Consider the following 56,941-nt stretch of genomic DNA (forward strand, 5'->3'; position numbering starts at 1 on the left):
GTCGGTGGTCGAGTAACCGCCGGCGACGTTGAAATCGCCGGTCGCCTGGTCAACCGCCTCGACATCGACGATGACATGGTCCGGGGCCGAGCCCGGCCTGTTCGATATCTTCACCGTTTTGAAGTAGTTCAAATTCTTCAAGCGCCGCTCGGCCCGGTCTATCAACGTCTTGTTGTAAGCGTCGCCTTCCGCGATATCGAATTCGCGCCGGATCACGTAATCGCGGGTGCGCGTGTTGCCGTGGATCTCGATCCGTTCGACATAGGTGCGAGGCCCCTGTTCGATCACGAAGGCGACGTCGATGCGTTGTGCGTCGGCATCGCGGGTGAGGTGAGGAGTCGCCTGGGCAAAGGGATAGCCAAGCTTTGCCATTTCGATCGCCAGCAGTTCGGTGGTCCTGTCCAGGGCGTTGCCGTCGAACACCGCGCCCGGCTGCGCGGTGGGGAGCGCACGAAGCTTGTCGCAATCCATGCCCGGGACGTTGCAGGCGACGCTGACTTCCCGGAAGCGATAGAGCGGACCCTCATCGATTGCGAAGCTCAGCGCAAAACCCTTCGTCGCCGGATCATACTCGGCCTTTGCCGATGAGACGCTGACGTCGGCGTAACCCTTGCTGCGGTAGTAAAGCCGCAGCTGTTCCTGGTCTTGCGCGATCCGGTCGGGATCGTAGGCGTCACCGCCGGTCAGGAAACTCAGCATGTGGGTGGCGGAGGTCTTGATCACGGCACTGAGCTGCCGCTTGCCGAAGGCCTTGTTGCCGGTGAAGTCGATCTGCCGTACCGGAGTTTTTGCCCCCTCCGTTATGGCGTAGATGAGGTCGACCCGGCCATTGCTGCGGTCGATGATTTGCGGATCAACGCGGACCTCGGAGCGGCCGGCACGCCGGTATGCCTCGATGATGCGGCCGACGTCGGCTTGCACGGTGGCGCGTTGCAGTGAGCCGCGCGGCTTCGCTTCGACGGCGACGGCAAGGTCGGCGTCCTTGACCTTCTTGTTGCCTTCGAATGCGACGCGGTCGAGCACGGGCGCTTCGGACACATGCACCACAAGCCGCTCGCCGGCGCGTTCGATGGAAATCTTGTCAAACAGGCCCGTTGCAATCAGCGCTTTCAACGCAGCGTCACGCGCGGCTTCGTCGAAATGTCCGTCAGGGCCTGCACGAAAGTGGGAGCGCACCGTCTCGGCGTCGACGCGGCGATTGCCTTCGACGATGACAGATGCTTGCGACGGCGAGGCGGTTTCTGCGACGACGGGTGTCGCGAAAATCAATCCGAGGGCGCCGGCAAGCCGAAAAGCGGTCCGGCTGCGTTGCGTGATGCGTCTAATCTCTGTGATCCCCACGTCCCGCGGGGCTCCTATTGATCGGCTGAGATCGAATTGCCCGCGCGGGGCAAAAAAATGTCTGGGATAAGGTGAATTGCGGGCGATGCGCCACAATTTGACCGCTCTTTCTTAATCCGGACTTTCTCAGAATTGTCGCAATGCCCGCTTCATGCTTCGCCATCGAGAGAGCCAGGGACGCTCGCGTACGGAACCGCGCATGCGTCTACGCTCACAGGAGCATCACATGCGTTATGCAGCTTTCCTTGCCGCCGCGCTCATGCTGATTCAACCCGCGCATGCAGAGAAGACGCCGGAGGTCGATCCGCGCGCTTCGCTCGGCGTGGTTCAGCAATGGATCTATAATTACAGGGCCAAGCCGGACTATGCCCACGTCCCGGCAGCCGTGCGCGTGCTGTTTCATTCGCAGACGTTCAAGGAACCGGAGAATGCCGGAATCTATCTCGGCTTTATCGCGGGTGCGATCGGCTCAAACCCTGCCAAGGCCGAGCAACTCATCGCCGGTTTCTTTCCTGTCCGACCGGAAGACGAATGGGTGATCGTCCGTGCCATCGCCTATTCGGGGCTGCCCGACTGGAGAAACGTTCTGCGCCGGGTCGCGCCACGGATGCCGGGCCGGCGGGTCATGATCGACGCCTACTTGGCGGGCAAGCTGCCGACCTTGACCGATATCCCGCTGGAGGAGATGAAGCCTGGTGTGATGGACAAGTTGCGTGGGGCATTCACCAAGAATCCCTTCGCCAAGGACGAGCGGAAGCTGAACACGACGCTCACGTTTGCGAGCAATCAGGATTTGCTGGATACGCTGTGGGGCTACTATTTTGCGACCGGCTCGCATGCGCCTATCCAGCGCATCATCCAGATGCTGCCGTGGAGCAAGAGCCGCGACACGGTCGACAAGCTGACGGTCGGAAGCATGGCGCGATACACACTGGCAAGCTATGCGATCCGCGATGCCGGTTTGCGCGAATATCTCCGCAGCGAACTTGCCAGACAGCCCGCGGCGGTCAAGGCGCCGCTCGCCGAAGTGGTCGAGGCGGCGGACACGGTGCAAATCGCAGCGCTCCGCAAGGACGCGCTCGCCGCCGTGGATGAACTCAAGATCAAGGGTTCTGATAGCCGCCGCGACCTTAGCTTCTGGGGTCAGGTCGGTGTCGGCGCGGTCGCTCTCGGTTGCGTCTCTGCGGCTGCGCTGGGGCAGGTCGCAGTCGGCATCCCCTGTGTGATCGGCGGTTCGGCCTCGCAGGGGTTGCTGTCGTTCTGGGAAAAGCAGCAGTAGTTCAAGGCTCGTCGCCGCAGCTCATTCCAGCCCGGCGCGGCGAAAGCCTTCGAGATAGTGCTCGCGATCGGCGTCGTGCTTCCAGGGTAACTGCGTCGCGATCCAGGAGAGCGAAATATTGGGCTGGGTCCGGCGCAACTCGTGAAGTGCGGTCCGGGCGAGTTCAATCTGGCCGGTCATGCCGGCCGCGACCGTCAGCACCCGATAGGCGCCGGTGAGGTCGCCGCGCTGACGGGTCGCCTCGCGCGCCAGTGCAATCGCTTCCTGATAGTTCCTTCCGACGAACTGGGCGTAGGCCGCAACGCCGTAATAGATTGCTGAAGAGGGATCGCGCGGGCTCTGGCGGATGGCGCGTTGCGTCGCCGCATAGGCATCCGTCCACCGCCCGCTATAGGACAGCGCCAGCGCGTAGTACCCCTGCGCCAGCGAGAAATTCGGGTTGAGCTGGAGCGCCAGTTCGAACTCGGCCAGCGAATGGTCGAGCCGGCGCGTGGAGAAATACACGCTGCCGAGGGCCGTATGCGCCCAGGCATCCTCGCTATCGGCGGCAATTGCCGACAATGCCGCTTGCTCGGCGACAGGCGCTGCAGTTGCAAGATCAGTCCAGCCCAGATGCACGCCGAACATATGGTTGGTCGCGAACAGGGCCAGCGCCTGGCCGTAGTTCGGATCGATCGCAATCGCGCGTTCCAGCAGCGCCTGCGCGGCGAGGCTGTCGGGACGCGTCACCCGCCAGTGATGCGACAGCGCCCGCATCACCAGATCCCACGCGTCCACGCTGTTGGGCGGCTTGCGCCGGCTGCGAAAGTTCTCCGCGGCGTAAATCTGCGGCTCGATCGCAGCGACGATGGCGTCGGTGATCTCGTCCTGCACGACGAAAACGTCGGTGAGGTCGCGGTCGAAACGCTCCGCCCAGATATGACTGCCCGTTGCGGTATCGTTGAGCTGCGCAGTGATGCGTACACGATCGCCGCTCCTTCTCACACTGCCTTCGAGCACGTAACGCACCCCGAGCTCGGCAGCGATCTGCTTCATCTGGACCGCCTTGCCCTTGTAGGTGAACGACGAGTTGCGCGCGATCACGAAGAACCAGCGCAGTTTCGACAGCGCGGTGATGATGTCCTCGCTGATTCCGTCGGAAAAATACTCCTGCTCGCGGTCGCCGCTCATATTGTCGAACGGCAGCACGGCTATTGCCGGCCGGTCGGGCAGCGCTAACCCCGAACGCGGTTGTTCTGTTTCCAGCGCCGAAGCGGCCTGTGCATTGCACGACCCATTCACGGCGCCGACGAAGCGAAGCCCCTTGCGCGGAATGGTGCGAATGAGCCGCTGTTCCTTGCCGTTGTCGCCGATCGCGTTTCGGGCGGCGTTGATCCGGCTGTCCAGCGTCGAGTCCGAGACGATCCGTCCTCCCCACACCAGCGCAATGAGATCGTCCCGGCTCACCACATGATCGCGGTGTTTCAACAGGTGAACCAGCAAGTCGAACACTTGCGGCTGCATCGCTACCAGTTCGCCGCCGTGGCGCAGCTCGCGACGATCGGTGTCCAGGACGTGATTATCGAAGTTGAATTTCACGTGCGCTACCGCACCTTTCTCAAGAAACAATCAAGTCCGCCTCATGAAGAGATCAAGCGTCAGGCAAAGTCCTAGGGCCATTCTCCGTGCATCCTGCCAAATTGGGGGTTGCAATCCCATTGTCTGCAGCGGAGCCAATTTCATGACGGAAACCCAAGCCATCAGCCCGGCGATGCCGGGTAATCGAATCCTAAAATTCACTGCATTTCTTTTCGGAGGTGTGGCCTATCTCACATTTCTGATCACGATTCTGTACGCCATCGGGTTCGTATCGGGGCTCGCCGTGCCGAAGGCGATCGATAGCGGCGCGAGTTCGGGGATATTCGAGGCAATTATCGTCAATCTCGGTCTGATGTCCTTATTTGCCATTCAACATAGCGTCATGGCGCGTAAATCTTTCAAACACTGGTGGACGCAGTTTATTCCAAAGTCGGTCGAGCGCAGCACCTATGTTTTGTGTGCAAGCCTGACGCTTCTGTTGCTGTTCTGGCAATGGCGTCCAATGCCGGCCGTGATCTGGAACGTCCAGGAGCCGGAAATAGCCATGGTGATCGCCACACTGTCGTTCATTGGCTGGGTGATCGTGTTCACGAGCACCTTCCTGATCAATCATTTCGAACTGTTCGGACTGCATCAGGTCGCCAACAATCTCGTGCGACGCGAGATGCCGGCGCCCGTCTTCCGGACGCCGTTCTTCTACCGTTTTGTCCGGCACCCGATCTATCTCGGTTTCATCATCGCCTTCTGGGCCGCCCCGACGATGAGCGCCGGGCATCTATTGTTTGCGGCGGTGACCACGGCCTACATCTTCGTCGGCATCATGCTCGAAGAGCGCGATCTCGTCGGCATGTTCGGCGACGAATATCGCCGTTATCGGGAGCGCGTTTCCATGCTATTCCCGTGGCGCAGGCCGGCGTGATCACTTCTCAATCAAGGAGACAGAAATGATGAAGCATACCGGAAGCTGTTTTTGCGGTGCGGTCGAGGTCCAGGTCACGGGTGCGCCGGAAGGAATGGGTTATTGCCATTGCCGTTCCTGCCGTTCGTGGTCCGGCGGACCGGTGAACGCGTTCACCCTGTGGAAGCCGGAAGCGGTGCGGATCACGGCGGGGGCGCAACATGTCGCGACGTTCGAGAAGACTCCGATGAGCCAGCGCAAGTACTGCGCGGAGTGCGGCGGTCACCTGATGACCAATCATCCGACGCTCGGGCTGGTCGATGTCTTCGCGGCAATTCTGCCGACACTCCCCTTCACGCCTGGCGTTCACGTCAATTACGCCGAGACGGTGCTGCCGATGCGGGATGGGCTGCCCAAACTGAAGGATTTCCCCGCCGAGCTTGGCGGGTCCGGTGAGATGATCGCCGAGTAGGAAAACGGGCATGTAAAGGCGCCGCGAACGCTGTTCGCAGCGTCTGCGCATCGATAAGGCGTCGCTCGACTCCCGGACCTGACCGGGGGCGGACGACGTCTTTTTGGGGTACCAGCCTTGGAGGCGAGGGCAATGCCGCGCCCCGCGCGCCGTCATGAGAGCTATGTCAGCGGCAGGTCCCGCCCTGCAAAATCGGGGTTTGGCGTTACCCGTCTGGTTCCGGTAAGAAAGCCTTGAAGTCGCGGCGAAAACCTTCGTTTCGCCAGACAGAATAACAAGGGGAAATGCCGGAGATGACTGCCAAGCCGCAATTGCCGGAGCGAACGCCGCGCGTAAAGGGCGAGCCGACTGCGCTGGATGGTCTGCTGGTCGTCGACTTCACCCGGGTCGTTGCCGGTCCTGCCTGCACGCAGACGCTGGCCGATTTCGGCGCCGAAGTGATCAAGATCGAAAACCCTGACGGGGGTGATGATACCCGCCATTATGAACATGCGGAAATCGGCGGCGAGAGCGCGGCCTTCCTCAGCCTCAATCGCAACAAGCGCGGCGTCGCGCTCGATTTCAACAATCTTGCGGCACTCGAAGTCGCCCGCGAACTGATCGCGAAAGCGGATGTCGTTGTGGAGAATTTCTCCGGCGGCATCATGAAGAAGTTCGGTCTCGACTATGCCTCCGTCGCGCCGACCAATCCGAAGCTGATCTATTGCTCGATCTCGGCCTATGGCCGCAAGGGCGAGTTCGCCTTGCGGCCGGGGTTCGATCCGATCACGCAGGCCGAAAGCGGCTTCATGTCGTTGAACGGATTTCCGGATGGGGAGCCGGTGCGGACCGGCCCGCCGATCGTCGACATGGCGACGGGCATGTCGGCATGCAACGCCATCCTGCTGGCGCTGATAGCTCGCGACCGGCTCGGCCGCGGCCAGCAGGTCGAGGTCGCGCTGATCGACACCGCCGTGGCGATGACCGGTTTCTACGGCATGGCCTATCTGATCAGCGGCGCGAACCCGGGCCGCTTCGGAAATTCGCCGAACGGCTCGCCCACTGTCGGCGTCTATCAGGCATCCGATGGGCCGCTTTACATGGCCTGCGCCAACGACCGCCTGTACCGCCGGCTCGTGGTAGATGTGCTCGATCGGCCGGACCTCGTCACCGATCCCGAGTTCGCCCACAGGAAAAACCGAACCGCCAACAAGGAAAAGTTGCGCGCCATCATCGCCGGTATCTTTGCCAGCGACAGGCTTGAGCACTGGATGGCCAAGATGAAGAAGGCCAACATACCGGTCGGTTATCTGCGCACCGTAGAGGAAGGTTTCAACGCGCCGGAAGTACGCGACCGCCATCGTCTCAGCCGGATTCCGCATCCGACCGCGGGCGCCATCCCCAATATTGAAACGCCGCTGCAGATGAGCTTGACGCCAACCGTCGATCCCGTGGCGGCGCCGCTGCTCGGCGAGCATACCAGGGAGGTGCTCCGAAAGACCCTAGGCTACGATGAGCGACGTATCGCTGATCTGGCCGAGGCCGGGGCTTTCGGGAAGCCGGGCAATACGGCCTGAGCGGCACCGATCAGGTTTGATGCATCTCGCAAACGAATAACATCCCTGCGTTTGCACGACGCCTAACTCGTTCAAAGCGGTAGCTTTTCCCGTTTGTCTGCGGTTAATGTGCCGGCAAAATGGGAGAGAAGCACCATGAACGACGGGACGCCCAGCCGGCCGGCGAGGAATGTCGAACTCGGCGCCAGCGGCGAAGAATTCCAGAATCTCCACGAATTCGTCCGCAAAGCCCGCGCCCGACTCAACCAGAACGCATGGGACTATATCGTCGGCGCCTCGGAGACGGAGACCACCATGCGCCGCAACCGCATGGCGCTCGACGAGATTGCATTCCGGCCCCGGGTGCTGCGCAATGTTGCTGAGGTAGACGGGTCGACCGAGGTATTCGGCCGCCGCTTGCGCCTGCCGGTCATGATTGCGCCGGTCGGCGCACTCGAGATTTTCGATCCCGATTCAGGCGCGGCCGTCGCGCGGGGAGCCGGTCGGTTCGGCGCGGCCCACATGCTGAGTTCGGTGTCCGAACCAGGACTTGAGGCGACCGCCAAAGCTGCGCCCGACGCGCTGCGCATTTACCAACTCTATGTCCGCGGTGATGACGCCTTCGTCGAGGACGTTGTCAGTCGAACGATTGATAATGGCTATGCCGCGTTCTGCCTGACCGTCGACACGGCGCATTACAGCCGGCGCGAGCGCGATATCGCCAAGCGGTACGTCCGCGAAAGCCGCATCCGCGCTACCGGCGGCGACTTCCAGAAGGGGCTGGATTGGCGCACGGTGAAGCTGATCAAGGACAAGTATAAAATTCCGCTGGTGATCAAGGGCATTGCGACTGCGGAAGACGCCGCCATCGCGCTCGATCATGGCGTGGATTGGATCTATGTGTCGAACCACGGCGGCCGCCAGCTCGACCATGGACGAGGGTCCATGCACGTCCTGCCGGAAATCGTCGACGCCGTTGCCGGCCGCGCCAAGATCATGGTCGACGGTTCGTTCTGCCGCGGCACCGACATCGTAAAGGCGATCGCCTCCGGGGCTGATCTGGTTGGCATCGGCCGGCTGCAATGCTGGGCGCTCGCAGCCGCGGGCGAAGCCGGCATCGTGCGGATGCTTGAGCTGCTGGAAGATGAGGTTATCCGCTGTCTCGGGCTGCTCGGCGTCACCAGCTTGACCGAACTCGACAAGTCTTGTCTGTATGCGGCGACCGCGACGAATCTTCCGAGCGTGTTCAGCGCCTTTCCATTGCTGGATATCGAGCCCTACCGCTATTGAGAAGGGCGGCCGCGCCGGGTTTTTTCGGCTGAAACCACCCCTGTCATTTCCCGAGTTGGTGGCTCGTCAGGGAACCTGGCGGGGCATCTCCGCATTATCAGCTGCGCCGAGAACGGCGCCGCCAAACACGAGTCTGATCTCCCATGGCCAAGTAGTCGCAAGCGAATGGCAGAAAATCCTTTCGCTCAATTCAGCCTCGAGAAGGCTATCGGCCTTCGTTGGACGTTGCGGGATATTCAGGCCCGCCGGCTGAAAATGTCGCCGGTCAGCGAGGAAGATTTAAGGACATTGACGGGCCTCGGCCTGGTCGAAGTGCGCGACGAAGGTCTCGTGCTGACGTCGGCCGGAACGGCCGTGCTGAACGGGTCGTAGTCAGCGCGCCTTCAGGAAGCTTTCGCCGGAGTCGCAAGGCGTGCAGCGGTAGGTCAGGACGTCGTAATTCTGGTCGCGCGGCTCGATCATGGTCAGCCGCATCTGTGCGCCGCATTTCATGCAAGGCATTTCTATGCTGGTTTGAAAGCGCGTGCAGGTAGGCGTCGGTCGAAGCGTTTGCAGCATTTTATCCCCATGTCCCAAGAGAGACTTAAAAACCAGAGACGCAACGCCACCGACAGTCGATCCCTTAACCCGAATCACTATGCCACACTGTTGCCACCATTGGAATCCGGCGCCGCATCCGTATGGCTAGGGTCGCGAGGAAAGGAAATCATTCCTTTGGCCCCATTCGTTGGGATTGGGCCGGCCGGATGCCGGACAGCCGGGCCTGTGCCCTGGCGGAGCTCGATCCAATACGACGCAGACGCAGCCGGGAATTGTGCTAACCTGCCAAAGTCGACATTGGAGAAGCGACCATGACTGAACCGAAACTCGAAGTCCCGGCCGAGCTGCGCGATCTGGCCGAGAAAACCATCGATCAGGCGGAAAAGGCGTTCGGCATGTTCTTCGATGCCGCCGGAAAGTCCATGACGTCGATGCCCGGTGCGGGTACGGAAATTTCCAGGCAGGCGCTATCGTTCACCGAGCAGAATATGAAGGCAGCCTTCGAGCATGCCCGCAAACTCGTTCACGCGACCGACCTCCAGGAAGCGATGCGGATCCAGTCTGAATTCCTGCGCAGCCAGTTCACCAACGCCGGCGAACATATGCGTCAGATCACGGGCGGCGTCGTATCGGCCACAAAAGATTCGACGAAAGGCAAGTTCTGAGGAGGCGCGCTAGCGGCGGCGTCCGATCGCGACACCGAACAGAAAAGCGACGAACAGGCTGGTCAGCGGCGCTTCGCGGGTAATCGCACTGATGGTCGATAGCGGCATTCCCGGTTGCCGTGCCGCCGTGATCGTGTCGCTGAGACGGCCGACCGCAGCCTGCAGCGCAGCAGACACTTCCGTGAGCGTGCGCGATACGTCGGTCGCCGTGTCGATGGCGCGTTCGGCCATGCCGGGTTGCGATGGATCTGAGGTTTCGTTTTTCACGTTCTGCAACTCACTCGATCGCTTGCCGGGGTGGCGGCTGACGTCCTGTCAATACACGGCCAGGACAATTGTTCCCCGCCAGTTATCGCCGCTTTGCCGGGTCAATGGAGGAACCTTCGTCGTCGCCGGGATTTGATTTCGTCAGAGGAAATCAACACGGATTTTCGGATGGCGGAAGATCGTTTGAATCGACATGGTGGCGCGCCGCTGAAGGTTGCGATTGCGGTCGCGGTTTTCGGCGTGCTCGGCATGCTGATCGTCACCCACGGGCTATGGAATAAGCCGAAGGTACAGCCGGCCGTGATCGCGAATTACAGTTCCACCGGCGAGGCCGCCCGGGCAGCCGGCGCACAGGTCATGCCGACCGAGCCGAAGCTGCAGGTGGAGCCTGAGCCACTCGTACCGAAGCCCGTTCACCCGGTTAATCCGGCGGCGCCTCGGTAGAGCGCGACGTTGACACGTCGGGCAAATCACCGGCATAACGGCATCATCACAGAAATTCGCGGGCTTCGAACGAGCGCGTCAGCGCACGCTGACGAATGCGCCCCAGCAAGCGGCCAACGCGGCAGCGACCAGCAAGAGGAACGAATTGTCGCAGAACGGGCTGCCGTATTGGCACATGGCTACACCCAGCGAGCCAATCTCGTGACGGCCCGCCGCGTAAAACAAGCCCGACAAAATCGCGAGCATGGCAGCAACGAAAAACATCTGACGGCCTCCTTGCGCTCGGTTGGGCCGCAGGTTGCGCCATCCACGGCCTAACGATTTCGTTTCGATGTCGTTGTGCTGGCTTGAATCTGGTTTGCTTCGGCCACTTGACGCGTCGGGCAAATCAGGGGCACATTGGCATCATCGCAGAGATCGTACAGCCCGCGCCTGAAACGGTGGCGGGCTTTTCATTTCTCACTACAATCGGCCGAGGCCGTTTCAATTTGTCGAAACCGTTTCGTCGATTTTTCTGCAATTCGTTGACCATTCGAAAACGATTTGACATGTCGGGCAAATCACCGGCATAACGCCACCATCGCAAAAATTGCAAAGCCCGCGCGGAGAAATCCGCCGCGGGCTTTTTGCTTTTAATTCTCGAATCGGACGGCGGCCGCACATCGACGCCGCAACTCCCAACGCCCCCCGCCCGGGCGTCGCGAGCGCGCCGCCGTCCGAGCCTTCCACCGCCACCCAATTGGCCGGCATGCGCGAACATGCCGGCCCGCGGCGCGAAATCGTCACGCGCCGCATGCGGCCCCCCGACGGGGATAAGGTTCGCGCCCCAAATGATCTGCGCCTGCACCCCGCGATCATGCCGCACGTTTCTTTCCGGAGAGAAGCCGATGACCGCCTATCTGATCTCGCTCGCGCTCGTCGGTCTTGTCGTCATCGCCGTATCGGAGGAATTCTCGTGAGCGCCGACTTCACTCAATTCATCCCGCGTCCGAAACGCGGTGACATGCAGACGGACTTTCCGGCAATTGCGTTCCGCTCAGCTCGGCAGGATCCTGTCACCGATCCCGTCGATGCTGCGCCGGACAAGCACACCGGGCCGGCCAGCCGGGAAGCGTAATGGGTAAGGCCAAGGCCCTTCTTGAAATTCGCTCCCTCGCACGGAGCCACACCAGAACCGCGATCCGCGTTCTCGTCGGCATCATGCGGTGCAAGGATGCGACGCCCGCTGCCCGAGTCTCGGCCGCCAACGCCATTCTCGATCGCGGCTGGGGCAAGGCCACGCAACCGTTGGAGAACGGTGGTGATGGGGCGCTCGAACTGATCCATAGAATCGAGCGCGTCATTGTCCATCCTGATGGGAGCGCGGAGAGTGATTGAGACGCGATCGTCTCCTTCAGCGCGTTTGCTTTGATCTTCTGCTTCAAGTGGCCGACAGAAGTGAGCACAAGACAAGCTGACACTTAAGGGCAATGCGCTCCGGCGCATCTGCACAAAAAATCCTGAAACTATTGGATGCTACCAGAAGGATGATGCACGAGAAATCCTCATACGATCGATAGGGTTATCTTCTCAATGGATTGGTTGAACCCCTGCATCATGAATGGCTCCCAAAATGGCTGATCAGAACGTTATAACCTCACTAGTCCGTTCGATGACTTTCTCGCTGGTCACAGCCTCATTGCTGATTGTCCAAGCCTCGCCCACCCGCGCCGATCCCGTCCTCTGCCTGGAAAAAGCAAAGTCCTATTTCGCTGAGATCGGTCAGTTGCTGTCGAAAGAAAAAAACTGGATCATGCCGTTCGTCGAACTCAATGAGCGATACTCTCCTCTTGAGGATTGTGACACTGATCTCCTGCTGCAGGAAGCCACCCAATGGCGGTTTATCCAGCCAATAATCTACAATCCGCACGCGAAGTATTACATTGTTCGTTTCTGGAGCAATGACGTCAAGGTTGAGTTCGCGTATAGCGCCTTGACGAAAAAGTCCGACACTCACAGCGCTGGGTGGGTGAAAAAGTAGTGACGCGATCTTCTCTACGTTTCGGACCGAATGATGCTTGCTGCGTCCGGGCGCGGTTTCGTTGCAGCGATTCCGTCGAGCCTCGATAGTCGCATCGACGTCGACTGATTGGCAGCCGATGGATCATCGCGGCGTCTTTGCCAAGACCCGTAGCCGATCGATAATCGTGACTTAACATCCGCGCTACCTCCACTCTAGCGGTGGGACGACGAACCATGGATCGTTGCGGTGAGTCTAGCGGAGTTGGCGCCACACAGCATTCACCAAAGGAGTAGCGAGATATTCAATGCGTGAAAGAATTTTTCTCACTTGCACCAATGCGTCCGCGGTGCCTTATCACGGAGCGGTCTTAGGACATCATGTCGTGTTGAACTACATCGACTCCAATGGAGTTCATCATACACTCGAGGGGGTGCCAGAACGGAAGATCAATCGCAATGCCGAAAAATTGGTCGCATATCTTGACGAGGAATGGTTTTCAGATGGCATAAGGAATACAGATTCGCGGTTTCGACGATTGAGAGCGCAGGAAGGCAAAGGTATTGGCTTCGCCGCGTTAGACAAGCTGCGTACGATGATTGCCAATGGTCATGATCTCAGTTCGCAATGGGATCAAATGAAAAAATTCGGTGCCGGCGTTAACGCCACTGGTTACGAGTATCGTCCAACGTCCCAAAACAGCAATTCCTTTGCAGCCGGAGCCTTGAAGCAGGCAGGCTTTCTCGGGCCGGGTACTGTGCTTCCTGAAATCTTTGACCGGCTCATCGCAGCCGACCCGGCAAATGGCAGAGCGCATGCCGTCAGTGTTCCGGGCTTCGACCAGCGCCTGACAAATCCGCTCAACATGGCCGTGCCTCCCCTTGATGCAGTGCCATTCGTGCCAACCAATTCGTCTCCAGCAGACGAGCGACATGCCTCGTTCGACAAGCGGTTCGAGAACTCTGATCCTTCGCCTCAACGCGCGGAAAACGGCGGTCGATCTGCTTGGCTGCCGCCGATTGGAACTCGCGGCGTCACTGGCGCTAAGCCCGAGCGATATCTAGCTCGCCGCGTTGCAGGCCAACCCGAAATATCAGCATTCGACGCGGGTGCTCCAGCGGTGCCCTTCATTCCGTCCGATGAGAATTCCTCATCTCCTCGTTCCAATGCACTTCCTGACCGCTTCGGAAACTGGACTTCCTCACCTCCGGTCAGTGCGCCGAGACCGACATATTCGCTTGCGCCGGCACCAGCGGAAACACCGCCCGGTATCGTCCCCGGCAAGCCGGAGCCCGATTTGCTCTTCCCGCTGCCGATCTTGAGTTCTTCGAAGAGTCCATCGGCGCGCGAGGAAACGATGGACGACTTTCTTTTCGGCTTGCTCCGCTTCAGAAGATAAGGCGTTTGCGGCAATCAGACTCCTGGCATCGAGATATTGACCTGATAGCAAACTTGAAATCATTGAATAGGTCGCGCCGTTGTCTGTCCTGAAAATCCCCACAGCCAAAGTCTTCGAACCCCTCCTGGAGCCCGCACGCTACAAAGGGGTGTACGGCGGCCGCGGCTCTGGTAAATCCCATTTCTTCGGCGAGTTGCTGGTCGAGACCTGCCAGGCCGAGCGCGGCACGCTTGCGGTTTGTATCCGCGAGGCGCAGCGGACGCTGGCGCAATCCTCGAAGCGGTTGATCGAAAGCAAGATCGCCTCGCTCGGTGTCGGCAGCGGCTTCAAGCTCTACAGCGACAAGATCGAGACGCCGGGGGGCGGTCTCATCATCTTCCGGGGGCTTCAGGACCACACGGCTGAATCGATAAAGCTGTTGATCTGGGACAAGGTTCTTGGCCTTGGCACGACCGATCCGCTCGCGGGATTCGCGGCGATCACCTCGAATCTCGTGGTGTCGTTCTATTTCGCCAAACGAGGCTTTGAGAACGTAGCGCGGATTATCAAACGATGACCGGGGAGCAAGCTGCGGATGTCAGGGCCATCGTCGTCGAGACCTTGGCCGAACAGCAGAGGATTCGTCACGACGATATCGATGCAGTGGTTCTCAAAGCGATCGCGACGACACTGACCTCGTTCGGAATTGATGAAGAGGATCGCAAAGAGTTGCGCGCGGATTTTCAGCACCTTCGACGCTGGCGCAGAAGCGTCGAGCAGGCACAGAGCTACACCTTCAAGGCAGTCATCACGGTGATTGTGACGGGATTCGTCGGGGCCGTGTGGCTCGGCATCAAGGCGACGCTCGGCAAATGATCTGCGGACGTACCGAAACATGGCGATGGGCTCGAATTCAGGTGCGACGGATGTATCGGATTCGTGAGGTTGACGGGAATGACGATGATATTGCGGACACGCTCGGGGAACTTCATCAGTTGACGTTCCTTGACGCCGCCCCCGTTCCCGAATTTGATCAAGGGCACTGGTGGCTTGCCTTTCGTGGAACCGAGCCGGTCGCGTTCGCCGGTATCATTTCATCCACCCACGTTTTCAATGCGGGCTATTTTTGCCGCGTTGGTGTGCTGGGGGAGCATTGCGGGCATCGGCTTCAGTTGCGCCTGATGCGAGCCATGGAGGCGCGTGCGCGTCTGAATGGGTGGTGTTCGATCATCTCTGACACCACAGATAATATGCACTCAGCCAACAACTTCATCCGCGCGGGCTATCGCCTGTTCAATCCCAAGGCTCCCTGGGCCTGGCCGCATACGCTTTATTGGCGCAAGGACGTGAAATAGCGGCTCGTCCGTTGTGTACCGCAAATTGCTCTACTCGCCCGGTGGCCTTGCAGCCACCGGGCGTTTTTGCGTTTTAGGGGCCAGCGCCTTGTGGCGGAGTAGCCATGCTTCCTGTACGCCTTGATCATTGGCGGTCAGGCGGTAGACTGGCAAGGCTCGGGCGGCGCACACCAACGGAGCAGGCGAGGAAAAAGCATGGCGGGAGGCGGCGGAAAGCCGGATGCAGGTTCGTCCGCGGGGCCGGGTGCGGACAGCTATGTCGCCATGGTTGCGCGTGCCAAGGCCCTGATTCCGGAATTGCGCGAGCGTGCTTCAAAGACGGAAGAGCTTCGGCGCCTGCCGCCGGAGACCGAGCGCGATTTGCATGATACCGGCCTGTTCCGAATCGTGCAACCCAAACGCGTTGGAGGTGCCGAGCTTGACTATGTCGCTCTGGTCGATTGCGCCGACGCGCTGGGGCAGGCGGACGCTTCCGTGGCCTGGAATTTCGCCAATCTCGCCAGCCATCACTGGATGCTGGGCATGTTTGACCGGCAGGCGCAGGACGCTGTCTGGAGCAGGAATGCCGATACGTTGATCGCGTCGTCCTTCATCTTTCCAGCCGGCCGCGCGAGAAAGGCGGATGGAGGATATGTCCTACGTGGTCATTGGCCGTTCTCCTCCGGTGTCGAGTCTTGCGATTGGAACATGCTTTCCGGTGTGGTGGCTTCGGACGATGAGGCTGACGGCATCGAATACCGGATATTCCTGCTCAACAGGAGCGATTACAAAATCAACGACACCTGGAATGCGACCGGGCTGTGCGGTACCGGCTCGAACGACGTATGGGTCGAGGATGCCTTTGTTGCGGAAAACATGACCGTCGCGGTCAGTGATCTGACCGGCGGACCGACGCCGGGAAGCATGGTCAACCCAAACGCGCTGTATGCGCTGCCGGTATTCTCTCTCTTTCCTTACGTGTTGTCGGGTGTCGGCTTGGGTAATGCGCAAGCCTGTCTGAATGACTACGTCGAATTGGCGCGGCATCGGGCCTCGACCTACAATCGCGCCAAACTTAGCGACCTGCAGACGACCCAAATCAAGATCGCAGAGGCCTCCGCCAAGATCGACGCTGCCCGCCTCGTCATGCGCACGAACTGCATCGATGCGATGGATGACGCAAGGCGTGGCCACGTCCCGGATCTTGCGGACAAGACGCGACTTCGGCGGGATGGCGCTTTTTCGGTGAACCTCTGCACCGAAGCGGTCTCGCTGTTGTTCGCGGCAAGCGGTGCGCGCAGTCTGTTCACGTCAGGCGCGCTGCAGCGGCAATTCCGCGACGCCCACGCAGTGAATTCGCACCTCGCATTCAATTTTGATGCGGCGGGAACCAACTATGGACGCGTGGCGCTTGGCCTGCCGTCCGAAAATCTGACGCTCTGAGGCTGGCGGATGTCTGACGCACCCAAACATCCGGCCGATCCGGCCAATGAATTTGCCAGCGACAACTCGGCGATCGATCCCCGGGACTTCCGCAATGCACTTGGCACGTTCGCCACAGGCGTCACCATCGTCACGGCGATGGCGGCGGATGGAAGGCCCTATGGCGTGACCTGCAACTCGTTTGCCTCGGTGTCGCTCAATCCGCCGCTGGTGTTGTGGAGTCTGGGGATGTTTTCCCAAGGACTCACGATTTTCCAGAATGCCAGCCATTTCACGATCAATGTTCTCGGAGCTTCCCAGCAAGCACTGGCGTCACAGTTTGCAAAATCGTCGGACGACAAGTTCGCTGGGGTGAGCTGGACGCCGGGGCTTGGCAACGCTCCGGTATTGACCGACAGCGTCGCCAATTTCCAATGCCGTGCGGCCAATCGGTATTACGGCGGCGACCACATCATCTTCCTGGGCGCCGTCGAAGCTTACACCTATAATCGGCAGGAACCCCTGCTGTTCGCACGCGGCAGCTTCGGCCGTTTTATTGCCGGGGACGGCAAGGCGTCCTCGTGAACGGACCGCCGAAGCTTGCGGTCCTGTGGTAGAGCCGCAATTTTAATTCTTTGCCATCTCTGCGCGATACCAGTCGCCAATCTCGCTGGCCGTCATCAGTGCCACCCCGTCGTGACCGAGGACGTAGTCAAGCAGCGCCTCCAGATATTTGATGCGATGCGGCACGCCGGTGATGTAGGGGTGAATCGATATTGCCATGATCCGCGCGTTCGACGCGCCTTCGAGATATAGCCGGTCGAACTGATCGGTGCAGCGTTTCAGGAATTGCTCGGAAGGCAGATGCTGCAGCGCATGGATGACGATGTCGTTGGTTTCGACCGAATAGGGAATTGTGGAGATAGTGCCGTGAGGCGTGGCGATATCCTGCGGCAAATCGTCGATCACCCAATCAGCGACATACTCGATGCCGTTGAGGCGAAGCAGATCAAGGGTTTCCTCGGTCTCCGTGAGGCCCGGGCTTTCCCATGACCGCGGTGGCTTCCCCGCAAATTTGGAAATTGTCTCGACCGAGCGCTTGATGGCATCCGCCTGGTTCTCGACCTTGTGCATCGGCCCCTGCACGAAACCGTGACCCATGAATTCGAATCCGGCGTCGAGGGCAGCAGACGCGACACGCGGGTAGGCGTTGCAGACATTGGCATTGAGCGCCAACGTCACCGGCATTTTGCGATCGGTCAGCGCCTTGAACTGTCGCCAGAAGCCGGCGCGCATCCCGTATTCATGCCATGACCAGTTCGGCACGTCGGGCAATAGCGGCTGACCCATCGGCGGGCTCAGCACCGTGCGAGGCATGGCGTTCTCGATCCGCCATTCTTCGACATTGAGGATAACCCATACCGCAAGCCTCTTGCCGCCGGGGAGCGTCAGCTTCGGTCGGTCGACTTGCGCTTGATAGGGGATGCGGTCGTTCAAGGCCACGGCAAGCTTTCCTGATCTCGGTGGACTATTCGGCCGCCCTGGAGCCACTGGATGTACCGGCATTGACTCGTGGCATGACCTTTTCGGCCATCAGGATCATTGACTGGCGTCCGAGTTTGCTATCCTTCCAATCCTTGCCGGCATAGAGCAGTGTGCCAAAAGGCCCGGTCTCCTCCTGAAACGCCAGCAGTCGATCTGCCACGCTCTCCGGCGTGCCATGAATGATCAGCTTCTCGCAAATCGACTCCAGCGTCACCTCGTCGTCGGGCTGATCGCGGCGCGTCTTGAACAATTCGAGGCGGCCACCGCGCTTCAGCTTGGTGAACAGCGAGCGATAGTAATAAACATAGGGCCCATTTGGATCAGTGGCGTAGGCCTTCGCCATTGCTGCGTCCTTGGCGACGAACACGCTCTTGGCAACGCGCCAATTTGCCATATCCGCAGGGCGGCCGGCGCGTTCGCACCCCTCGACGTATTTCGGCCAGTGGCTTTTCACCCAGGCCGGCATCAGGAAGTTTGCCGAGATCGGCTCCCAGCCGCGCGCGGCGGCTTCCGTGACACCCTTTGAGAACGGCGCCACCGCAGTGACCACGATCGGCGGGTGCGGCCTTTGCAGCGGGCGCGGAATGAAGCCCTGGCCGATGTCTTCGATCAGGGTTTTCTCAACCGATATGTTCCAGAACTGGCCTTGCAGATTATAGGGCGGCTCGCTGGCCCAGATCTGGAGCACCTGATTGATCGCCTCCAGGAACATGGCATTCCTGTCCGCTTCGAGATTGCCGAACACTTCGGCGTCCGATAGCAGGCCACCGGGGCTGATGCCGAAGATCAGGCGGCCGTCGAGAATATGATCGAGCATCGCGATCGAGGCTGCAATCGCCGCCGGGTGAGCGTTCGGCATGTTGACGGTGCCGGTGCCAAGCTTGATCTGCCTGGTCGCCGCCGCGAGCCACGCAATGAAAGCTATGCAGGAAGTGATATTCTCGGCCCTGTCGGTGACGTGCTCGCCGACATAGGCTTCGGTGAAGCCGAGTTCATCGGCCAGCAGGAAAGCCTCGCGGTCCTCCTTGAGCGAAAGCCGCCAATCCTTGTCGACAGGATGGACTGGCATCGTAAAGAACCCAAGCTTCATGGTCTGCTCTTCCCCAAAGGCAGGCTTTTTAATCGGCACAGAACGTGCTTCGTTCGTCGCTCGAAAACAAGCTCAAAGTCGAAATATTCACCCGATAACAAACTTGACCTTTGTTGATCCCAGCCCTCTAATCCTGCAAAAATACAGATAATTGGCCGGGGAGGTCACGCCAAAAATGAAAGCCTCGGCTTTCGCTTACGCCCGCGCAACCAGCGTCGCAAATGCGCTGGATTTGCTGACCGTGCATGGCGAAAAGGCCAGGGTGCTGTCCGGCGGCCAGAGCCTGTTGCCGGCGATGAATCTGCGTCTGATCACGCCCGAACTCATTATCGATATCGGCGAATTGGCCGAGTTGCGTGGGGTCGTGGTGAAGGGAGACATCCTCACCATCGGCGCGCTGACACGCCACGCCGATCTCTTGAAATCTCCGGAAATAGCAGCCCATGCTCCCTTGCTGGCGGATGCGGTGGCCCATGTTGCCCATCCTGCGATTCGCAACCGCGGCACCATCGGGGGAAGTCTTGCGCATGCAGACCCGGCTTCTGAACTGCCTGCCTGCATGCTCACGCTCGGTGCCACCATCATTGCTCGCGGGCCAAGCGGCGAGCGGCGGATTGCGGCAAGCGAGTTCTTCGCCGGTATCTACGAAACTACGCTTACGCCGCAGGAACTTCTGGTCGCCGTTGAACTACCGGTGCCCCTGATAAATTCGACGCATTTCTTTCATGAGTTCGCCCGCCGACATGGCGACTACGCGATCGTCGGTCTCGCGGCGCAGGCCTTCGTCAGGGATGGGCGGTTTGCTGATCTTCGCCTTGGTTTCTTTGCCGTCGGCGATCGCCCGATGCTAGCCGCGTCTGCCGGCAAACTGGTCGATATCGCCATCACGCCAGCAGTATTATCCGAGGCGTTTTCTGCATTGGATGAAGAACTCGACCCTCTGGAGGATCATCAGGCGACACCTGCCATGCGCCGGCATCTGGCGAAGGTTCTGTTGGCGCGTTGCGTATCCTCGCTGCTCGATCGCCCCGATCTCCGCACGGGAGCTTCGGCGTGACGAATGCGGTTGCGATTTCGCTTGTCGTCAATGGTGAGCGTGTTGAAGCGAATGTGCTGCCGCGCCTGAATTTGGCGGATTTTCTTCGCGAGCATCTTGAACTGACCGGAACGCATGTCGGTTGCGAACACGGGGTGTGCGGTGCATGCACGGTCCGCGTCAACGGCGATATCGTCCGTTCCTGCCTGTTGCTTGCGGTACAGACGCACAATGCGATGGTTGAGACGATCGAGGGGGTCTCCGACAGCGGCGAGATTGCCGACTTGCAATCTGCATTCCGGGAACGTAACGCGCTGCAATGCGGCTTCTGTACGCCGGGAATGTTGATGGCGGCGCAGGATCTGCTGAAGCAATCGCCGTGTCCGGATCGAGAACAGATTCGCGAACATCTTTCCGGAAACTATTGCCGCTGTACGGGCTACCAGGCCATCGTCGACGCCATCGAGACCACAGCGCGGGCGCGCGCCGGACGCTTGCCATGACATCAGCACAGGAAAAATCTGAAACGCTTTCCGCGCTGGACCGTCCGAACTCCTATATCGGCAGGACAGTACCGCGGCCGAATCTCGACCGGCTGATGCAGGGGCGGGGGCTCTATGTCAGCGATATCGAGTTGCCGCGCATGGTGCATGTCGTGTTCCTGCGCTCGCCGCACGCGCACGCGAAGATCAATGGCATCGACGCCTCAGTGGCCAAGCAGATGCCGGGGGTGATCGCCGTCGTCTCAGGCAACGAACTCTCGACCGTTATCACGCCGTGGGTTGGCGTACTCTCGCATTTGAAGGGCCTCAAATCCGCTCCGCAAAGCGCCATCGCCGTTGACCGCGTGTGCTGGCAGGGCGAAGCGGTCGCGGCCGTGGTGGCGAGCAGTCGTGCTCAGGCGGAGGACGCCGCGGAGCTTGTCTCGGTCGATTATAAGGAGCTCGATGCCGTAACGGACATGCGCACCGCGCTCGATCCAGCGACAGCCGTGATTCATGCTTCGCTGGGCGACAACCTGGCTTTTGAGCGCAATCACGATGCGGGTGCCGTCGATCAGGCCTTTGCCGAATCCGACGAGGTGGTGGAGGCGGAGTTTGTTTTCGGGAGGCACACCGGCGTGACACTCGAACCGCGCGCGGTGGTGGCGGACTGGAACGCCGCGGAAGCCAAGCTGACTATCTATCAAGGCACGCAGGCGCCGCATATGGTACAAAATATTGCGGCGCTTCATCTCGGGTTGAAGGAATCGCAAGTCCGCGTGGTCTGCAAGGACGTCGGTGGCTCCTTCGGCATCAAGGTTCACATTTATGCCGACGAGATGGCGACTTATGCGCTGTCCAAGCTGCTGCGGCGTCCGGTCAAATTCGTTGCCGACCGGGTCGAGAGCTTCAATACCGACATTCATGCCCGGGACCATCGCTGCAAGGGAAAGATCGGCGTCAAGCGCGATGGCACCATTACGGCATTCGAGATCGACGATCTCACGGGCATCGGGCCCTATTCGATGTACCCGCGCACGAGCGCGATCGAGGCCAATCAAGTCGTCAATCTCGTCGGGGGTCCCTATGTGACGAGGAATTATCGCGCGCGGACCCGCGTCGTGTTCCAGAACAAGAACGTGATGTGCCAGTACCGCGCCGTCGGCCATCCGATCGCCTGCTCGGTGACGGAGGGCCTGGTCGATCTGGCGGCCATGAAGATCGGCATGGATCCGATCGAGATCCGCCGTCGCAATCTGATTGCCGATGACGCTTATCCCGGTGCTTCGCCGTCAGGTTTGCGCTTGGAGCAATTGTCGCACCATGCAGCGCTCGCCAAGCTCGTCAAAATGATGGACTACGACGCGTTGCGCGCCGAGCAGGTCGTTCTGCGGGCGAAAAATATCCATCGTGGCATAGGTATCGCCAGCTTCATCGAGGTTACGAATCCCAGTGCGGCGTTTTATGGCGTCGGCGGTGCGAAGATATCCTCGCAAGATGGCGTCGCGGTGCGGCTCGACGCGCAGGGGTCGGTGATCTGCCAGACAAGTATCACAGAGCAGGGACAGGGGTCGGAATCGCTTACCGCACAGATCGTCGGAAGTGTGCTTGGCGTTTCGATGGATCGGGTCCGCGTGATCCTGGGCGATACCGACAATACGCCGTACGGCGGAGGCACCTGGGCCTCGCGCGGCGCTGGTATCGGTGGAGAGGCCGCGCTTCAAGCCACCAAGGTGCTGCGCAAGAACATCCTCGACGTAGCGGCCGCCGTCCTGCAATCGACGCCAGGGGAGCTCGACATTGTCAACAATGGTGTCGTGAATGCCATCGATGGTACGCCGCGGATCGATTTGAGCGAGCTTGCTCGCATTGTCTATTTCCGTCCCGATACGCTGCCGCCGGGCATTCAGCCCGAGTTTATGGCTAGCAGGCACTTTGTCCCGCGCGAATACCCCTTCGCCTTCACCAATGGCATTCAGGCCTCGTGGCTGGAGGTCGATACCGATACCGGCTTTGTGAAGCTGCTGAAGCACTGGGTGGTCGAGGATTGCGGCACCATCATCAATCCCCAGCTGGTCGATGAGCAGATCAGGGGTGGCGTGGTGCAGGGTCTCGGCGCCGCGCTGTTCGAGAAATGCGTGTATGACGAACGCGGCCAGCTAACCAACGCCAATATGGCCGATTACCTGGTTCCGATGTCCGGTGAAATGCCTGACATCGATGTCGGGCATGTGGTTTCACCGACTATGGAATCCGAGCTGGGCGCGAAGGGTGCGGGTGAGGCTGGCACGGCAGGTGCGGCAGCGGCGGTAACCAATGCGGTCAATGACGCACTTAGGCCGTTTGGGACAATTATCACGGAGATTCCTCTGACGCCTCAGGTTGTCCTGACCGCCTTGGGGCGAATTTAGTACGAAGTTCGAAGGGCGGCGACTGCCGCCCGTTCGCGCTATTCGGCCGCCGCGTCCGCGATCGCGCCCGCCTGCCGGTTGGTCACAACGACCTTGATCGCATCTTCGACGCGCTCGCGGGCATAACGCAACGCGGTCGGCAGGTCGGCCAGAGGAAACGTGTGGGTGTGGATCTTCGTCGCATCGAAGCGCTTTTCCGCCATCAGCGCCATGGCGCGGCGGGTGGCGCTGCGGCCTTCGCCACGAATTCCGAAAGTATAGATATTGTTCTTCACGAGATGCGCGAGATCCATCGTGACTGGATCGTGCGGAAACGCGGCGAGGCAGATTTTTCCGCCGCGGTTGGTCATGTGAATGGCCTGGTTGATCGTCGCCTCGGTGCCGGCGCACTCGACCACATAGTCCGCGCCGATGCCGCCGGTGAGTTGTTTGACCACCTCAACCGCGTCCTCGTCGTTGATATTGACGACGCGGTCGGCGCCGAGCTCCCGGCCGATTGCCAGCCGCCTGTTGCGTGTCCCGGTCAGGATGACCGGGCTGGCGCCGAGCGCTTTGGCAACGGCGACCGCGAGTAGCCCGATCGGTCCCGGGCCGATCACCACGACGCTCTCGCCGGCCACCAACCCTCCCAACTCCGTAAGCCCATACATCGAGGTACCCGCGGTAACGACCAGCGTCGCCTCCGCGTCACTCATGGTGTCGGGCACCCGCGCCAGCGTGTTGATGTGATTGACGGCGTATTCGGCAAAGCCGCCGTCCGTCGTGAAGCCGTTCGCGCGATGGCCCTTCTCCGGCTTTCCGTAATTCAGACATGAGGTATACATGCCCTGGCGGCAGCGCTTGCACTGGCCGCAGCCGGCGTGGATCTCCACGCTGATCCGCTCGCCGATCTTGAATTCGTCGACATCGGGTCCGAGCGCGGCGACCGTGCCCATATACTCGTGGCCCGGCGTGAAATTCTTGTTGAAGGGCAGGCCGCCTTCAATGCTGGCCGGCGATCCCGAATGAATGATTTCGAGATCGGTGGCGCAGATCGCAACGGCATCGATCCGGATCAGGACTTCGGCGCGTGAAGGCACAGGTACTGGCTTCTCCTGCAGCAGGAGCTGATCCGGATCGCCCAGCACCCAGGCTCTCATCCGGTCAGGAATTAGAAGATCGGGCGAGGTCTTCACGCCTGGAGGTTGGTACATGAGTCTCTCCTCTAGCGCCGGATGCTACCGGAAATCGCCGGCCAGCGAAATTGCCGGATGCCGCTGGCGTCGTGCAGGTTTGCTGCATAGCAAAAACGCCTTGTCGCAAAACCTTCATACGCGGCCTATCGCTCGGTGCATCGCCGTGGCGTCGCTTCCGCGACGTGATCGTGCCCAACGCGGCGCCGGGGATATTGGCGGGCAGCCTGATGGTGGTGACGTTGTCGCTCGGTGAATTCAACCTGACCTGGATGCTGCATACGCCGCTCACCAAGACGCTGCCGATCGGACTGGCCGACAGCTATGCCTCGATGCGGCTGGAGGTGGCGTCGGCCTATACGCTGATCTTCTTCGTGATGATCATCCCGCTGCTGGTTGCCATGCAATTGTTTGCCGAGAAGGAACAGAAGAGATGAGTGCGCAGGCCGGACATGGCGCCTCAGTGCATATCGAGGCCTGCGGCAAGACGTTTGCCGACGGAACCCGAGCGCTCGAACCTGCGACGCTCGACATCGCGCGTGGCGAAACGCTGGTGCTGCTCGGCCCCTCTGGCTGCGGCAAAACCACCATGCTGCGCATCATCGCGGGGCTCGAAGCGCCCGATGCCGGCGGCATGGTGCTGTTCGACGGCAAGGACATGACGGCGGTGCCGATCGAGCGGCGCAACGTCGGCATGGTGTTCCAGTCTTACGCGCTTTTCCCCAACATGACCGTATCGGACAATATCGGCTATGGTCTAAAGATCCGCGGGATACCGGCCAGGGAGCGGGCAGCACGCGTCGCCGAACTGGTGGCGTTGACCAACATCTCCGGGCTTGAGAACCGCCGCATCGACCAGCTTTCCGGCGGGCAGCGTCAACGCGTCGCTCTGGCGCGTGCGGTTGCGATCCGGCCGGGCATCCTGTTGCTCGACGAGCCGCTGACCGCGCTCGACGCCGCGTTGCGCGATCGGCTGCGCGGCGAACTGAACCGCCTGCTGCGCGCGCTGGGCATCACCACGATTTATGTGACCCACGATCAGTCCGAGGCCATGGAGCTCGGCGATCGCGTCGTCGTCATGCAAAAGGGAGCGATTGCCCAGATCGGCACGCCGCGCGAGATCTACTTCACGCCGCGAAGTCGCTTTGTCGCCGAATTCATTGGCGCCGCGAATATCGTCGAAGCGGCCATCGAGGGCGGCCATCTCGTGTTGCCGGGCGGACGGCAGCCAATTCGCTGCGATGTGGACATGCCGGCGGCGGTCGCGATGATCCGCCCCGAAACCATTCGCGTGACGTCAGCCGGAAGCGCGTCGCTTTCGGGTATCATCGACAGCGTCAGCTTCATAGGCGACAGGCAACGGCTGGTCGTCAGCAACGCGTCCAACAGGTTGCTCACCGTCGACGCGCCGAATACGGTTCAAGCCAAGGCAGGCGAGCGCATCGGGTTGTCGATTTCGCCGGACGCCGTCCGCCTGTTGCCGCCTGAAAATTGAGAAGGCCGATGTCGCCAAAACCGGTTCATATTGCGCAGATTTCCGACCTGCATATCAAGCCGCCGGGATCGCTTGCCTACGGCAAGGTCGACACAGCGAAGGCGCTCGAACGCTGCATTGCAGCACTGAACGCATTCGACCCTGCGCCGGATTTTGTGGTGATCTCCGGCGATCTCGCCGACACGCCGACAGCTGAGGAATATCAATATCTCAAGCGGCTGCTGGCGCCACTCAAGCTTCCGTTCGCAGGTATTCCCGGCAATCATGATTCGCGCGAGTTGATGCGCGCCGCGTTTCCTTCCGCTTCGTATGCCTTCGTATCAGGGCCGCTCAATCAGAAGATCGAGGTCGCCGGGCTCGATCTGCTGTTGCTGGATTCAAGCGTACATCGAAAGCCGCATGGCGAACTCGAAGAGCCTACGCTGCAATGGCTTGATACTACTCTGGCTTCGTCGCCCGACCGGCCGGCACTGCTGTTTTTGCACCATCCCCCGTTCAAGGCGGGCATTTGGCACATGGACCGCCAGAATCTCCTCAACGCAAGCGAACTCGCGCCTATCGTGCGCCATCATCCCCGCGTGCAGTTGATCGCAACCGGGCATGTCCATCGCGCGACACTGACCATGTTTGCGGGCGTGCCGACCACGATCTGTCCGGCCCCAAACCATGCCGTCGATCTCGATCTGGCCGAACTGCGCGAACCCTCCTTCAAGGTCGAGCCGCCGGCCTTCCATCTCCATAGCTGGCTTCCGGGGGAGGGATTCGGCACGGTTGTGACCCATCAAGTCCCCATCGGTACCTTCGACGGGCCGCATCCGTTTTTTGGACCGGATGGCAAGCTCCTTTAGTCACCGCGCGCATTCGGTACCCGGGCCAGTCCAATTTCCGGACCGATTGCAAAGCGGAGAGTTCGAGCGCAATCTTTCCTCAACAGAGGCGGCTGCGATTGAGCAAGCTTGCCCGATCAGGGGGAAATGTATGCGTCTGGTCCATTTGCTGATTCCGGCGCTAGCGCTGTTCTCAAGCCACCAAGCGATTGCCCAGGGGAGTTATCCCGACCGGCCGATCAAGATGATTGTGCCGCTGGCCGCGGCAAGTGCGGTCGATGTCGCTGCGCGGATCGTCACCCAGAAGATGGCCGACAATATGGGCCAGCAAATCGTGATCCTGAACCAGCCGGGCGCGTCGGGGCTGATCGGGGCCGAGGCCGTCGCTCGCGCCGAACCGGACGGTTACACGATTGGCGGATTCAACGACAGCATCATGACGATGGTGCCGAACCTGCAGTCGAAGATGCGCTGGGACATCCTCAGGGATTTCGAGCCGGTGTCGCTGGTCGCGACGGTGGAGTGGGGGCTGATTGCTAACAATCAGGCGAGCTTCAGGAGCGCAGCAGATCTGATCGCGGCCGCGAAGGCGGCACCCGGCAAGATCGATTATGGCTCCGGCGGGCCAGGAAGCCCGCAGCATCTGGCGATGGCGATGTTCGCGTCGGCTGCCGGCATATCGCTGACGCATGTGCCCTACAAGGGCGCCACCCAAGCCGCAACCGACATTGCCGCCGGCCAGATTCCTGTCGGTTTCCAGGGCCTGGGCACGGTCGCAACGCTCGTGCGCGGCGGTCAACTCAGGCTGATCGGGGTGACCACCGAGAAGAGATTGTCGCAATTCCCTGATGTGCCGACCGTCTCGGAGTCCGGCCTGCCCGGCTTTTTCTTCAACTCGTGGTTTGCAATTCTGGCTCCTGCCGGCACCCCGAAGGACATCATTGCCCGTTTGAATGCCGAGGTGTTGAAGGCGGTCGGCGATCCCGACGTGCGCCGCAAACTTGAAGAGCTGGGCTTCGCGGTCCGCGGCAGTTCGGCGGCGGAGTTGCGCGCCATGACGCGCGATCAACTCGCCAAGTATGAGCGCGTGATCAGGGAAACGGGAATCGCCAAGGAATAGCCAAGGAATAGCCGCCGGGCGGATGACGCCGCGGACGCCGGTGGCCTGTCGGGTCTGTGCGCGGCCTGATGTTCAACGGATGGTTCGAGCCGTTAGTGCGATCGTGCGAGGAAAGGTTCACCGAGGGGGATGGCGCAATATGCGACATGGCTGGGCCGTCTTACCCCCTGGTTGGAGTGGCGTTTTCCGGAAGATCGATCGCAGGCCTTTTTACCCATGCCGAAGGAGTTGTCTCTGCGGCATCCGGCTATTTCTACGCGACGGGCTTGGTTTACGGGCTTATGGCGCATTTGTGATACTGTTTTCCGCGTATCAGCGATGGGGACAGGCGACGACCCCGCTGCTTGTCAGCCTGCTGAGGGTAGCTATTGTGCTGGCTGGCGGATGGATGCTGCTGCAGCAAGCGCCTCGGGTCGATTGGCTGTACTATCTTGTCGTAGGTTCCACGGTTATTGGAGCGTTAACGCTGGGCATCGTTTTCGCATTCCGGCCGCCAAATCGACGCGTTTTGATGCTTTCCGGTTGAAAAGCTGACCGGCGTTGATTACGGAAGGGCTGCATCCCCTGCAGCTTTCTCTGGAGTTTGACTGACGTGCCTCAACAAAGGACGGGTGAAGCTCACGGGTTCTCGAGCGGCAAACTGTCGGTCTTGCGCAAGCACCCGATTTTTGCCGACCTCGAGCCAGAGGCGTTCGAGCAGCTCTGCCGTTACGCCAAGCACTCCTCGCTGAAGCGGGGGACCACGCTGTTTTCCAAAGGGGACCCCGGCCACAGCCTGTACGCGGTCATTTCGGGTACGGTGAAGATGAGTATTTCCTCGCCGGATGGCCGCAACGCAATCCTGAACATCGTTGGGCCGGGGGAAATTTTCGGCGAGATCGCGCTGCTCGACGGACAAGCCCGCTCGACCGATGCCATCGCAAACAGCAATTGCGAACTCTTCGTTATCGACCGGCGCGAATTCATCCCCTTTGTGAAGGCTCAACCGGCGTTGGCAATGAAATTTATCGAATTGCTCTGCGAGCGGTTGCGGTCGACCAGCGATCAGGTCGAGCAGATTATCCTGCAGAATCTGCCGGGACGGCTGGCCAGTGCGCTGCTTCGCCTATCCGAAAAGCACACCTCTGCCGCGCAGGGCCGAACCATCGCGATCACGCAGCAGGAGATCAGCGAGATGGTTGGCATGACCCGGGAGAGCATCAACAAGCAGTTGCGCGCCTGGGCAGGCCGCGATTGGGTGCGTCTCGAGCACGGTGCCATCGTTGTGCTGAATGCCGAGATGCTGCGCGAGATGGCGGAAGCGGGGTCCGGGCACGATGGCGAATGACCGGCGATGCCCGTCACGAAGCCGGCCAGTGAAGTCCGGACGCTCAGGGCTCATTGACTGGCGGTTACGGGATTGGCGCCACGTTCAATCGTGAATTCCACGTCAATCAGCCCACGCGAGTGATTCAGGTCCGATTGCGACATCAGCAAGGTCAGATCTTTGCCCTTGAGGGATGCAAGCACCTCCGACAGCCGTTCCGACAGCGCTGGCGCAATGCCTTCGAACGGCTCGTCGAGCAGCAGGCATCTGGTGCCAATGGCAAGCGCCCGGCCGAGCGCGACCAGCTTTTGCTGTCCGCCGCTCAGCAATAGCGCCTTGCGCTGGCGCATCTCGGTGAGTTCGCCGATCACCTCATAGACGAAGTCGAGCCGGGCCTTGCGGTCGAGATGCTGCGCGACCCACAACGGCAACATGATGTTTTCCTCGACCGTCAACTGCGGCACCAGGCAGCGATCTTCCGGCATATAGCCGATCCCGAGCGCCGCGCGCGCATGGCGCGGACGGGACGTCAGGTCGCTGCCTTCGAACCGCACCATGCCCCTGGCCGGCGTGAGGTGCCCCATGATCGAACGCATCAGCGTCGTCTTGCCCGCGCCGTTGCGGCCCACCAGGCTGACCATGGCACCTTTCGCGACGTGCATCGTAAAGCCGCGCAATGCAGGCATCGACTGGATCTCGACGACAAGATTGTCGATTGCGAGCAATGGCGTCGCGTCGCTCATCGCACGCCTCCGGTGACGTAGCGGCGGACTTCCTGATTATTCAGGACCTCGGCGGGCACCCCGTCGGCCAGAATCCGACCCTGATAGAACGCCACGACGCGATCGGCATAGCGGCTGACGATTTCCATGTCGTGCTCGACGAATACGATGGTCGCGGCGTCAGGCGCGACGGCGTGAATAACGCGATCCATGGTCGTGAACTTTTCTTCCGCCGATACTCCGGAGGTCGGCTCATCCAGCAGCAGCAGTTTTGGGCGACGCACCAATGCCATGGCGATGTCGATCAGTTTGCGCACGCCGCCCGCAAGCTCCGAGATCGGGCGATCGGCCAGATCGGCAAGGCCAAAGCGTTCCAGCAACTCGACGGCCTTGTCGCGGCGACCTTGGGCCTCTGCCGGCGCTCCGAGTGACATCCGAGTGCCGATGCCGGAAATCGCCACAGCGAGATTTTCGGCAGCGGTGAGCTCGACAAACAATTGCGGAATCTGGAATGAACGGGAGATGCCAAGCCGGGCTACGCTGCGTGGCGAGTGTTTGCCTATGTCCAATCCATCGAGCAGGATCGTCCCGCTGTCGGGTCTGAGATAGCCGGTGACCATGTTGACGAAGGTCGTCTTACCTGCGCCGTTAGCGCCGATCAGGCTGATCTTCTGACCGACCGGAACATCAAGGGTAAGCGCATCGGCCGCAACCACTGCGCCAAAGCGCTTCTCGAGCTGGCGCACCGAAAGAACCGGGTTCACGGTGCGGCTCCTCGTTCGGCGGTGAAGGGCGCCGTTGCCGGGATGCGCCGCTTGCGCCGGTCCCTGATCCAGAGCGAACCGATGCCACGCGGCAGAAACAGAATGACGCCCAGGAGGAAGACGCCGAGCACGAGCTGCCAGGTATTGGGCAAATAGAGGTTCGAGAACGAACGGACCAGCTCCAGCGCCATTGAGGCGACGAAAACGGCGGCCACGCTCTGGTTGCCGGCAAGCACCGCCACGAAGACGAATTCGCCCGATGTGGTCCAGTATGCGAATTGCGGATCGATATGCCGTTGCGCCATCAGGGCAAAGGCGCCGCTGGCGCCGGCGAAGATGGCGGCGATCAGGAAATTGATCGATATGATCCGATTGGCCGAGAGTCCGAGATATTCGACTCGTAGATTGTTTTCGCGCACCGCCAGGCTGGCAAGCCCGAATTCGGATCGGAACAGGATGGTCGCGGCGATACCGGCGCATCCGGTCACGATGACCGAGACGGCATACAGCATGAAGTCGGCCTCGCGCGGATCGGTGAAGCTCATGCCAAACAGGCTCGGCCGCCCGACATTAAACCCGTCGGAGCCGCCAAGCGCGGTCGATTTCACCAGTGCGCCGTAAAACACCATCGATAGCGCCAAAGTCAGCATGCCAAAGAAAATCCCGCTGTAGCGCGCGATCAGCGGCCCGATGACCAGGCCGAGCAGGCCGCCGCAAGCCGCGCCGACGATTACCTGTGCCACCGCGTCGGTGAGACCCCAGGCATTGGCGATCAACGCCACGCCATAGCCGCCGGCGGCAAAGAACAGGCCCTGGCCGAATGACACGTTGCCGGTGCGCGCCAGCACGACGATGCCAAGGGCGATCAGCGCATTGGAGGCGGCAATCGTCGCCAGCGACAAAGTCCAGGTCGGCAGCGCGCGGCCGGCCAGCGTCACCGCAGCGACAAGGCCGATCATGACCAGGGGATGCAGGCCTTTCCTCATCAAATCCGCCTTGCCGTCTCGCGCTTGAACAGGCCCTCAGGGCGAAACATCAGCACTGCCGCCATGATCAAATAGATCATGAACAGTTCGGCTTGCGGCATGAGATGCACCGAAGCGGCGCGCGCCAGCCCGACCAGAATCGCGCCGACTGCCGCGCCCTCGACGCTGCCCAGCCCTCCGATCACCACGATAGCGAAGCTCAGGATGATGACGTCCGAACTGAGGCCCGGCTGCATCGATATTTTCGGCGCGGTCAGGGCGCCGGCGAGCGCGGCGAGCAGGACGCCGAACGCAAAGGCAATCGCATAGACGCGGTTGACGCGTACGCCCATGCTTACGCTCATTTCCTCGTTATGTATGACGGCGAGCACGATCTTGCCGATCACGGTGCGATTGAGGCCGAACCAGATTGCAAAGCCGACCACGGCCGAGATCGGTATCAGCACCAAATCGTAGCCGACGTAATAGAGTCCGGCGAATTCGAGATTGCCGAACAGCTCATATGGCTGCGTCGCATAGATCGGATTAACGCCCCAGATCAGCTTGGTGACGTCTTCCAGGATCAGAAACACGGCATAGGTCACCAGCAGCAGCACTACTTCGTCGCGACCGTAGAACATTTTCAGGAGGCCGCGTTCCAGCAGAAGTCCGACGGCGGACGCGATCAGCGCCACCGAGAGCAGCATGGCGACGAAACCAACGCTTGGGGGAAGGCCGCGCGCGGCCACCATGGTTACCGCTGTTGCCGCGACATAGGCGCCCAGGGCGTAGAAGCTGCCATGGGCGATGTTGAGGATCTTCAATACGCCGAATACCAGCGTCAGGCCGAGGGCGACGATGAACAGCCACGAGGCCTGAATCAGGCCATCGAGAACGATCGTCAAAAAGAAATTCATGGCGGTGGAGTCACGCGGGTTGTCGGTAGGCAGAAAAAGGCGGCGCGGAGCTTAATGACGCGCCGCCATATGTGCTCATTGGATACCAGTGCGGCCTAATTGCACTTGGCGCCCTGCATGCCGCCTTTGATCCAGTCGATCGACTTCACGCCCGGGGGCGGGTTGACGCATTCGGCGGCGAAGTACTGGATATCCACTAGATCGACCCGCTTGAGATCTGGATTGTATTTGGTGCGGCTGATCGCGATCGGCTGGATCGCCTGATGGCCGTCGGCGAGCTTCATCTGAATGAGTCCGCCGGGCGACGGCCACTCCAGACCGGTCATTGCCGCGACCATTTCATCGGTCGAGGGCTTCTTTCCGCCGTTCTTGCTCATGGCCTTTTCGACCGCGGCCTTCAATCCAAGAATCGATTGCGTAATACGATAGGCGGCCTGGACCGGATAGACGCCGTTTGCGGCCTCGTATCCCTTGAACAGCCAATCGTTCAGAGGGGATTTCTGCGACATCAGGCCATAGGCGCCGCGCGCGCCGATGATCGTGCCGTCGGGCATTTTGTCGCCAAGCGGCGGCAACACATGATCGGCGGCGCTGAACACCAGTTGGCTGCGTTTCGGCAATCCGCGGGGAGCCGACTGCAGGATGAAGGCCTGCAGATCGCCGCCCCACAAGCTCGAATAGACCACATCGGAGCCGGCGCCCACCAGCGCAGAGATTTCGGTGCCGTACTGACCCGCGCCGAACTTGGGCAGCAGGTCCGTCTGAACCTTGACGTTCGGATACAGTTGTTGGGCGGCTGCGACGAAGTCAGCCCGGCTATCCTGGCCCCAGGCATAGTCCTGGTTGATCGCCGACAGCGTTTCCATCTTGATGTTCTTGGCCTTCATATACCTGATCAGGCCGACGTTATCCATCGTCGCATGGGCGGCGGTGCGGAACACATAATTGTATTTGGATTCCTCGAAGATGCGCGGCGTTCCGCAATCCATCAGCACCAGCATCTTCTTCAACTCTTCGGCGATCGGCGCCACGGCAAGACAGTCGCCAGAGCCGATATAGCCGAGCACGACGTCGACATTGTCGCGCTGGTAGAGGTTGCGTAATTCCTGCACCTGCTTGGTGGCGCCACCATTCTCGTCGATGATGATGGGCTCGATCTTGATGCCGCCGAATCCGACCTTCTCATAAGGCGAGGGCACTGAACCCTTGTTCAGCTGATCAATGACGAACTGCGCGCCATTGCGGGCAGGAACGCCAAAACTATCCGCCGCCGGCCCCGACAGGAACGTCACGATGCCAAGCTTGAAGGTTTCCTGAGCAGACGCGGGTACCGCCAGCCCCAGCGACGTCGCAGCGACTGATGCAAATAGGATAGCGCGATTAGTCCGCCGACGACGGTCCATGTTTTCCTCCCCTGATTCGACGGGTGTTCCCGCCCGATTATCCGCGCCGCTTTGCCCCGGCATCGGCCATTATTGGGATGAGTTTAGGCAAGCTTTCACGGCACGTCCATACGCGCCTCGTCCGAAACGGAAGGTCGGGGTGAGCGGCTGGATGCCGCCTTTGTCGAAGACGTTACGTCGGTTCGGCGCTTCGCCTGCTTCACATGTCGAACACTGCAACGGCGCGGATCGGCGAAGCCGTCCCGCCGCGCCACTTCATCGGCAGGCCGATGAAGGTGAACCGGCCACGGCCAAGCAGCGCTTCGAGATTGCACAGGCTCTCGATATGGGTGATGTCGAGGTCGAGGCAGGCCTTGTGGACGAGGGCATTCACCTTGCCCTCGGGGCCCGGCCGCATCGAATCGATACCGAAATGCACGACGCCCTGCTGCGCCAGCCACTCGGTGGCGGCGACGTTCACGCCGGAATTGTCGCTCGAATATTCCTTGCGGGGGAATGTCCGCTCGTGGTGACCGGTGCAGAGCAGCACGGTGCCGCCCCTCGGCACCGGCACACCGGCCTTGGTCACCGCCGCCTCGAGATCGGCAGGCGTAATCTCGGCGCGCAGCGCAATGTGGCGCAAGTCGACACAGATGCCCGGCACAATGCATTTTTCGAGCGGATACTCGTCGATGGAGATGCCGCTCTTGCCGAAATGCCTGGGCGCGTCGATGTGGGTACCGGCATGGTCCACCATGGAGATGAACATCGACGCCAGCCCGTGCACATTGCCGGACTCGGCAAAGGATTCTTCGTGGGTCTTCCAGACGCCGTGCATGACCGGCGGATGGCCGGGATAGCTCGGCGTGCGGTGATAGAGCTCTCGGCTGAGGTCGACGATCTTCACGCAAAAGTCTCCCCGCCGCGAACTGCGGCGTCTGTTCTAGAACCCGAACGCCCTCGGTAGCGCCAGCGACAGCCAGGGCACGTAGGTCACGATCATCAGCACCGTAAACATCACGTAATAGAATGGCCAGATGCCGCGCATCACCTCATCGACCGAAACCTTGCCGATGGCGCAGCCGACGAACAGCGTCGTCCCTACCGGCGGCGTCAGCAGGCCGATGCCGAGATTGAGCAGCATGACGATGCCGAAATGCACGGGATCGATGCCGAAGCTCTTCACGACAGGTAGCAGGATCGGCGTACAGATCAGCAACAGGGGAGCGAGATCGAGCGCCGTTCCAAGAACCAGCAGCATGATGTTCAGCCACATCAGCAGCACGTATTTGTTGCTCGATATGGCGACAAAGAACTCGGTCATCTTGGCCGGCATCTGCATCAGGGCGGCGACGTAGCCGAAGCACGACGCGGTGGCCACCAGCGTCAGTACCATCGCCACAGTCTGCAGCGTCTTGTAGACCAGTAGCGGCAGTTCGGACCATTTGTAGTCGCGATAGATGAACATCGTGACGAAGAATGCCCAGACGCAGGCGACCGCACCCGCCTCGATCGGCGTGAATACGCCGGTGAGGATGCCGCCGAGAACGATCACCAGCGTCACGATCCCCCATACGGCGTCACCGAGCATCCTCACAGCCTGCCGGATCGGCACCGGCTCCCCCTTGGGATGCTTGTCGCGATAGGCGTAGAACAGGCAGAGCACCATCAGCGAAAAGCCGAGCAGCAGGCCGGGGAGCACGCCGGCCAGGAACAGGCTGGTGATCGACACCACGCCGCCGGTCGCCAGCGAATAGATCACTGAATTATGGCTCGGCGGAATGATGATGGCCTGCAGTGAGGCGCTGATGGTCACATTGGTTGCGAACACCCGCGGATAGCCCTTGGCGGCCATCTGCGGGATCATCACCGAACCGATCGCAGACGTGTCGGCGACCGACGAGCCCGAGATGCCGCTCATGATCGTGGTCGCGAGGATGTTGACCTGCGAGAGGCCGCCCCGCATGCGTGTGAACCCGACAACGACGGCCGCGAAGTCCACCAGCCGCCTGGCCATGCCGCCCTCGGCCATGATGGCGCCCGCCAGCACGAAGAACGGAATGGTAAGCATCGAGACCTTGCCGACGCCGCTGGCGAATTGCTGCATGACCGCGCCGACCGGCAAGTCGATCCAGAGCGCGCCGACCAGCGAGGACAGCGCCAGCGCATAGGCGATCGGCATGCCGATCGCGAAGAAGAAGCACATGCTGAGAAGCAGAACCGCGATATCCATGGCAATTACTCGACCGGTACGTGGGCGTCGCTGCCGTCACGCGGCGGCGGGCCGATGGTCAGGCGTTCGACGACGAACAGAAGCATCATGGCGCCGCTGACCACGATCGGAAGATAGGTGATGCCGACCGACAGCCACGGAAATTCGTCCACCGAATTATCCCAGGTGGTGTGAACGAGCCGCAGCCCCCACACCACCATGAAGATCGCAATCACGCCCATCAATACTTCGCTGAGGAACAGCGAGGCGCGTCGCAGCAGCGGCGGCAGCAAGTCGGTGCCAACCGTCATGTTCATGTGGATGCGCTGGCGATAGCAGTTGGCCGAGCCGATGAAGGTGATGCCGACAGTCAGCAGCACGGCCATCGGCTCGGGCCATGACGCAGCGCTGTTCAGGACGTATCGGGTATAGACGGCCCACGGAATGACCGCCGAGACCAGCACGAGCGCCACGCAGGCGATCACGGCGCCGGTCCAGTAAACCGCATCGGTCACACGCCGGAGAGTTCCGGCCGCAGAATTGGACATTTTGACCTCGGAGAATAACGGCGCTTCAAATCGCTTCGGCGGCGCGGAGAGGCGGTGGCCGGAACGGACGTCGTCCGGCCACCCGCCAATCGCGAGCCGGGCGCTAGTTCACCGCCTCGATGCGCTTGACCATCGCCGCGTATTTCGCGCCGTATTTGTCCCAGACCGGTTTGACGGCATCCTGGAACGGCTTCTTGTCGATGTCGGTGATGATCTCGGTGCCTGCCGCCTTCATTTTTTCGATGGCGACGTTCTCCGCTTCATACCAGAGCACACGCTGCTCGGCCTGCGCTTCCTTCGAAAGCTTCTTGATCAGCGCCTGATCTTCCGGCGACAGCTTTTGCCAGGAGATGCGCGAGAAGACCAAAAGCTCCGGAATGATCAGGTGTTCGGTCATCGTGAAATACTTGGCCACCTGATAATGGTTCTGCGCGATGAAGGAGGGCGGATTGTTTTCCGCGCCGTCGACCACGCCGGTTTGCATCGAGCTGAAGACCTGATCGAAGCCGAGGGCCACGCCATTGCCGCCCAGCGCGTTCATCGTGTCGACGAACAGCGGATTACCCATCATGCGGACCTTGAGGCCCTTGAGGTCGGCGATGGTCCGGATCGGCCGCTTGTTGTTGTAGACGTTGCGCGAGCCGGCGTTCATCCAGCACAGCGCGATCAGGCCGGTCTTTTCGGTCGCGGAAATCTTCGCCAGCAATTCGTCGCCGATCTCGCCGTCGATGACTTTCTCCATGTGCTTGGAGTTGCGGAAGACGAACGGCATGTTGAAGACGTTGACGTCGTCCACGACGGGGCCGACGGCGCCGACCGAAATACGGGCGATCTGCAGCGCGCCGAGCTGGGCCTGCTCGATCATTTCCTTTTCGCCGCCGAGTTGCATCGACGGGAACATCTGGATCGTCAGCCGGCCGTTGGTGGCGGCTTCCAGCTTCTTGCCCATTCGGACGACGGCTTCGACCGTCGGATAGCCCAGCGGATGAACGTCCGATGCCTTCAGCACCATTTTCGTTTGAGCAAATGCGGATGATAGCGGCGTCGTGGCCGCCATCGTGGCCCCGAGCCCTGCGCTCAGCTTGATGAAGTCGCGGCGTTTCATGGTGTTCCTCCCTGATGTTGTTTATCGTTTTATGGACGTCTGAACTCTAGGATCGCTCGTCGAAGTACTCCGGATTGATGTGTTGAGTGGCCGAGATGTTCTCGAGAAGGCTTTCGAGGTGGACTTCCATCGCCCGTCTTGCGCCCTCTGCATCATGCGCCTCGATCGCGGTCAGCACGGCCTCGTGTTCGACGATCACCTTTGCGATCCGCCCGCGCTGCGGCAGGGTTAGCCGGCGGTAGCGATCGACGTGGACCTTCACCTGCTGGATATATTTCCAGATTCCGGGATAGCCTGCGACATCGGCGACTGTAGCATGAAACATCTCGTCGGCCTGATGGAACGTATCGCTGTCACCGGCGGCGCTGGCCTCACGCTGGCGTTCCAGGATCGACTGCAGTGCCAGAATCTGGCTCGATGTGGCGCGCTCTGCGGCGAGCCGTGCGGTGGTTTCTTCCAGCGCCTTGCGGATGATGATGGCCTCGGGGAGCGCCGCCACCGGAATGCGCGAGACGAAGATGCCGGACTGGGGATAGATCTCCAGCAGGCCCTCATCCGATAATTTGAGGATGGCCTCACGAACGGGGGTGCGGCTCACCCCGTAGGAGAGCGCGATTTGCGCTTCCGAGATGGCTTCTCCGGGTCGGCGCTGCAGCGACACCAGTTCGACCCGAAGATCGGAATAGATCTTCGACGCCGCCGTCGCCGCGCGAGGCCTGCCGCTGCGGCGAGTGCCGGCGGCCATTCGGCGAACCGTTGGATCCGTCTTTTTCGATGCGCGGGCGGGCATGACTGCTCTTTCGATTGATATATTAGTATATGAATTGGCTTTGACAATCGAAAATCGAGCCGCGCAGTGGTTTTGTGCCGTGCGCGCCCGCAGGGGCTCATCCACCTATGAGCGCCTAGCCCCGGCCGCCGATGAAGCCAGCGCGTTTCCGCTGTTCGTGTTGCCCGGCGCCGGTCAACAAGTCGATCAGATCCTGGGCTTGTTGCGGGTGAGCAGCGGCGATGGGGATGCCCGCCGTATACATGGTTGCAAGTTCGCAGCCCTGCGGCAGTGAACCGGACAGGGTTACGCCTTTGGTGCTGATGATCTCAGTCGATTGCGTACACCCGATCGGACGCCGCGCCTCTGACGCCCCCAGTTCGCGCATCGCTGTCGCGCCGTTCGGGAAAATCCTGAGGCGGGTGGCGACCCTTTCCGCGATGCCAAGCTGATCAAGGACTTTTGCGACGTGAATTCCAGCCGTCGAGGTTTTGGTATCCGGCACGAAGATCGCGTCCGACGCCAGCAAAGCCTCGCGCAAGCCAGCGGCATCCTTGACCGCGGCCGGGGGATCGCCGGCGCGGACGGCGAGGGCGGTTTCGACCAGGCCGACATCGGACATCGAGGTGGCAATCACCAGCTTCTCCTCCACCAGTTTGGCGACGAGCGCAGCCGTCAGGATGATGATGTCAGCCGGCGTGCCCTTGCGCAATTTGTCGGCCATGGCGCCGACCGCGCCAAACTCGCCTGCGACATCGAAACCGGTCTGGGCCTTGAAGGCCGGCGTCAGGCTTGCGACCAGGCCCTGTGCCGCGCCGCCGCTCAGGATGTTCAGGGTGTTCATGAACTCAATTCCATCGCGGCAATGATTCTGTCGCGCGTAATCGGCAGATCGCGCACCCGCACGCCGAGCGCGTCAAACACGGCGTTGCCGATGGCTGCCGTAACCGGGCCATGGGCAGCCTCGCCGGCGCCGACCGGATCGATGTCCGGACGCCGGATAACCTCAACCTCGACGTCGGGCACTTCGCTGAAACGCAGGATCGGATATTCCGTCCAGCTCGTGCTGGTGATGCGTTGCCGGTCGAAGCGGAGGCGTTCCTTCAGCACCCAGCTCGTGGCCTGAATGGCGCCACCCTCGATCTGGTTGATGACGCCGTCGGGATTGATCGCTTCACCGACATCGACTGCGAGCGTCAACTTTCTGACGCGGATATCCTCGGCGCTCTCGATCTCGGCGATCGCAGCGCAATAGGCGCCGGTGTTCTTGTAGCGGGCAAAGGCGATGCCATGACCGACGCCGGGCTGCTTCTGGGGTTTCCACTTGGCGCGAGCGGCAACGGCGCGGATGACATCCTTGGCCCGCTCATCCCGCAAGTGGCGCAGCCGGAACGCGACCGGATCCTCGCCGCGCTCGGCGGCGATTTCATCGAGGATGGATTCGATCGCAAACACATTGCCCTGCCCACCAAGCGTTCGCAGCGCCGAAGTGCGGATTGGCATCGTCGTCAGGCGATGGCTTTCGATGCGCCAGGATGGAAAATCATAGAGCGGGATCGAGTTGCGATCGCCGCCGCCGCCGTTGGCCTGCGGCGGATTGGTCGAGATCATGCGCGGAAACGGATTCGCCAGTTCGAACCCCGCCAGCAAGGCAGGCTGTGCCGCGCGCCCCGGACGCGCCGCGTGACCGTTGCTCCAGATCGAGTGCCGCCAGTCGACGATTTCTCCCTGCGCATCCAGATCGGCCTCGATCTCGATCGCCATCGCCGCCCCAAAAGGTGCATCCGACATCTCGCCCTGGCGCGACCACTGCACCCGTACCGGCCGGCCGCCGGCTTCCTTGGCGAGCAGCACGGCATCGAGCGCGACATCGTCGGCGGCGTTATGCCCATAACAGCCGGCGCCTTCCATATGCTCAACGGTGATGTTCTCGACCGGTAGTTTGAGAACCAGCGCCAGATCGGCGCGCAGGAGATAGACGCCCTGGCTGTGGGTCCAGACATGGACGCGGTCGCCGTGCCACTGCGCCATCGCGCAGGACGGTGCGATCGACGCGTGCGCAATATAGGGGCGGGTATATTGCCGCCGGATGGTGCGCGCTGTCGTGCCGGGCGATGCGGCCGTTTTCTTGTCGATGATCGTCGATTCCGACGGCTGAGCCTTCAGGAATGAAGCCAGATCGTTTTCGTCGGGCAGGGGCTCGCCGTCGGACCAGGACGCGCCTTTGCGTAGCGAATTGAGGGCCGCCTCCGCGCCATGTTCGGTCTCGCTGACGACACCGGCAAAACTGCCGTCGCGCACGATCGCAACAAGACCGGCCACCGCGCGCGCGCCATCCTCCTTCAATTCGGTAAGTTTCGCGCGCGCGTTGTCCGGCCGCAGTACGCGGCCATGCAGCATCCCCGCCAGCGCCTGATCGTGGATGAATCGCGGCCGGCCCAAAACCTTGTCCGGAATGTCGATCCGCTGAATTGAATTCCCGGCCAGTGCCCGGCGAGAGGCGATCTTTGGCGTTACTCCGGGCGTGGCATCGCGATCGAGCGAGACTTCCTCGGTAAGCTCCCAATAGCTGGTCCTGACATTGCCGGGGCCCGAAATGGTGCCGTCCTTGATGTCGAGCGTATCGATTTCGACCCCGAGCCGTTCCGCCGCCTGCTGAAGAAAGATCCGGCGAACTTCCGCGCAGGCGTGGCGCAGCGCGCGGCCCGACTGCTGGATGGAGAGACTGCCCGACGTGACGCCCTCGTTGGGGCTACTGGCGGTCGACGCGCGGATCATCTGCACGCGTGACAGATCGATATCGAGTTCGTCGGCGGCGATCTGCGCCAGCGCTGTCACGATGCCTTGCCCGATCTCCACCTTGCCCGGCGAAACCGTCACTTGTCCGTCGCTTGAGAATTTCAGCCACGACGACAGCTTCGGGTTTGCCGCAAGGCTTACCGGCAGTGCGGGCGGGGAGGGAGCGGGCGCCGGCTGGTTCATCCTGCCGTCATTTCTTCCGCCGCGCGCAGCACGGCGCGCACCATGCGATTATGCGATCCGCAGCGGCAGAGATTGCGGTCGAGCGCTTCCTTCACCTCCCGGCCTGTCGGTGATGGATTTCGCTTCAACAGCGCGGCGGCGCTCATCAGGATGCCGGAGACGCAATAGCCGCATTGCAGCGCCTGCTCGGCGATGAAGGCCCGCTGCAGCGGATGCGCCCGCTCGCTCGTTCCCAGTCCTTCGATGGTCGTGACGTCCTTGCCTGCCACCGACCACAGCGGCGTGTCGCAGGCAGATACCGCGCGGTCGCCGACGATCACATTGCAGGCGCCACACTCGCCTGCGCCACAGCCGAAATGCGGCCCGATCATGCCGATCTGGCCGCGCAGAATATCCAGCAATGACCGGTCGGGATCAGCGTCAATCTCGGTCTCGGCGCCGTTGAGGCGAAATCGAACGCTCGGCATCGAGGGCGAACCTTCTCTTGTGACTTCTTATTGCGGCGGCCTGTCGAATTTCCTGACGACTTCCCCCCACTTCACAATATCCCCGCGCAGGAATTTGTCGAATCCCTCCGGTGTCATCGACATAGGAACCGCGCCTTGCTGGGTCCAGAGCTTGACGATATCGGGTCGTTTCACGATCGCGTTCACGGCCGCATTGAGTTTGTCGATGATCGGCTTTGGCGTGCCCGCGGGCGCCATCAGGCCGAGCCAGATGGTGGCCTCATAGCCGGGAATGCCCGCCTCGATCACCGTCGGCGCATTGGGCAGGACAGTCGAGCGCGTTTTGCCCGTGGTGGCCAGCGCGCGCACCTGATTTTCGGCGACGTTGGGGGCCATCGCCGGAACCGCGTCGATCATCATCTGCACCTGGCCGCCGATCACGCCGCTGCGCGCCTCGCCGCTGTTGCGGTAGGGCACGTGCAAGACGTCGATGCTGGCCATGGCTTTGAACAGCTCGCCCGCCATGTGGTACGGCGTGCCCTGGCCTGATGAGGCGTAGTTCAGTTTCCCGGGCTGCGATTTGGCGAGCGCGATGAACTCCTGCAGCGTCTTCGCCTGCACGGAGGGATGAACCACGATGACAAGGTCGGAGTAATTGACCGGCGCAATCGGCGCGAGATCGCGCATCAGTTCGTATTTGCGCTGTGGAACCAGCGATTCATTCGCAGTCTGGGTGTTCGACATCATCAGCAGCGTATAGCCGTCGGGCGGCGACTTGACGGCATCCTGCGTGCCGATCACACCGCCGGCGCCGGTACGGTTTTCGACCACGAAGGGCTGGCCAAAACTCTCCTGCAGAATGTTCCCGATCTGGCGGGCGGTAACGTCGGCCGGGCCCCCCGGCGCCGAATGGAACAATCACCTTCACCGGCCGCGACGGATAGTCCTGTGCCAGACCGGGCGTCGCCAGAACAGGTGGCGCCGCAACAATTGCCGCCAGCGCGAGCGCCGTTCTCAAGCGCATCATGTCAACCTCCCGAACTGACTCTTTTTCTGCAAGGGCCCGTTTACCGGCCTCGTGCCAAGTCTAGTGCCAAGTCTAGCTATCCGCGCACTGACTGCTAGTCCCAGAATCAGATATTCGTCAGCGCATGTAATTCAGTGGATCGCCACAAGGAGCATGACATGAGGATATCACCCAGTCTGGCCGCCGTTGCGATCATGCTCTGCAGCTGTGCCGTGGCCAACGCCCAGACGCTTCCAGCCTATATGGCGCCGATATCCGGCAAGACCGCCGGAACGTCGTCGGATGTCGCGACCAGGGATATGCTGGCGCTCAACACCGGCATGTTCGAGCTCTATGGCGATGCAGCAAAGATTTTCCAGAAGAACATCCTGGGCAAGCATCCGGTGATCCTGGGTTTGTTCTCAGGCGCTGGCGGCCGGATGATCCTCTATCGACCGGGTATGGCGCCGATCGACGCGCCGCAGGTGCCGATCGTATATCAATTGCTCAAGTCCGTCGGCCACAGCACGATGGCGTTGGCCCAGGTCGTCGGTCCCTACATCGATAATGGCGATGACAAGTCCTGGCGCGGCTCGATGCTGGCCTATCGCAGCCGCATGCAGTCGGCGCTCGACGGCCTCGATGCGACACCGATGGAGCCGGGCTGGCGCGACAACAACCGCACCATCCTGCAGAACAACATCGCCTTCATGGACGAATGCGTTGCCAGAGGCGTCATTCCATTCGCTGCACTCGAAGCTTTCGGCAAGAAGCAGGCGCCATATCTGGCGAAGAACGTTGCCTGGGCGGCCCAGACGCAGGTCGCACACTGGATGACGGTGCTGGCCGAATGGAAGAAGCAGCTCGGGGCCGACTGGGACAAGACCTATGCCGCCAGCAACACGATCTACGTCGCGCGCCAGAACAACGTGCTGTTCAGCGTGCTGGCGCAATTCTTCGGCCCCGACGCCATCAATAACCGCCTGTTATTGATCGAGACGATTTCCTTCACGACCACGCCGGCCGACATGCTGGAATCGCTGACCCGCATCATCGCCGACCGCTCCGTCGGGGCGCTGTTCTTCGGCAATTACCATCTGATGGATTACGAACTGATGGGCGGCGATGCGCGTGCGGCGATCATCGCCGAGACCGGCAAGCGCGGCATGACACCGTTCCTGCCGCCCGTCGTTCCCTTTGGCTCGAAGCAGTGGCCGACACTGGTCACGCCGGGGCCGGGACCTGCGACCATCGCCGATCTGAAATAGTTCGGGCAAAAGGTTGAGAGCATGCGGCCTTCGCGACGCGAGTTTTTGAATTGGGTATCGGCGGGCGGCATCGCGCTCAGCCTGTCGCGTTTGGGATCAGCGGACGCGGCCTCCTTGCCCCCCGCGCGCGTCGCTTCCGGGGCGCTCGAACTGGAACCCGGCCGCCGATGGCGCGGGGCGGGTCGATGGCACGGCCAAGGTAACCGGCGCGAAGCTCTACGCATCCGACTTCCGCGCCGCCGATCTTCCGGGCTGGCCGGCCAATACCTCGCACGCGATGCTGATCCGCGCGCCGGATGCGACACACGTCTATCTCGGAATGGATCTCGCGCGGCTTGGCGGCGCGATGAAACCGTCGGTCGTGGTGACATCAGCCGATCTCGACAAGATCGGCGCCCGCGTTCCCGAATTTTATACCGGCGACCTGTTCTGTCCGCTGGGCAAGACACCGCTCTATCTGGGGCAGCCCGTCGGGCTGTTGATATTCGAGACGTTCGACGCCTTCGATCAGGCGCGCCTCGCATTGCGCGATGGAAAGTTCGTGAGGCTCGGCGAGGAGACCGGCCCCGTCGCTATGCCGGCCTATGGCGCCTATCGGTTCACGCGCGTGGCGGGCCCGACACCGGAAGCGCCCGACGTCTATTCGCCGATCATGGCCGGCTGGGTCAGCCCGGGACGCTCCCAGAACGTGCCGCTTCCGATATGGTCACCGGCCGCGAAGGACACCGAGGCTTCCTACGCCAAGGCCGCGATCCATGGCGAACGGATCCGCGCTGAACTCGCGGCTGAAAATCCGAATCTTTTGGTGCTCGATCGCGAATTCGAGACGCAATCGGTCGATCCGATGTTTCTCGAACCGGAGACTGGCCTCGCGTGGTACAGCAGGAACGGCGCAAGCCTTGAGCTCGTGCTTGGCGTGCAGTCGCCCTATGAGGCGGCGGAGTCGATCGCGCATATGCTTGGCGAGGCCCGCGCTCCCTTCAAGCCGGCGCGGATCAATACCCAGTTCACCTATATGGGCGGCGGCTTCGGCGGCCGCGATCACACGCCGTTTGTGCTGTATGTGGCGCTGGCGGCGATGTTCTTCCCCGGTCATCCCGTGCGGCTGGCGCATGACCGGTATCAGCAGTTTCAGGGCGGCATCAAGCGCCACGCCTTCAAGATGCGGTCGCGGATCGGCGTTGACCGGGGAAGCGGAAAAATTCAGGCTTTCGCTGCGGACCACGTTCTCGATGGCGGCGGCCTGGCCAATTTCTCGGTCAATGTCGCAACCTGCGGCGCGACCGCCGCGATCGGCATCTATGATGTGCCGAAGGTCGACGTGACTACGGTCGCCGTTCATTCACGCGGCGTGACTGCGGGATCGATGCGCGGTTACGGCACGCTGCAGACGATGACGGCGCTGGAGGCGCTGATCGACGAAGTGGCGGCTGCCTTGCCGCTTGATCCGATCGAGTTCCGGCGGCGCAATGCGCTCGCGCCCAAGGGCCGGACCATGACCGGCAATCCCTACGGCGTTTCGGTCCGCACCATTGAAGTCCTGGATAAGCTCGAGAAGCATCCGATCTGGCAGCAGCGCGCGCAGCAGAAATCCGCCGCGGCGCAGGGCATGCTCGTCGGTACCGGTGTTGCGTGTGTGACCAAGGACTATGGCACCGGCGCTGATTGTTCGCTGGGGCGTGTCGAGCTGTCTCCCGACGGCAAGATCACGATCTATGGCGATCATACCGAGATGGGCAACGGCATCGGCACCGCGCTTGGCAACCGGGTCGCGATCCATCTCGGTGTGGTCGCTGACGAAGTCTCGGTGGCGCGTGTCGACACCTATGACGCCCTCGGATTGGTCACATCGGGTGATCCCTACACGATGGACCAGAAGACACAGGACGCTGCGGAGAAAAATCCGCGCTGGGTGCCCGCCATCAGCTCGGCGACCAGTGCCTCGATCGGCGCGCATGTCGGTACCCACTCGGTCGCCGAAGCCGCGCGCGTCATCTTCCGTTTCGGCCTGTGGCCGGCGGCGCTGGAACTATGGCGCATCGCGCCGAATGATCCGCGCGCAAAGGATTGGGCGAAGGCGCAATGGAAGGACGGGCATCTCGTCGTGCCCGGTCTTGCGCCATTGCCGCTGCCGACCCTCGCCGCAAGAGCGCATGCGCGCAACCTCGTGACCGGCGCCGTGGCCCACAGCTTTTCCCGCTGGGCATGGTCGCGCGCGCGTTTTCTCCTTTTTGGCGAACAATATCGCGCCGATATCGACGCGCTGGCCTTGCGCAGGGGCAACGGCAAGTTCGAGCGCATCAACCGCGTCAGCGTCAAATTCCCACCGACCGACAACAACCGGATCGGCACCAGCTATACCTCGATGTGCGGCACGCTGGTTCGTATCGAGATCGAGCGCGCGACCGGCGCGCTGCGCATCGTCAAGGCCTATAGCGTATTCGAATGCGGCCAGGCGCTCGTGCCTGAGGTGGTGATGGGGCAGGCGCAAGGCGGCTTCGCGATGGGTGTCGGCTATGCCTTGCTGGAGACGCTGCCGCCCTTTGAAGGCGGCCCCGGCAACGGCCGGTGGAATCTCGGGCAATACCTCGTCGCGCGCGGATCGGACCTGCCGCTGCATGACCTCGAAATCGAAATGCTGCCGCCACTGACCCCGGATGAGCCGCCGAAGGGCATGGCGGAAGTCGTCATGGTTCCGGTGGTGCCCGCCATCCTGAATGCGATTTTCGACGCGACCGGCCGCCGGTTTCAGTCCCTGCCGGTGACGGCAAACCTGCTCAAGGGAGTTTTGGCGTGACTAAATTGAGCCTCACAATCAACGGCCGGGCGCACGGACCAGTGGAGGTGCGCGACGAACTTTCGATGAACGATTTTTTGCGCGAGTATCTCGGCATGACTGGCACCAAGTTCGGCTGTGGTGCCGCGCAGTGCCTGAGTTGCGCCGTGATCGTCGACGATCCCGATGGCACGAGCTACACCAGCCCGACCTGTGTCGCCTCGGCGGCAAGTTTTGACGGCAAGACCATCCGCACCGTCGAAGGACATGCGAAGGGCGACGAACTAACGGCGCTGCAAAAGGCCTTCATCCGGCACTTCGCCTTCCAGTGCGGCTATTGCACCGCGGGCTTCCTCAATGAGGGCCAGGTTCTGCTGGAGCGCCTGGCCAAGGCGCCCGTGAAGCGCGCTGATCTCGAAAACACGATCGCCGAAGCGCTCGATGGCCATATCTGCCGCTGCACCGGCTACATCAAATACCACGAAGCCGTGCGGGATGTGATCCTCGCAGATTCTAGGCGCTATCTCGTGGCCAACCAGTAAGCGAACGCCAGGGGCAATCGATATGAAATCGGAATTGCGGTTTCAGCTTGCGGTCGCCGTGCTTGCGGTCGCGGCGAGCATGTTTACCGGTTACGCCATTTCCCAAACCGCACCGCAATCGCTTGCAAGCCCGGAAAGCTTCGCGTCGATATCGGATACGGATGCGCGATCGGCGGCCATGTTTACCGAACTGGGCAAGGTGCTGACCCATCCGCGCTGCACGAATTGCCATCCCGCAACCGATCGGCCGCGGCAAGGCGACGAGGGCCGGCTGCACCAACCGCCGGTCACGCGCGGCGCGGACGGTCATGGCCTTCCGGCGATGCGCTGCTCAAGTTGTCACAAGCATGCGAACTTCGAACCCGGCCGCATGCCGGGCCATCCGGAATGGCATCTCGCGCCGCGCGAAATGGCGTGGGAGGGCAAGACGGTTGCCGAAATCTGCGCGCAGCTCAAGGACCCCGCACGCAACGGCGGACGCAAGGTCGAGGAACTCATCCATCATATCGGCGAAGACACGCTGGTTGGTTGGGCCTGGGTCCCCGGCGGAGGCCGCAGCCCCGCGCCGGGGACGCAAAAGCAGGCCGGTGCCCTGGTCGAAGCCTGGGTGAAGACCGGCGCGGGCTGCCCCGCGCAGTAGCATTTAGGCTTAGCGGCGATCGCCAGACGCTGCCGGCGATGGACAGCCGGCCATCCATAGGAATAATGCGGGGGATCAGGGGTATCTAACTTCGCCGACAGCGCGGGGATTCGAAAACATGAAACACCCAGGGATTTCACGCCGCCATGTGCTGGCCGGCGCCGGTGCTGCTCTCGCAGGCGCAGCATTCTCCACGCGCGTCGTGGCGGCTGCACCGCCATCGGAAACGGTGACCCCGGCGCTGATCGACGCGGCGAAGAAGGAAGGCAAGGTCATCTATTACACCTCGACCGATTTGCCGGTCGCGGAGAAGCTGGCCAAGGCGTTCGAGGCGAAATACCCGGGCATCGCCGTCCGCGTCGAGCGCACCGGCGCGGAGCGCGTGTTCCAGCGCATCGGCCAGGAATATTCCAGCAACATCCATGCCGTCGATATCGTGAACTCGTCCGATGCCGCGCATTTCATCGTCTGGAAACGCGACGGCATTTTGGCGCCTTACGTGCCGGAGGAGGTCGCAAAATATTATCCGGCCGAGCACAAGGACCCGGACGGCCAGTTTGCCAGCTTCCGCGTCTGGCTCAGCATCATTGCCTACAACACCAATCTGGTGAAAGCGGAGGACGCGCCGAAGAGCTTTGCCGATCTGCTCGACCCCAAATGGAAGGGCAAGATCGTCAAGGCACATCCCGGCTATAGCGGCACCATCATGACCGCGACCTACCAGATGCAACGCGATCTCGGCTGGAGCTTCTTCGAACAGCTTGCCAAGCAGAACATCATGCAGGTGCAGTCGTCGGCCGATCCGCCGAAGAAGCTCGATCTCGGCGAGCGCGCGGTGATGGCGGACGGCAACGAATACAACATCTTCCAGATGAAGGAGGCCGGCCGTCCGGTCGAGCCAGTATATGCCACGGAAGGGTCGCCGCTGATCATCGGACCGAACGGCGTCTTCAAGGATGCGCCCAATCCGAACGCGGCAAGGCTGTTTCAGTCGTTCAGTCTCAGCCGGGAGGCCCAGCAGCTGATCATCGATGTCGGCGGCCTCCGCTCGGTGCATTCTCAAACCGTCGAGAAGGCGGGGCGCAAGTCGCTCAAGGACATCAAGACCATGAAGGACGACGCCGCGGCGGTGGAGAAGGAGAGCGAGTCGATCAAGGCGCGCTACACAAAAATCTTCCGCATTTGACCGCTATGGCCTCCGGACTGCCTGAGACTTCGGTCGCCGAAGCGCTGGCCGAAAAGATCGTCGCACTGCAAGGCGGCGCATTGCCGGCCGCAACCGTGCGCAAATGCGAGGAGCTGCTGATCGACGTGGTCGGGCTATGTGTCACCGCGCGCAACGAGGCCTACGTCAGAAGCGCGTTGGCGGGTTACGACGATGATGGTCCCTGCACGGCGATCGGGCACAAGCGCACCCTGAATGCGGCAGGCGCCGCCTTCGTCAACGGCACGGCCGCGCATGGCGAGGATTTCGACGACACTTTTGAGGGAGGCCCGGTGCATGCCGGCGCCGTGATCGTGCCGGCGGTGCTCGCCGCCTGCGAGCGGCATAATCCTGACGGTCGCATGGCGCTGGTCGGGATCGCCGTCGGCACCGAAGTGCTGTGCCGGTTGAGCCTCGTGGTGCCGAAAGCCGTCCATAAGGCCGGCTTTCATCCGACGGCAATCTTCGGCGCGATGGGCGCGGCCGCCGGTGTCGGTGCGTCGCTCGGCCTCAATGCCAGGCAGATCGTCGATGCGCTCGGCGTCGCCGGCAGCATGGCCGGCGGCATTATCGAATACCTCGCGGAAGGTGCCTGGACCAAACGTCTGCATGCCGGATGGGCGGCGCAGTCGGGGATCCGCGCGGCGCTGTTGGCACGGGCAGGGTTCGTTGGCCCGCGCACGGTGTTCGAGGGCGTGCACGGGCTGTTCCACGGCTTCGCGCACACCACGGAGGGCGATTATGACGCGCTGACCGGCGATTTTGGCACGCGCTGGGTGACGGATACGCTGGCGTTCAAGCCTTATCCATGCGGGACCATGGCGCAGCCCTATATCGATTGCGCGCGCCGGCTCGCCGCGCGCGGCATCAAGCCCGAGGACGTTGCCGGGATCGTCTGCGAGGTGGCGGAGGGGACGGTGCACCGGCTATGGGAGCCGCTGGCCGACAAGCAACGTCCGCGCAACGGCTATGCCGCCAAATTCGCGGTGCCTTATCTGCTGGCTACCGGCTTCGTGCATGGCGGCGTCGGGCTTGGCGCGTTCACCGAAAATGCGATCCGCGATCCGCGCGTGCTGGCGCTCGCCGCCAAGGTGAAATTCGTGATCGATCGACACAACCCCTATCCGAACAATTACACCGGCCACATCCGCGCCACCCTCAGGGATGGCAGCGTGGTGGAAGAGCGGCAACCATATTTGCGGGGCGGCGCGCAGGAGCCACTGACGCGGCAGGACGTGACCGACAAGTTTTTGCTCAACGCCGAGCACGGTGGCTGGAGCGCTGCACAAAGCGATGCAGCGTTGAAACTGATGGCGGGGCTATATAATGGCCGTATCGATCTTTCCTCATTGCGCGGGTAGCGACTCATGACCCAGGAACTCGCCGGCAAGGTCGCTGTCGTCACAGGCGCGGGCCGCAACATCGGCCGCGCGATCGCCCTGACCCTGGCGGAAGGCGGTGCGTCCATCGTGGTCAATGCACGCAGCAATCGCGCCGAGGCGGACGCGGTTGGGCGCGAGGTCGAGGCCGCCGGTGGCAAGGCGCTGGTTCATATCGGCGACGTCGCCGACGCCACGGCAGTGCAGGCCATGGCGGATGCCGCCGTGAAGCAATTCGGCCGTATCGATATCCTTGTCAACAACGCGGCGCTGCGGCGCGAAAAACCCTTCGCCGAGATGGACTACGCGGCGTGGCGCGAAATCCTCGATGTCACCCTCGATGGAACGTTTCACTGCGTAAAGGCCTGCCTGCCGGTGCTGCGCAAGTCAGGTGAGGGGACCATCGTCAATATCGGCGGCCTCAGCGCGCATACGGGCGCGAAGAACCGCGCGCATGTGGTGACGGCGAAGGCGGGCATCATTGGCCTGACGCGGGCGCTGGCCCACGATCTTGCCGATGACGGCATCACCGTGAACTGCGTGGTTCCCGGGCTGATCGGCACGCCACGGCCCAAGGACAGACCGGAGCCGGCGCATCATTTGATCCATCAGACCATCACCGGCAATCGGGGCCTGCCGGAAGACGTCGCCGCAACCGTGCGTTTTCTGTGCGGGCCCGGCGCGCGCTACATCAACGGGCAGGCCATCCACACCAATGGCGGCGCCTATTTGGGCGCCTGATGCATGGCTAAAGGCCGTTTTTGCAGGTGTACTGCCTGACAAACCCTCTCGGCGACCGCGGCGTTTGATGTTACCTAGAAACGCATGAACCAGCATGCCAAGGTCGCTATCCGCCACTCCACCTGTCCGCACGATTGTCCGTCGGCCTGTGCGCTCGACATCGAAGTGATCGAAGGCCGTTCGATCGGCCGGGTTCGGGGCTCCAAGCTGCAGACCTATACCGCCGGTGTCGTCTGCGCGAAGGTCGCGCGCTACGCCGAGCGCATTCATCATCCCGACCGGCTGCTCTACCCGATGCGCCGCACTGGACCCAAAGGCTCCGGCCAGTTCGCGCGAATTTCCTGGGATGAAGCGCTGGACGAAATCGCCGCGCGTTTCAATCAGGCCGAGCGTGAATTCGGCGCTGAGTCTGTCTGGCCCTATTACTACGCCGGCACCATGGGGCTCGTCATGCGCGACGGCATCAATCGCCTCGCGCATGTGAAGAAGTATTCCCGTTTCTACGGCACCATCTGTGCGACCATCGCGCGCATCGGGTTTGCTATCGGCACTGGCAAGATCGCTGGCGTCGACCCGCGCGAGATGGGGGTCTCCGATCTCGTTGTGATCTGGGGCACCAACCCGGTGAATACCCAGGTCAACGTGATGACCCACGCCTCGCGCGCCCGCAAGGAGCGCGGCGCGAAGATCGCGGCGATCGATGTCTACAACAACGACACGATGAAGCAGGCCGATATCAAGATACTGCTCCGGCCGGGCACCGATGGCGCCTTCGCTTGCGGCGTCATGAACGTGTTGTTCCGCGAGGGTTACGCGGATCGCGCCTATATGGATCGCTACACCGATTGTCCTGACGAACTCGAGGCGCACCTTAAGACCCGCACGCCGGAATGGGCTTCAGCGATCTCGGGCGTGCCGGTGGAAGAAATCGAGGCGTTCGCGCGCGTTGTCGGCCAAACCAAACGTTCGTTCTTCCGCCTCGGCTACGGCTTCACGCGCAGCCGCAACGGAGCGGCGCAGATGCATGCAGCGTTGTGCATCCCGGCGGTGACTGGCGCCTGGCAGTATGAAGGTGGCGGCGCCTTCTTCAACAATGCTTCGATCTGGAAGTTCGACGAATCCATCATCGAGGGGCATGACGCAATCGACCGCACGACCCGCTGGCTCGATCAGTCCCTGATCGGGCGTATCCTGACCGGCGACGCCGAAGCCTTGAAGGGTGGACCGCCGGTCAAGGCGATGCTGATCCAGAATACCAACCCGGTGACGGTGGCGCCCGAACAGGCACTCGTGCGTCAGGGCTTCGCGCGCGAGGATTTGTTCGTCGCGGTGCATGAGCAGTTTATGACCGAGACGGCCGCCATGGCCGACATCGTGCTTCCGGCCACGATGTTCATGGAACACGACGACGTCTATTACGGTGGCGGGCACCAGCATATTTCGGTCGGCGCCAAGCTGATCGATCCGCCCGGTGAGTGCCGTTCCAACCATGAGGTGCTGCAAGGCCTCGGCCGTCGCCTCAACGCCGTGCACCCGGGCTTTGAGATGTCACCGCGCGAACTAATCGATGCGACGCTGAAAAAGAGCGGCCACGGCGATATCGAAGCGCTGGAAGCGGATCTATGGCGCGATATCCAGCCGGATTTTCGCACCTCGCATTATCTCGACGGCTTCGCGCACGCTGACAAGAAGTTCCACTTCAAGGCCGACTGGGCGCACCCGCCCGTCGGCAATCCGGGCCTGGGTCCCTGGGCCGAGATGCCCTCGTTGCCCGATCACTGGACGATCATCGAGGAGGCGGATGTGAAACATCCGTTCCGCCTCGCCACTTCGCCGTCGCGCAGCTATCTCAACACCAGTTTCAACGAGACGCCGGGATCGCAGGCTCGCGAGGGTGCGCCGACAGTGATGATGCACCCCGAAGACGCCTCAAGCCTTTCGATTGCCGATGGCGATGCCGTGACGCTCGGCAACATGCGGGGCGAAACCACGCTGACCGTGAAGGTATTTGACGGTGTACGCCGCGGCGTGCTGATCGCCGAATCCATCCATCCGAACAAGGCGCATATCGGCGGCCGCGGCATCAACATGCTGACCGGAGCTGAGGCTGTTGCTCCCGTCGGTGGGGCGGCATTCCATGACAACAAGGTCTGGGTGAAGAAGGCTGGGCCCGCCGGCTAATTCCCGCTTGCGGTCCGCTGCCATCCTGCCGCAAATGCTTGCCGTGCAACGGCAAACTAGGCGAGCAGGACAATGACCGACACGAGCAGCGTGATACGCGAAAAGCGCGGACAGGCGTTCTGGATTACCATCAACCGGCCCGACAAGCGCAACGCCATCAATGCCGATGTGGTCGCCGGCATCGCCCGCGGCTATCGCGAAGCGCATGAAGACAAGGAGGTCCGCGTTATCGTGCTGACGGGCGCGGGCGACAAGGCGTTTTGCGCGGGTGCCGATCTGCAGCACAGCGGCGCTGCCTTCGCGATGGATTATTCCCGGCCGAATGTCGACTACGCCGATCTGCTGCGGCTGTCGCAGAACGCCACCAAGCCCGCGATCGCCCGCGTGGGCGGCGTCTGTATGGCCGGCGGCATGGGACTGTTGTGCATGACCGACATGGCGGTCGCCGCCGATCATGTGATTTTTGGTCTACCCGAAGTGAAGGTCGGCGTGTTCCCGATGCAGGTGCTGAGCCTGTTGCAGTCGATCGCACCGAAGCGGCTGGTCAGCGAGTGGTCGCTGACCGGCGAACCGTTCGACGCGCATACCGCGCAGGCGGCTGGACTCCTGAACTACGTGGTGCCCTCGGCTGAACTGGACGCCAAGGTCGATTGGCTGATCAGCCGCATCGTCGACAAGTCGCCGACCGCGATCCGGCGCGGCAAATACGCCATGCGGGCGATCGCCTCGATGTCGTTCGACGAGAGCATCGCCTATACCGAAAGCCAGATCGCGCTGCTGGCGATGACGGAAGACGCCAAGGAGGGCCTCAAGGCGTTCGGCGAAAAGCGCAAGCCATCATGGCCGGGCAAATAGCTCGATAGGACGGTTCCATAGCCTACGGACACGACCGAGGCAGCTCTTATGCGCGGTTATTCCTCGACTTCGCGCGTTCGGCGGCCTCGCGCCACCGTCGAACAATTTCGGCCGTGATGATGTATGCGCCAACAATCAGCAAAATGGCTTCGATCATGACTTGTCCCCGCCAAGGAAGCGCCGCCGATAAACTACAATACGCATGTGTAGTTGCCAAGTCGGCTTTCTACATCCGAAACGAGTTCCAATGACGAGGTTCCCGAAGGGGCGTCCGTTCTTATCTTGAATTGGAGGAGGGCAAATACGAGCAACGTCCTCGGCGCTGCGCGGCTGGCGGCCTTGTATATCGAGGAAACCAACGTGGGGACAGATCCCGGCCGCGATCGAGATCTGACACGGCCCGAGGTGGAGACACTGCTCGACCGCTGGTTCTTGCCATCAACGCACGAGGCGGTCAGCCAAGATCAATCGGGGGCGTAGACGACGTTTACCCCACATTCGCTTTCAGTCCGGCGGCTTCGATGCCAGCGACCGCGCAAGCCTCGTCATTGTCGGACGTGTCGCCGCTGACGCCGACGGCGCCGAGCAGGCCTCCATCGCCCTGGATCAGCACGCCGCCGGGCACTGGCACAAGGCGGCCTTGGGCCATCGTGTTCACCGCACTGACGAAGTAGGCCTGCTCCTGGGCGCGCTGGAACAACGCCCGCGATCCCATGCCCATCGCGAGCGCGCCATAAGCCTTGCCGTGCGCGATCTCGGCCCGCATCAGGCTGGTGCCATCCTGCGCCGCCGTGACCTTCACGCAGCCGCGGGCATCAAGGATGGTGATGACCAGCGGCTTCAGTTTCGTCTCGACGCCCTTGGCAAGGGCGGCATCGAGAATCTTGCGGGCGACGTCGAGGGTAAGTTCGGCCATGAATAAGTTCCTTTGCGATTGAGTGGGGATTACTGGTTGGGCCGCGCGCTGTCGAGGCTCATCGCGAGCACCCGGGCGACGTGCAGCGCTGCACGGTTCGTGCCATCCTTGATCTGGTGCCGGCAGGAGGTGCCGTCGGCGACGATCAGCGTGGACACGTCGGCTTGGCGTACCGCCGGCAGCAGCGACAGCTCGGCCATCTCCATCGAGGCTTGATAGGTGTCGGCGGCGTAGCCGAACGCGCCGGCCATGCCGCAACAACTGGATTCGATGGTTTCGACACTGAGATCGGGAATGAGGCGAAGTATTTTTTCGACCGGCTTGAACGCGCCGAATGATTTTTGATGGCAGTGGCCGTGAACCAGCGCTTTCGCCGGCATGGCGCCGAGCGGCAGTTTCAGGCGGCCGGCTTCCGCCTCGCCAACCAGAAACTCCTCGAACAGCAATGCGTGTGCGCTGACGATCTTTGCGTCTTTGTCCGAGCGCAGCGAGAGCAGCTCGTCGCGAAGCGTCAGCAGACAGCTCGGCTCCAGCCCTACGATCGGCACGCCGCGCGCGGCGAATGGGGCGTAAGTCGCCACCAGACGATCCAGTTCGCTGCGCGCCTGTTCGACCAGGCCGGCTGAGAGGAACGTCCGCCCGCAACACAGCGGACGGGCGCGGTCGACAGGTCTTGGCATATGCACGCGATATCCGCCTTCAATCAAAACACGCAACGCGGCGTCGAGATTCTCGCGCTCATAGGCGCGGTTGAACGTATCGGCGAACAGCACAACCTCATGGCCATCCGCGGCGCCGAAGACCTCAGCGCCGGCCTTGAACACGTCGCGGCGGAATGCGGGCAGGACGCGCTTCGCGCTGATGCCGGCAAACTTCTCGAACAGCGCACGCAGCAACGGACTGTTGTTGCGCCAGTTGGCGAGGGGAGCGAAGCGGGAGGCGAGATCCGCATAGCGCGGCAGATAGCCGACTAACCGGTCGCGCAGCGAAAGGCCGTGCTTCTCTGCGCGGGCGGCCAGCACCTCGATCTTCATCTTGGCCATGTCGACGCCGGTCGGGCATTCATGACGGCAAGCCTTGCAGGACACGCAGAGTTTGAGCGTATCCATCATCTCGTCGGAGGACAGAGCATCCGGCCCGAGCTGGCCCGAGATCGCCAGCCGCAGCGTATTGGCGCGGCCTCGCGTAACATCCTTCTCGTTGCGGGTCGCGCGGTAGGACGGGCACATCACGCCGCCCTCGAGCTTCCGGCAGGCGCCGTTGTTGTTGCACATCTCGACGGCGCCCTGAAAGCCGCCGCCGGCGCCGGGATAGGCCGACCAGTCGAGCACGGTCTTCAGCTCGCCTATGCGATAGTCCGGCGAAAAGCGAAACAGCGAACGATCGTCCATTTTGGGCGGATCGACGATCTTGCCGGGATTGAGCAGATTGTCCGGATCGAAGCGCTGCTTGACCTCCCGGAAATCGGCAACGATGCGGGAGCCGAACATCGCCTCGTGAAATTCGGAACGAACCAGCCCGTCGCCATGCTCGCCGGAGTGCGAGCCCTTGTATTCGCGCACCATCTCGAACGTTTCTTGGGCGATGGCCCGCATCGCCTTGACGTCCTTTTCGAGCTTCAAATTGAGGACAGGGCGCACATGCAGGCAGCCTTCAGACGCATGCGCATACATGGTGCCGCGCGTGCCGTGCCTG

The 56,941-nt window shown here is 61.7% G+C and carries 55 protein-coding genes and 4 pseudogenes (2 of these 59 only partly in view); 35 read left to right on the top strand and 24 right to left on the bottom strand.

Annotated features, from left to right (window positions below):
* On the bottom strand, positions 1-1,269 hold the 5' portion of the coding sequence (gene bamA, locus V1294_RS13775) for an outer membrane protein assembly factor BamA (RefSeq protein WP_334497799.1). The gene continues 996 nt to the left of window position 1, outside the view; only the first 1,269 of its 2,265 coding nucleotides appear in the window; it begins with the start codon at positions 1,267-1,269; its stop codon lies off the left edge, out of view.
* A 298-nt stretch (positions 1,270-1,567) separates the two neighbouring features.
* Between bamA and V1294_RS13780 the strand changes: the two genes are divergently transcribed.
* A complete protein-coding gene (locus V1294_RS13780; protein ID WP_417021173.1) occupies positions 1,568-2,620 on the top strand; it encodes a hypothetical protein in 1,053 nt (350 codons plus the stop codon).
* A 21-nt stretch (positions 2,621-2,641) separates the two neighbouring features.
* Here the strand turns inward: V1294_RS13780 and V1294_RS13785 are convergent, their stop codons facing one another.
* A complete protein-coding gene (locus V1294_RS13785; RefSeq protein WP_334504639.1) occupies positions 2,642-4,123 on the bottom strand; it encodes a winged helix-turn-helix domain-containing tetratricopeptide repeat protein in 1,482 nt (493 codons plus the stop codon).
* Here V1294_RS13785 and V1294_RS13790 point away from each other — a divergent pair.
* The 7 genes from V1294_RS13790 to V1294_RS13820 all read left to right on the top strand — a co-directional run bounded on the left by V1294_RS13790 (position 4,070) and on the right by V1294_RS13820 (position 9,598).
* Positions 4,070-4,273, top strand: a complete 204-nt coding sequence (locus tag V1294_RS13790; protein WP_334505003.1) for a hypothetical protein — start codon at positions 4,070-4,072, stop codon at positions 4,271-4,273. The genes V1294_RS13785 and V1294_RS13790 overlap by 54 nt on opposite strands.
* 67 nt (positions 4,274-4,340) lie before the next feature.
* Complete coding sequence (gene mddA, locus V1294_RS13795; protein WP_334497801.1) at positions 4,341-5,117, top strand: methanethiol S-methyltransferase; 777 nt, start codon at positions 4,341-4,343, stop codon at positions 5,115-5,117.
* A 28-nt stretch (positions 5,118-5,145) separates the two neighbouring features.
* Positions 5,146-5,568, top strand: a complete 423-nt coding sequence (locus tag V1294_RS13800; RefSeq protein ID WP_108515076.1) for a GFA family protein — start codon at positions 5,146-5,148, stop codon at positions 5,566-5,568.
* 293 nt (positions 5,569-5,861) lie between these two features.
* On the top strand, positions 5,862-7,124 hold the full coding sequence (locus V1294_RS13805) for a CaiB/BaiF CoA transferase family protein (RefSeq protein ID WP_334497803.1): 1,263 nt from the start codon (positions 5,862-5,864) through the stop codon (positions 7,122-7,124).
* A 135-nt stretch (positions 7,125-7,259) separates the two neighbouring features.
* Positions 7,260-8,393 (top strand): alpha-hydroxy acid oxidase, encoded by a 1,134-nt coding sequence (locus tag V1294_RS13810; RefSeq protein WP_334497806.1) that lies wholly within the window; start codon positions 7,260-7,262, stop codon positions 8,391-8,393.
* A 165-nt stretch (positions 8,394-8,558) separates the two neighbouring features.
* Positions 8,559-8,765 (top strand): hypothetical protein, encoded by a 207-nt coding sequence (locus V1294_RS13815; protein WP_334483087.1) that lies wholly within the window; start codon positions 8,559-8,561, stop codon positions 8,763-8,765.
* Between the two features lie 479 nt (positions 8,766-9,244).
* Entirely contained in the window at positions 9,245-9,598 is a 354-nt protein-coding gene (locus V1294_RS13820) for a phasin (RefSeq protein WP_334497808.1), read from the top strand.
* Between the two features lie 9 nt (positions 9,599-9,607).
* Here the strand turns inward: V1294_RS13820 and V1294_RS13825 are convergent, their stop codons facing one another.
* Positions 9,608-9,829: a hypothetical protein gene (locus V1294_RS13825; RefSeq protein ID WP_190241816.1), complete on the bottom strand. Its 222-nt coding sequence runs from the start codon at positions 9,827-9,829 to the stop codon at positions 9,608-9,610.
* 204 nt (positions 9,830-10,033) lie between these two features.
* Between V1294_RS13825 and V1294_RS13830 the strand changes: the two genes are divergently transcribed.
* Positions 10,034-10,309, top strand: coding sequence for a hypothetical protein (locus tag V1294_RS13830; RefSeq protein WP_334483083.1), 276 nt, complete (start codon positions 10,034-10,036; stop codon positions 10,307-10,309).
* 78 nt (positions 10,310-10,387) lie between these two features.
* Here the strand turns inward: V1294_RS13830 and V1294_RS13835 are convergent, their stop codons facing one another.
* Both V1294_RS13835 and V1294_RS13840 read right to left on the bottom strand, forming a co-directional pair.
* Complete coding sequence (locus V1294_RS13835; RefSeq protein ID WP_334497810.1) at positions 10,388-10,573, bottom strand: hypothetical protein; 186 nt, start codon at positions 10,571-10,573, stop codon at positions 10,388-10,390.
* Between the two features lie 124 nt (positions 10,574-10,697).
* On the bottom strand, positions 10,698-11,174 hold the full coding sequence (locus tag V1294_RS13840) for a hypothetical protein (RefSeq protein WP_334483078.1): 477 nt from the start codon (positions 11,172-11,174) through the stop codon (positions 10,698-10,700).
* 90 nt (positions 11,175-11,264) lie between these two features.
* Between V1294_RS13840 and V1294_RS13845 the strand changes: the two genes are divergently transcribed.
* The 9 genes from V1294_RS13845 (at position 11,265) to V1294_RS13885 (ending at position 17,027) form a co-directional block, all read left to right on the top strand.
* The gene (locus tag V1294_RS13845; RefSeq protein WP_334483076.1) at positions 11,265-11,426 is read left to right on the top strand and encodes a hypothetical protein; all 162 of its coding nucleotides are present in this window, start codon (positions 11,265-11,267) and stop codon (positions 11,424-11,426) included.
* Complete coding sequence (locus tag V1294_RS13850; RefSeq protein WP_334483074.1) at positions 11,426-11,686, top strand: hypothetical protein; 261 nt, start codon at positions 11,426-11,428, stop codon at positions 11,684-11,686. The genes V1294_RS13845 and V1294_RS13850 overlap by 1 nt, the downstream gene beginning before the upstream one ends.
* Before the next feature lie 235 nt (positions 11,687-11,921).
* Positions 11,922-12,329 (top strand): hypothetical protein, encoded by a 408-nt coding sequence (locus V1294_RS13855; RefSeq protein WP_334483072.1) that lies wholly within the window; start codon positions 11,922-11,924, stop codon positions 12,327-12,329.
* A gap of 286 nt (positions 12,330-12,615) precedes the next feature.
* Positions 12,616-13,707, top strand: a complete 1,092-nt coding sequence (locus V1294_RS13860) for a hypothetical protein (RefSeq protein ID WP_334497812.1) — start codon at positions 12,616-12,618, stop codon at positions 13,705-13,707.
* Between the two features lie 79 nt (positions 13,708-13,786).
* Complete coding sequence (locus tag V1294_RS13865) at positions 13,787-14,263, top strand: phage terminase large subunit (protein ID WP_334497814.1); 477 nt, start codon at positions 13,787-13,789, stop codon at positions 14,261-14,263.
* The gene (locus tag V1294_RS13870; protein WP_334497816.1) at positions 14,260-14,562 is read left to right on the top strand and encodes a hypothetical protein; all 303 of its coding nucleotides are present in this window, start codon (positions 14,260-14,262) and stop codon (positions 14,560-14,562) included. The genes V1294_RS13865 and V1294_RS13870 overlap by 4 nt, the downstream gene beginning before the upstream one ends.
* A gap of 50 nt (positions 14,563-14,612) precedes the next feature.
* Positions 14,613-15,041, top strand: coding sequence for a GNAT family N-acetyltransferase (locus V1294_RS13875; protein ID WP_334497818.1), 429 nt, complete (start codon positions 14,613-14,615; stop codon positions 15,039-15,041).
* Positions 15,042-15,236: 195 nt separating this feature from the next.
* Positions 15,237-16,463: an acyl-CoA dehydrogenase family protein gene (locus tag V1294_RS13880; protein WP_334497819.1), complete on the top strand. Its 1,227-nt coding sequence runs from the start codon at positions 15,237-15,239 to the stop codon at positions 16,461-16,463.
* 9 nt (positions 16,464-16,472) lie between these two features.
* On the top strand, positions 16,473-17,027 hold the full coding sequence (locus V1294_RS13885; RefSeq protein ID WP_108514829.1) for a flavin reductase family protein: 555 nt from the start codon (positions 16,473-16,475) through the stop codon (positions 17,025-17,027).
* A gap of 42 nt (positions 17,028-17,069) precedes the next feature.
* Here the strand turns inward: V1294_RS13885 and V1294_RS13890 are convergent, their stop codons facing one another.
* On the bottom strand, positions 17,070-17,945 hold the full coding sequence (locus tag V1294_RS13890; RefSeq protein ID WP_334497820.1) for a polysaccharide deacetylase family protein: 876 nt from the start codon (positions 17,943-17,945) through the stop codon (positions 17,070-17,072).
* A 25-nt stretch (positions 17,946-17,970) separates the two neighbouring features.
* Complete coding sequence (locus V1294_RS13895) at positions 17,971-19,077, bottom strand: LLM class flavin-dependent oxidoreductase (protein ID WP_334497822.1); 1,107 nt, start codon at positions 19,075-19,077, stop codon at positions 17,971-17,973.
* 175 nt (positions 19,078-19,252) lie between these two features.
* Between V1294_RS13895 and V1294_RS13900 the strand changes: the two genes are divergently transcribed.
* Genes V1294_RS13900 through V1294_RS13910 form a run of 3 tightly spaced genes read left to right on the top strand, consistent with a single transcriptional unit; the run spans position 19,253 to position 23,006 of the window.
* A complete protein-coding gene (locus V1294_RS13900) occupies positions 19,253-20,134 on the top strand; it encodes an FAD binding domain-containing protein (RefSeq protein ID WP_334497824.1) in 882 nt (293 codons plus the stop codon).
* On the top strand, positions 20,131-20,616 hold the full coding sequence (locus tag V1294_RS13905; RefSeq protein WP_334483019.1) for a (2Fe-2S)-binding protein: 486 nt from the start codon (positions 20,131-20,133) through the stop codon (positions 20,614-20,616). Before V1294_RS13900 ends, V1294_RS13905 begins: the two co-directional genes overlap by 4 nt.
* The gene (locus V1294_RS13910; protein WP_334497826.1) at positions 20,613-23,006 is read left to right on the top strand and encodes a xanthine dehydrogenase family protein molybdopterin-binding subunit; all 2,394 of its coding nucleotides are present in this window, start codon (positions 20,613-20,615) and stop codon (positions 23,004-23,006) included. Before V1294_RS13905 ends, V1294_RS13910 begins: the two co-directional genes overlap by 4 nt.
* A gap of 38 nt (positions 23,007-23,044) precedes the next feature.
* On the opposite strand, the gene V1294_RS13915 is transcribed toward V1294_RS13910, so the two are convergent.
* Positions 23,045-24,199, bottom strand: a complete 1,155-nt coding sequence (locus tag V1294_RS13915; protein ID WP_334497828.1) for a zinc-dependent alcohol dehydrogenase — start codon at positions 24,197-24,199, stop codon at positions 23,045-23,047.
* Between the two features lie 128 nt (positions 24,200-24,327).
* Here V1294_RS13915 and V1294_RS13920 point away from each other — a divergent pair.
* The 5 genes and pseudogenes from V1294_RS13920 to V1294_RS13940 all read left to right on the top strand — a co-directional run.
* Positions 24,328-24,615 (top strand): annotated as a pseudogene (locus tag V1294_RS13920) (ABC transporter permease); the annotation flags it as partial.
* Entirely contained in the window at positions 24,612-25,673 is a 1,062-nt protein-coding gene (locus V1294_RS13925) for an ABC transporter ATP-binding protein (protein WP_334497830.1), read from the top strand. The pseudogene V1294_RS13920 and the gene V1294_RS13925, both read left to right, overlap by 4 nt.
* An 8-nt stretch (positions 25,674-25,681) precedes the next feature.
* Complete coding sequence (locus tag V1294_RS13930) at positions 25,682-26,521, top strand: phosphodiesterase (RefSeq protein WP_334497832.1); 840 nt, start codon at positions 25,682-25,684, stop codon at positions 26,519-26,521.
* 130 nt (positions 26,522-26,651) lie between these two features.
* The gene (locus V1294_RS13935; protein ID WP_334497834.1) at positions 26,652-27,620 is read left to right on the top strand and encodes a Bug family tripartite tricarboxylate transporter substrate binding protein; all 969 of its coding nucleotides are present in this window, start codon (positions 26,652-26,654) and stop codon (positions 27,618-27,620) included.
* Positions 27,621-28,212: 592 nt separating this feature from the next.
* Positions 28,213-28,947 (top strand): Crp/Fnr family transcriptional regulator, encoded by a 735-nt coding sequence (locus V1294_RS13940; RefSeq protein ID WP_334482998.1) that lies wholly within the window; start codon positions 28,213-28,215, stop codon positions 28,945-28,947.
* Between the two features lie 50 nt (positions 28,948-28,997).
* On the opposite strand, the gene V1294_RS13945 is transcribed toward V1294_RS13940, so the two are convergent.
* From V1294_RS13945 to V1294_RS14010, 14 genes and pseudogenes are all read right to left on the bottom strand, one after another.
* Positions 28,998-29,669, bottom strand: coding sequence for an ATP-binding cassette domain-containing protein (locus V1294_RS13945; protein WP_334497836.1), 672 nt, complete (start codon positions 29,667-29,669; stop codon positions 28,998-29,000).
* On the bottom strand, positions 29,666-30,412 hold the full coding sequence (locus tag V1294_RS13950) for an ABC transporter ATP-binding protein (protein WP_334497838.1): 747 nt from the start codon (positions 30,410-30,412) through the stop codon (positions 29,666-29,668). The genes V1294_RS13945 and V1294_RS13950 overlap by 4 nt, the downstream gene beginning before the upstream one ends.
* Positions 30,409-31,398, bottom strand: coding sequence for a branched-chain amino acid ABC transporter permease (locus tag V1294_RS13955; RefSeq protein WP_334497840.1), 990 nt, complete (start codon positions 31,396-31,398; stop codon positions 30,409-30,411). The genes V1294_RS13950 and V1294_RS13955 overlap by 4 nt, the downstream gene beginning before the upstream one ends.
* Positions 31,398-32,294, bottom strand: coding sequence for a branched-chain amino acid ABC transporter permease (locus tag V1294_RS13960; protein WP_334497842.1), 897 nt, complete (start codon positions 32,292-32,294; stop codon positions 31,398-31,400). The genes V1294_RS13955 and V1294_RS13960 overlap by 1 nt, the downstream gene beginning before the upstream one ends.
* A 95-nt stretch (positions 32,295-32,389) precedes the next feature.
* Positions 32,390-33,697 carry an ABC transporter substrate-binding protein gene (locus V1294_RS13965; RefSeq protein WP_334497844.1) on the bottom strand — a complete coding sequence of 436 codons (1,308 nt, stop codon included), beginning with the start codon at positions 33,695-33,697 and terminating at the stop codon, positions 32,390-32,392.
* A gap of 199 nt (positions 33,698-33,896) precedes the next feature.
* Entirely contained in the window at positions 33,897-34,583 is a 687-nt protein-coding gene (locus tag V1294_RS13970) for a cyclase family protein (protein ID WP_334497846.1), read from the bottom strand.
* Positions 34,584-34,619: 36 nt separating this feature from the next.
* Positions 34,620-35,909: a TRAP transporter large permease gene (locus V1294_RS13975; protein WP_247835873.1), complete on the bottom strand. Its 1,290-nt coding sequence runs from the start codon at positions 35,907-35,909 to the stop codon at positions 34,620-34,622.
* A 5-nt stretch (positions 35,910-35,914) separates the two neighbouring features.
* Positions 35,915-36,436, bottom strand: coding sequence for a TRAP transporter small permease (locus tag V1294_RS13980; RefSeq protein ID WP_108514789.1), 522 nt, complete (start codon positions 36,434-36,436; stop codon positions 35,915-35,917).
* Positions 36,437-36,539: 103 nt separating this feature from the next.
* Entirely contained in the window at positions 36,540-37,541 is a 1,002-nt protein-coding gene (locus V1294_RS13985) for a TRAP transporter substrate-binding protein (RefSeq protein WP_334482974.1), read from the bottom strand.
* A gap of 46 nt (positions 37,542-37,587) precedes the next feature.
* Positions 37,588-38,286, bottom strand: a complete 699-nt coding sequence (locus tag V1294_RS13990; protein WP_334482971.1) for a GntR family transcriptional regulator — start codon at positions 38,284-38,286, stop codon at positions 37,588-37,590.
* 160 nt (positions 38,287-38,446) lie between these two features.
* Entirely contained in the window at positions 38,447-39,154 is a 708-nt protein-coding gene (locus V1294_RS13995; RefSeq protein WP_334497848.1) for a molybdate ABC transporter substrate-binding protein, read from the bottom strand.
* A complete protein-coding gene (locus V1294_RS14000) occupies positions 39,151-41,292 on the bottom strand; it encodes a xanthine dehydrogenase family protein molybdopterin-binding subunit (protein WP_334497850.1) in 2,142 nt (713 codons plus the stop codon). Before V1294_RS14000 ends, V1294_RS13995 begins: the two co-directional genes overlap by 4 nt.
* Positions 41,289-41,759, bottom strand: coding sequence for a (2Fe-2S)-binding protein (locus V1294_RS14005; RefSeq protein WP_334497853.1), 471 nt, complete (start codon positions 41,757-41,759; stop codon positions 41,289-41,291). The genes V1294_RS14000 and V1294_RS14005 overlap by 4 nt, the downstream gene beginning before the upstream one ends.
* A gap of 27 nt (positions 41,760-41,786) precedes the next feature.
* Positions 41,787-42,762: pseudogene (locus tag V1294_RS14010) on the bottom strand (Bug family tripartite tricarboxylate transporter substrate binding protein).
* A 161-nt stretch (positions 42,763-42,923) separates the two neighbouring features.
* Between V1294_RS14010 and V1294_RS14015 the strand changes: the two are divergent.
* From V1294_RS14015 to V1294_RS14055, 9 genes and pseudogenes are all read left to right on the top strand, one after another.
* Positions 42,924-44,012: a hypothetical protein gene (locus tag V1294_RS14015; RefSeq protein ID WP_334497855.1), complete on the top strand. Its 1,089-nt coding sequence runs from the start codon at positions 42,924-42,926 to the stop codon at positions 44,010-44,012.
* A 21-nt stretch (positions 44,013-44,033) separates the two neighbouring features.
* Positions 44,034-46,809: pseudogene (locus tag V1294_RS14020) on the top strand (xanthine dehydrogenase family protein molybdopterin-binding subunit).
* Positions 46,806-47,330, top strand: a complete 525-nt coding sequence (locus V1294_RS14025; RefSeq protein WP_334482956.1) for a (2Fe-2S)-binding protein — start codon at positions 46,806-46,808, stop codon at positions 47,328-47,330. The pseudogene V1294_RS14020 and the gene V1294_RS14025 overlap by 4 nt, the downstream one beginning before the upstream one ends.
* A gap of 22 nt (positions 47,331-47,352) precedes the next feature.
* Positions 47,353-47,970 carry an Isoquinoline 1-oxidoreductase subunit gene (locus V1294_RS14030; RefSeq protein WP_334497856.1) on the top strand — a complete coding sequence of 206 codons (618 nt, stop codon included), beginning with the start codon at positions 47,353-47,355 and terminating at the stop codon, positions 47,968-47,970.
* 118 nt (positions 47,971-48,088) lie between these two features.
* Complete coding sequence (locus V1294_RS14035) at positions 48,089-49,156, top strand: ABC transporter substrate-binding protein (protein ID WP_334497858.1); 1,068 nt, start codon at positions 48,089-48,091, stop codon at positions 49,154-49,156.
* 5 nt (positions 49,157-49,161) lie between these two features.
* Complete coding sequence (locus tag V1294_RS14040; protein ID WP_334497860.1) at positions 49,162-50,535, top strand: MmgE/PrpD family protein; 1,374 nt, start codon at positions 49,162-49,164, stop codon at positions 50,533-50,535.
* Positions 50,536-50,541: 6 nt separating this feature from the next.
* The gene (locus V1294_RS14045) at positions 50,542-51,294 is read left to right on the top strand and encodes a 3-oxoacyl-ACP reductase family protein (protein WP_334497862.1); all 753 of its coding nucleotides are present in this window, start codon (positions 50,542-50,544) and stop codon (positions 51,292-51,294) included.
* 84 nt (positions 51,295-51,378) lie between these two features.
* Positions 51,379-53,475 (top strand): molybdopterin oxidoreductase family protein, encoded by a 2,097-nt coding sequence (locus V1294_RS14050; RefSeq protein ID WP_334497864.1) that lies wholly within the window; start codon positions 51,379-51,381, stop codon positions 53,473-53,475.
* 72 nt (positions 53,476-53,547) lie between these two features.
* Positions 53,548-54,330, top strand: a complete 783-nt coding sequence (locus V1294_RS14055) for an enoyl-CoA hydratase/isomerase family protein (RefSeq protein WP_334497865.1) — start codon at positions 53,548-53,550, stop codon at positions 54,328-54,330.
* Positions 54,331-54,817: 487 nt separating this feature from the next.
* Here the strand turns inward: V1294_RS14055 and V1294_RS14060 are convergent, their stop codons facing one another.
* Together V1294_RS14060 and V1294_RS14065 are read right to left on the bottom strand one after the other, a co-directional pair.
* On the bottom strand, positions 54,818-55,246 hold the full coding sequence (locus tag V1294_RS14060; RefSeq protein ID WP_334497866.1) for a GlcG/HbpS family heme-binding protein: 429 nt from the start codon (positions 55,244-55,246) through the stop codon (positions 54,818-54,820).
* Positions 55,242-56,941, bottom strand: a pseudogene (locus tag V1294_RS14065) (FAD-binding and (Fe-S)-binding domain-containing protein) (its annotated part continues 1,277 nt past the right edge of the window); the annotation flags it as partial. The gene V1294_RS14060 and the pseudogene V1294_RS14065, both read right to left, overlap by 5 nt.

Source organism: Bradyrhizobium sp. AZCC 1678 (genome assembly GCF_036924765.1).
GTDB lineage: Bacteria > Pseudomonadota > Alphaproteobacteria > Rhizobiales > Xanthobacteraceae > Bradyrhizobium > Bradyrhizobium algeriense.

Excerpts from the sequence above, each read along its gene's own strand:
- V1294_RS13780 (WP_417021173.1), top strand. The coding sequence starts at position 1,568 with ATGCGTTATGCAGCTTTCCTTGCCGCCGCGCTCATGCTGATTCAACCC.
- V1294_RS13790 (WP_334505003.1), top strand. The coding sequence starts at position 4,070 with ATGATCGCGGTGTTTCAACAGGTGAACCAGCAAGTCGAACACTTGCGG.
- V1294_RS13785 (WP_334504639.1), bottom strand. The coding sequence starts at position 4,123 with ATGCAGCCGCAAGTGTTCGACTTGCTGGTTCACCTGTTGAAACACCGC.
- mddA (WP_334497801.1), top strand. The coding sequence starts at position 4,341 with ATGACGGAAACCCAAGCCATCAGCCCGGCGATGCCGGGTAATCGAATC.
- V1294_RS13800 (WP_108515076.1), top strand. The coding sequence starts at position 5,146 with ATGAAGCATACCGGAAGCTGTTTTTGCGGTGCGGTCGAGGTCCAGGTC.
- V1294_RS13805 (WP_334497803.1), top strand. The coding sequence starts at position 5,862 with ATGACTGCCAAGCCGCAATTGCCGGAGCGAACGCCGCGCGTAAAGGGC.
- V1294_RS13810 (WP_334497806.1), top strand. The coding sequence starts at position 7,260 with ATGAACGACGGGACGCCCAGCCGGCCGGCGAGGAATGTCGAACTCGGC.
- V1294_RS13815 (WP_334483087.1), top strand. The coding sequence starts at position 8,559 with ATGGCAGAAAATCCTTTCGCTCAATTCAGCCTCGAGAAGGCTATCGGC.
- V1294_RS13820 (WP_334497808.1), top strand. The coding sequence starts at position 9,245 with ATGACTGAACCGAAACTCGAAGTCCCGGCCGAGCTGCGCGATCTGGCC.
- V1294_RS13825 (WP_190241816.1), bottom strand. The coding sequence starts at position 9,829 with ATGGCCGAACGCGCCATCGACACGGCGACCGACGTATCGCGCACGCTC.
- V1294_RS13830 (WP_334483083.1), top strand. The coding sequence starts at position 10,034 with ATGGCGGAAGATCGTTTGAATCGACATGGTGGCGCGCCGCTGAAGGTT.
- V1294_RS13835 (WP_334497810.1), bottom strand. The coding sequence starts at position 10,573 with ATGTTTTTCGTTGCTGCCATGCTCGCGATTTTGTCGGGCTTGTTTTAC.
- V1294_RS13850 (WP_334483074.1), top strand. The coding sequence starts at position 11,426 with ATGGGTAAGGCCAAGGCCCTTCTTGAAATTCGCTCCCTCGCACGGAGC.
- V1294_RS13855 (WP_334483072.1), top strand. The coding sequence starts at position 11,922 with ATGGCTGATCAGAACGTTATAACCTCACTAGTCCGTTCGATGACTTTC.
- V1294_RS13860 (WP_334497812.1), top strand. The coding sequence starts at position 12,616 with ATGCGTGAAAGAATTTTTCTCACTTGCACCAATGCGTCCGCGGTGCCT.
- V1294_RS13870 (WP_334497816.1), top strand. The coding sequence starts at position 14,260 with ATGACCGGGGAGCAAGCTGCGGATGTCAGGGCCATCGTCGTCGAGACC.
- V1294_RS13875 (WP_334497818.1), top strand. The coding sequence starts at position 14,613 with ATGTATCGGATTCGTGAGGTTGACGGGAATGACGATGATATTGCGGAC.
- V1294_RS13880 (WP_334497819.1), top strand. The coding sequence starts at position 15,237 with ATGGCGGGAGGCGGCGGAAAGCCGGATGCAGGTTCGTCCGCGGGGCCG.
- V1294_RS13885 (WP_108514829.1), top strand. The coding sequence starts at position 16,473 with ATGTCTGACGCACCCAAACATCCGGCCGATCCGGCCAATGAATTTGCC.
- V1294_RS13895 (WP_334497822.1), bottom strand. The coding sequence starts at position 19,077 with ATGAAGCTTGGGTTCTTTACGATGCCAGTCCATCCTGTCGACAAGGAT.
- V1294_RS13900 (WP_334497824.1), top strand. The coding sequence starts at position 19,253 with ATGAAAGCCTCGGCTTTCGCTTACGCCCGCGCAACCAGCGTCGCAAAT.
- V1294_RS13910 (WP_334497826.1), top strand. The coding sequence starts at position 20,613 with ATGACATCAGCACAGGAAAAATCTGAAACGCTTTCCGCGCTGGACCGT.
- V1294_RS13915 (WP_334497828.1), bottom strand. The coding sequence starts at position 24,199 with ATGTACCAACCTCCAGGCGTGAAGACCTCGCCCGATCTTCTAATTCCT.
- V1294_RS13925 (WP_334497830.1), top strand. The coding sequence starts at position 24,612 with ATGAGTGCGCAGGCCGGACATGGCGCCTCAGTGCATATCGAGGCCTGC.
- V1294_RS13930 (WP_334497832.1), top strand. The coding sequence starts at position 25,682 with ATGTCGCCAAAACCGGTTCATATTGCGCAGATTTCCGACCTGCATATC.
- V1294_RS13935 (WP_334497834.1), top strand. The coding sequence starts at position 26,652 with ATGCGTCTGGTCCATTTGCTGATTCCGGCGCTAGCGCTGTTCTCAAGC.
- V1294_RS13945 (WP_334497836.1), bottom strand. The coding sequence starts at position 29,669 with ATGAGCGACGCGACGCCATTGCTCGCAATCGACAATCTTGTCGTCGAG.
- V1294_RS13955 (WP_334497840.1), bottom strand. The coding sequence starts at position 31,398 with ATGAGGAAAGGCCTGCATCCCCTGGTCATGATCGGCCTTGTCGCTGCG.
- V1294_RS13960 (WP_334497842.1), bottom strand. The coding sequence starts at position 32,294 with ATGAATTTCTTTTTGACGATCGTTCTCGATGGCCTGATTCAGGCCTCG.
- V1294_RS13965 (WP_334497844.1), bottom strand. The coding sequence starts at position 33,697 with ATGGACCGTCGTCGGCGGACTAATCGCGCTATCCTATTTGCATCAGTC.
- V1294_RS13975 (WP_247835873.1), bottom strand. The coding sequence starts at position 35,909 with ATGGATATCGCGGTTCTGCTTCTCAGCATGTGCTTCTTCTTCGCGATC.
- V1294_RS13980 (WP_108514789.1), bottom strand. The coding sequence starts at position 36,436 with ATGTCCAATTCTGCGGCCGGAACTCTCCGGCGTGTGACCGATGCGGTT.
- V1294_RS13985 (WP_334482974.1), bottom strand. The coding sequence starts at position 37,541 with ATGAAACGCCGCGACTTCATCAAGCTGAGCGCAGGGCTCGGGGCCACG.
- V1294_RS13990 (WP_334482971.1), bottom strand. The coding sequence starts at position 38,286 with ATGGCCGCCGGCACTCGCCGCAGCGGCAGGCCTCGCGCGGCGACGGCG.
- V1294_RS13995 (WP_334497848.1), bottom strand. The coding sequence starts at position 39,154 with ATGAACACCCTGAACATCCTGAGCGGCGGCGCGGCACAGGGCCTGGTC.
- V1294_RS14000 (WP_334497850.1), bottom strand. The coding sequence starts at position 41,292 with ATGAACCAGCCGGCGCCCGCTCCCTCCCCGCCCGCACTGCCGGTAAGC.
- V1294_RS14005 (WP_334497853.1), bottom strand. The coding sequence starts at position 41,759 with ATGCCGAGCGTTCGATTTCGCCTCAACGGCGCCGAGACCGAGATTGAC.
- V1294_RS14015 (WP_334497855.1), top strand. The coding sequence starts at position 42,924 with ATGAGGATATCACCCAGTCTGGCCGCCGTTGCGATCATGCTCTGCAGC.
- V1294_RS14030 (WP_334497856.1), top strand. The coding sequence starts at position 47,353 with ATGAAATCGGAATTGCGGTTTCAGCTTGCGGTCGCCGTGCTTGCGGTC.
- V1294_RS14035 (WP_334497858.1), top strand. The coding sequence starts at position 48,089 with ATGAAACACCCAGGGATTTCACGCCGCCATGTGCTGGCCGGCGCCGGT.
- V1294_RS14040 (WP_334497860.1), top strand. The coding sequence starts at position 49,162 with ATGGCCTCCGGACTGCCTGAGACTTCGGTCGCCGAAGCGCTGGCCGAA.
- V1294_RS14045 (WP_334497862.1), top strand. The coding sequence starts at position 50,542 with ATGACCCAGGAACTCGCCGGCAAGGTCGCTGTCGTCACAGGCGCGGGC.
- V1294_RS14050 (WP_334497864.1), top strand. The coding sequence starts at position 51,379 with ATGAACCAGCATGCCAAGGTCGCTATCCGCCACTCCACCTGTCCGCAC.
- V1294_RS14055 (WP_334497865.1), top strand. The coding sequence starts at position 53,548 with ATGACCGACACGAGCAGCGTGATACGCGAAAAGCGCGGACAGGCGTTC.
- V1294_RS14060 (WP_334497866.1), bottom strand. The coding sequence starts at position 55,246 with ATGGCCGAACTTACCCTCGACGTCGCCCGCAAGATTCTCGATGCCGCC.